General features: G+C 29.8%; 41 protein-coding genes, 1 tRNA gene, 1 pseudogene and 2 other annotated features. Of the genes and pseudogenes, 11 read left to right on the forward strand and 32 right to left on the reverse strand.

Features of this window, described 5'->3' with window-relative positions; translation table 11 throughout:
- The 12 genes from RSF37_RS08025 to ytxC form a co-directional block, all read right to left on the reverse strand.
- Nucleotides 1–1,277, reverse strand: a 1,277-nt coding sequence (locus RSF37_RS08025) for a peptidase U32 family protein (RefSeq protein WP_332563887.1), incomplete at its 3' end; no start/stop codon positions are given.
- A gap of 111 nt (nt 1,278–1,388) precedes the next feature.
- Entirely contained in the window at nt 1,389–2,636 is a 1,248-nt protein-coding gene (zapA, locus tag RSF37_RS08030) for a cell division protein ZapA (RefSeq protein ID WP_332563888.1), read from the reverse strand.
- A 144-nt stretch (nt 2,637–2,780) separates the two neighbouring features.
- On the reverse strand, nt 2,781–3,551 hold the full coding sequence (locus RSF37_RS08035) for a formate/nitrite transporter family protein (protein ID WP_332563889.1): 771 nt from the start codon (nt 3,549–3,551) through the stop codon (nt 2,781–2,783).
- A 182-nt stretch (nt 3,552–3,733) separates the two neighbouring features.
- The gene (gene pheT / locus RSF37_RS08040; protein WP_332563890.1) at nt 3,734–6,115 is read right to left on the reverse strand and encodes a phenylalanine--tRNA ligase subunit beta; all 2,382 of its coding nucleotides are present in this window, start codon (nt 6,113–6,115) and stop codon (nt 3,734–3,736) included.
- Between the two features lie 31 nt (nt 6,116–6,146).
- On the reverse strand, nt 6,147–7,166 hold the full coding sequence (gene pheS / locus RSF37_RS08045) for a phenylalanine--tRNA ligase subunit alpha (protein ID WP_332563891.1): 1,020 nt from the start codon (nt 7,164–7,166) through the stop codon (nt 6,147–6,149).
- A gap of 65 nt (nt 7,167–7,231) precedes the next feature.
- Nucleotides 7,232–7,453: a binding site (T-box leader), on the reverse strand.
- Nucleotides 7,454–7,486: 33 nt separating this feature from the next.
- Nucleotides 7,487–8,278, reverse strand: coding sequence for a TrmH family RNA methyltransferase (locus tag RSF37_RS08050; RefSeq protein WP_332563892.1), 792 nt, complete (start codon nt 8,276–8,278; stop codon nt 7,487–7,489).
- Between the two features lie 13 nt (nt 8,279–8,291).
- Nucleotides 8,292–8,960, reverse strand: coding sequence for a potassium channel family protein (locus RSF37_RS08055; RefSeq protein ID WP_332563893.1), 669 nt, complete (start codon nt 8,958–8,960; stop codon nt 8,292–8,294).
- Nucleotides 8,961–8,971: 11 nt separating this feature from the next.
- Entirely contained in the window at nt 8,972–10,318 is a 1,347-nt protein-coding gene (locus tag RSF37_RS08060; protein WP_332563894.1) for a TrkH family potassium uptake protein, read from the reverse strand.
- Nucleotides 10,319–10,515: 197 nt separating this feature from the next.
- Nucleotides 10,516–10,875, reverse strand: a complete 360-nt coding sequence (rplT, locus tag RSF37_RS08065) for a 50S ribosomal protein L20 (RefSeq protein WP_332563895.1) — start codon at nt 10,873–10,875, stop codon at nt 10,516–10,518.
- A 27-nt stretch (nt 10,876–10,902) separates the two neighbouring features.
- Nucleotides 10,903–11,100 carry a 50S ribosomal protein L35 gene (gene rpmI, locus RSF37_RS08070; RefSeq protein ID WP_332563896.1) on the reverse strand — a complete coding sequence of 66 codons (198 nt, stop codon included), beginning with the start codon at nt 11,098–11,100 and terminating at the stop codon, nt 10,903–10,905.
- Nucleotides 11,101–11,120: 20 nt separating this feature from the next.
- Nucleotides 11,121–11,642, reverse strand: coding sequence for a translation initiation factor IF-3 (gene infC, locus RSF37_RS08075; RefSeq protein ID WP_332563926.1), 522 nt, complete (start codon nt 11,640–11,642; stop codon nt 11,121–11,123).
- Nucleotides 11,643–11,833: 191 nt separating this feature from the next.
- Nucleotides 11,834–12,709 carry a putative sporulation protein YtxC gene (gene ytxC, locus RSF37_RS08080; RefSeq protein WP_332563897.1) on the reverse strand — a complete coding sequence of 292 codons (876 nt, stop codon included), beginning with the start codon at nt 12,707–12,709 and terminating at the stop codon, nt 11,834–11,836.
- Nucleotides 12,710–12,853: 144 nt separating this feature from the next.
- Between ytxC and RSF37_RS08085 the strand changes: the two genes are divergently transcribed.
- Complete coding sequence (locus tag RSF37_RS08085; RefSeq protein ID WP_332563898.1) at nt 12,854–13,546, forward strand: DUF6873 family GME fold protein; 693 nt, start codon at nt 12,854–12,856, stop codon at nt 13,544–13,546.
- 103 nt (nt 13,547–13,649) lie between these two features.
- On the opposite strand, the gene RSF37_RS08090 is transcribed toward RSF37_RS08085, so the two are convergent.
- Complete coding sequence (locus tag RSF37_RS08090) at nt 13,650–14,291, reverse strand: HD domain-containing protein (protein ID WP_332563899.1); 642 nt, start codon at nt 14,289–14,291, stop codon at nt 13,650–13,652.
- 115 nt (nt 14,292–14,406) lie between these two features.
- Here RSF37_RS08090 and RSF37_RS08095 point away from each other — a divergent pair.
- The 3 genes and pseudogenes from RSF37_RS08095 to RSF37_RS08105 all read left to right on the forward strand — a co-directional run.
- Nucleotides 14,407–14,480 (forward strand) — tRNA-Cys (locus RSF37_RS08095).
- Between the two features lie 383 nt (nt 14,481–14,863).
- Nucleotides 14,864–14,983, forward strand: a complete 120-nt coding sequence (locus tag RSF37_RS08100) for a helix-turn-helix domain-containing protein (protein WP_332563900.1) — start codon at nt 14,864–14,866, stop codon at nt 14,981–14,983.
- A 272-nt stretch (nt 14,984–15,255) separates the two neighbouring features.
- Nucleotides 15,256–15,466 (forward strand): annotated as a pseudogene (locus RSF37_RS08105) (transposase); the annotation flags it as partial.
- A 177-nt stretch (nt 15,467–15,643) separates the two neighbouring features.
- Here RSF37_RS08105 and RSF37_RS08110 read toward each other — a convergent pair.
- The 6 genes from RSF37_RS08110 to RSF37_RS08135 all read right to left on the reverse strand — a co-directional run bounded on the left by RSF37_RS08110 (nt 15,644) and on the right by RSF37_RS08135 (nt 21,775).
- Nucleotides 15,644–16,021 carry a PqqD family peptide modification chaperone gene (locus tag RSF37_RS08110; protein WP_332563901.1) on the reverse strand — a complete coding sequence of 126 codons (378 nt, stop codon included), beginning with the start codon at nt 16,019–16,021 and terminating at the stop codon, nt 15,644–15,646.
- On the reverse strand, nt 15,999–17,975 hold the full coding sequence (locus RSF37_RS08115; RefSeq protein WP_332563902.1) for an OPT family oligopeptide transporter: 1,977 nt from the start codon (nt 17,973–17,975) through the stop codon (nt 15,999–16,001). The genes RSF37_RS08110 and RSF37_RS08115 overlap by 23 nt, the downstream gene beginning before the upstream one ends.
- Nucleotides 17,976–18,051: 76 nt before the next feature.
- On the reverse strand, nt 18,052–19,506 hold the full coding sequence (locus RSF37_RS08120; protein ID WP_332563903.1) for an aminoacyl-histidine dipeptidase: 1,455 nt from the start codon (nt 19,504–19,506) through the stop codon (nt 18,052–18,054).
- Between the two features lie 277 nt (nt 19,507–19,783).
- Complete coding sequence (hslO, locus tag RSF37_RS08125) at nt 19,784–20,668, reverse strand: Hsp33 family molecular chaperone HslO (protein ID WP_332563904.1); 885 nt, start codon at nt 20,666–20,668, stop codon at nt 19,784–19,786.
- Nucleotides 20,669–20,671: 3 nt separating this feature from the next.
- Nucleotides 20,672–21,418: a class I SAM-dependent DNA methyltransferase gene (locus tag RSF37_RS08130; protein ID WP_332563905.1), complete on the reverse strand. Its 747-nt coding sequence runs from the start codon at nt 21,416–21,418 to the stop codon at nt 20,672–20,674.
- Nucleotides 21,419–21,487: 69 nt separating this feature from the next.
- Nucleotides 21,488–21,775 carry a small, acid-soluble spore protein, alpha/beta type gene (locus RSF37_RS08135; RefSeq protein WP_332563906.1) on the reverse strand — a complete coding sequence of 96 codons (288 nt, stop codon included), beginning with the start codon at nt 21,773–21,775 and terminating at the stop codon, nt 21,488–21,490.
- Nucleotides 21,776–21,976: 201 nt separating this feature from the next.
- On the opposite strand from RSF37_RS08135, the gene RSF37_RS08140 reads away from it, so the two are divergent.
- Genes RSF37_RS08140 through dapB form a run of 3 tightly spaced genes read left to right on the forward strand, consistent with a single transcriptional unit; the run spans nt 21,977 to nt 24,634 of the window.
- Nucleotides 21,977–22,966, forward strand: coding sequence for an aspartate-semialdehyde dehydrogenase (locus tag RSF37_RS08140; RefSeq protein WP_332563907.1), 990 nt, complete (start codon nt 21,977–21,979; stop codon nt 22,964–22,966).
- A gap of 18 nt (nt 22,967–22,984) precedes the next feature.
- Entirely contained in the window at nt 22,985–23,863 is an 879-nt protein-coding gene (gene dapA, locus RSF37_RS08145; RefSeq protein WP_332563908.1) for a 4-hydroxy-tetrahydrodipicolinate synthase, read from the forward strand.
- A gap of 15 nt (nt 23,864–23,878) precedes the next feature.
- Nucleotides 23,879–24,634, forward strand: a complete 756-nt coding sequence (dapB, locus tag RSF37_RS08150; protein WP_332563909.1) for a 4-hydroxy-tetrahydrodipicolinate reductase — start codon at nt 23,879–23,881, stop codon at nt 24,632–24,634.
- Nucleotides 24,635–24,685: 51 nt separating this feature from the next.
- Here dapB and RSF37_RS08155 read toward each other — a convergent pair whose 3' ends face one another.
- The 6 genes from RSF37_RS08155 to RSF37_RS08180 all read right to left on the reverse strand — a co-directional run bounded on the left by RSF37_RS08155 (nt 24,686) and on the right by RSF37_RS08180 (nt 31,943).
- On the reverse strand, nt 24,686–26,341 hold the full coding sequence (locus tag RSF37_RS08155; protein WP_332563910.1) for a peptide ABC transporter substrate-binding protein: 1,656 nt from the start codon (nt 26,339–26,341) through the stop codon (nt 24,686–24,688).
- Between the two features lie 57 nt (nt 26,342–26,398).
- A complete protein-coding gene (locus RSF37_RS08160) occupies nt 26,399–27,373 on the reverse strand; it encodes an ABC transporter ATP-binding protein (RefSeq protein ID WP_332563911.1) in 975 nt (324 codons plus the stop codon).
- Between the two features lie 4 nt (nt 27,374–27,377).
- Nucleotides 27,378–28,385, reverse strand: a complete 1,008-nt coding sequence (locus tag RSF37_RS08165; protein WP_332563912.1) for an ABC transporter ATP-binding protein — start codon at nt 28,383–28,385, stop codon at nt 27,378–27,380.
- Nucleotides 28,386–28,396: 11 nt separating this feature from the next.
- Entirely contained in the window at nt 28,397–29,341 is a 945-nt protein-coding gene (locus tag RSF37_RS08170; protein ID WP_332563913.1) for an ABC transporter permease, read from the reverse strand.
- Between the two features lie 13 nt (nt 29,342–29,354).
- Nucleotides 29,355–30,281: an ABC transporter permease gene (locus RSF37_RS08175; protein WP_332563914.1), complete on the reverse strand. Its 927-nt coding sequence runs from the start codon at nt 30,279–30,281 to the stop codon at nt 29,355–29,357.
- 528 nt (nt 30,282–30,809) lie between these two features.
- Nucleotides 30,810–31,943, reverse strand: a complete 1,134-nt coding sequence (locus RSF37_RS08180) for a pyridoxal phosphate-dependent aminotransferase (RefSeq protein WP_332563915.1) — start codon at nt 31,941–31,943, stop codon at nt 30,810–30,812.
- A gap of 200 nt (nt 31,944–32,143) precedes the next feature.
- Here RSF37_RS08180 and dapD point away from each other — a divergent pair, with 200 nt between their 5' ends.
- Nucleotides 32,144–32,854: a 2,3,4,5-tetrahydropyridine-2,6-dicarboxylate N-acetyltransferase gene (gene dapD, locus RSF37_RS08185; protein ID WP_332563916.1), complete on the forward strand. Its 711-nt coding sequence runs from the start codon at nt 32,144–32,146 to the stop codon at nt 32,852–32,854.
- 62 nt (nt 32,855–32,916) lie between these two features.
- Here dapD and RSF37_RS08190 read toward each other — a convergent pair whose 3' ends face one another.
- On the reverse strand, nt 32,917–33,579 hold the full coding sequence (locus tag RSF37_RS08190) for a single-stranded DNA-binding protein (RefSeq protein ID WP_332563917.1): 663 nt from the start codon (nt 33,577–33,579) through the stop codon (nt 32,917–32,919).
- A gap of 107 nt (nt 33,580–33,686) precedes the next feature.
- Complete coding sequence (locus tag RSF37_RS08195) at nt 33,687–34,466, reverse strand: polysaccharide deacetylase family protein (protein WP_332563918.1); 780 nt, start codon at nt 34,464–34,466, stop codon at nt 33,687–33,689.
- Between the two features lie 125 nt (nt 34,467–34,591).
- On the opposite strand from RSF37_RS08195, the gene RSF37_RS08200 reads away from it, so the two are divergent.
- Entirely contained in the window at nt 34,592–35,128 is a 537-nt protein-coding gene (locus tag RSF37_RS08200) for a DUF4364 family protein (protein WP_332563919.1), read from the forward strand.
- Here RSF37_RS08200 and RSF37_RS08205 read toward each other — a convergent pair.
- A complete protein-coding gene (locus tag RSF37_RS08205; protein ID WP_332563920.1) occupies nt 35,100–36,002 on the reverse strand; it encodes a YncE family protein in 903 nt (300 codons plus the stop codon). The genes RSF37_RS08200 and RSF37_RS08205 overlap by 29 nt on opposite strands.
- A gap of 135 nt (nt 36,003–36,137) precedes the next feature.
- Between RSF37_RS08205 and RSF37_RS08210 the strand changes: the two genes are divergently transcribed.
- On the forward strand, nt 36,138–36,383 hold the full coding sequence (locus RSF37_RS08210) for a TIGR03905 family TSCPD domain-containing protein (protein WP_332563921.1): 246 nt from the start codon (nt 36,138–36,140) through the stop codon (nt 36,381–36,383).
- A 41-nt stretch (nt 36,384–36,424) separates the two neighbouring features.
- Here RSF37_RS08210 and RSF37_RS08215 read toward each other — a convergent pair whose 3' ends face one another.
- Nucleotides 36,425–37,732: a bifunctional folylpolyglutamate synthase/dihydrofolate synthase gene (locus RSF37_RS08215; RefSeq protein WP_332563927.1), complete on the reverse strand. Its 1,308-nt coding sequence runs from the start codon at nt 37,730–37,732 to the stop codon at nt 36,425–36,427.
- Nucleotides 37,733–37,979: 247 nt separating this feature from the next.
- On the opposite strand from RSF37_RS08215, the gene RSF37_RS08220 reads away from it, so the two are divergent.
- Nucleotides 37,980–39,239, forward strand: coding sequence for an FprA family A-type flavoprotein (locus RSF37_RS08220; protein WP_332563922.1), 1,260 nt, complete (start codon nt 37,980–37,982; stop codon nt 39,237–39,239).
- Nucleotides 39,240–39,273: 34 nt separating this feature from the next.
- Here RSF37_RS08220 and RSF37_RS08225 read toward each other — a convergent pair whose 3' ends face one another.
- The 3 genes from RSF37_RS08225 to RSF37_RS08235 form a co-directional block, all read right to left on the reverse strand.
- Nucleotides 39,274–39,933, reverse strand: a complete 660-nt coding sequence (locus RSF37_RS08225) for a GTP pyrophosphokinase (RefSeq protein ID WP_332563923.1) — start codon at nt 39,931–39,933, stop codon at nt 39,274–39,276.
- A 120-nt stretch (nt 39,934–40,053) separates the two neighbouring features.
- Nucleotides 40,054–42,702 (reverse strand): valine--tRNA ligase, encoded by a 2,649-nt coding sequence (locus RSF37_RS08230; RefSeq protein WP_332563924.1) that lies wholly within the window; start codon nt 42,700–42,702, stop codon nt 40,054–40,056.
- Nucleotides 42,703–42,780: 78 nt separating this feature from the next.
- Nucleotides 42,781–43,009, reverse strand: a binding site (T-box leader).
- Between the two features lie 55 nt (nt 43,010–43,064).
- Nucleotides 43,065–44,921: acyl-CoA dehydratase activase-related protein (locus RSF37_RS08235; protein ID WP_332563925.1), on the reverse strand; the 1,857-nt coding region annotated here is incomplete at its 5' end.

Below are 44,921 nucleotides of genomic sequence, written 5' to 3' on the forward strand. Positions count from 1 at the left end.
GAAACCTCATAATATTCATCTAAAAATAATGTTCCAATTGTCACTTCTTCATTCACTTTAAATTTAACATAACACTTTAGAGGAATTTTCCTGCCGTAAGGTTTAATTCCCTCACTTAATTCTTCTGTTAATTTCTTATCTGACATTTTATAAAGGTAATCACCCTTTTTATATTTTGTTGGGAATATTTTTACTCTATCACCCTTCAATGCAGTTTTAACTTCATTTTTATCTTTTATAATTTTACTTGCTGTAAAACCACCATCTAAAATTCTAACTCCATCACCTAATGATAAGTCTCTCTCTAATATGATTTCTCCATTATCTAATATCTTCCCAAGTGATACTCCTGTATTTTTAGGGAATGAAAAACTCATCATATCTTTTCCTACATTTTTATTTAAATAAGCTTTAGAAAAACCGCCTCTATTAAACAATTGTAGAAGTTCATCTTTTCCCTTTTTAGGATTATAATCCTTATTATATAACTCTTTATCTACTGCCTTTCTGTAATTTCTAACAACCCCAGCAACATATTCAGGTCTTTTCATTCTTCCTTCAATTTTCAGTGAATATGTTCCACTATCAATTATACTTTTAACATCTTCTATAGTACAAATATCCTTTGGTGATAAAAGATATCCTTTTCTTTCACCACTTTTATTTGAAGTAAGTGTATATTCCATTCTACAAGGCTGAGCACATCTTCCTCTATTTCCACTTCTTCCACCTATCATTGAACTCATAAGACATTGTCCTGAATAACAAACACAAAGTGCTCCGTGAACAAACATTTCTGTTTCTATTTTTAAATCTGTTGATATATACTTTATTTCGTCAAATGATAGCTCTCTTGATAAAACAATTCTATGAAATCCTTTTTCCTTAAAGTATATAGCTCCTTCTCCGTTATGTATTGTCATTTGCGTTGATGCATGTAGCTCAAAATCACTATACATATCCTTTATACCTTTAAAAAGTCCCATATCTTGAATTATAAGAGCATCAACACCTATTTCATATAGGTACCCTGCATATTTTAAAGCTTTGGGTAATTCATCCTCCTTTAGAAGTGTATTCATAGTTACATAAACTTTTACTCCATAACTATGAGCATAATCAATAGCTTTTTGCATGTTTTCATTATTAAAATTTGAAGCGTAAGCTCTTGCTGAGAACTTATCTCCACCTAAATATATTGCATCTGCACCATTATTAATAGCAGCATAAAGACTCTCCATGCTACCAGCTGGCGCTAGTACTTCAATTCTTTCCATTTACATCTCTCCTAAAACTTTAACCATTTGTTTTTCTACATTGTTTTAGTTTACCTTATTAATCATTAAAAATAAAGTACTGAGGTATTTAATTCTCCTCAGTACTACAACTTATTTTCTCTTTTTTAGTAATACAGGCTCATTTAGTGACTTTGCTTTTGTAAGTTCAATTTGAACATCAACTAATTTCTTTTCTAAATCTAAAACTTTATATTTACTACTTTGAAGAGCTAACCTTGTTGTCTTTCCAGCTTCTAGTAATGTTTTTCTATCATGTTCAGCTTTAGTTACCCTATCTTTTAATTCTGTTATATCATTTCTTTTTTCTTCCACATCTTCTTCTAATGATCTAATTTCCATTCTCATTTCTTCTAACGCTTGCTCACTTTTTTCAGTTTGAAGCTTTTCTTCTTTTATTAAGTACATACTCTTTTCATATTCGGCTTGTACTTTATTTAAATTCTCTAAAGCTTTATCTAGCTGTTTCTTTGCATTATCATATTTAACTTCACATTCATTTATAATGTAATCTTTTTTATTTATATCATCATTTAATTCTTTATTCTTACTTCTTAGAATATCCATTTCAACTTCTATAGAATTTTTTCTATTTTTAATTTTATCTACTTCTTTTAAAGCATTATTTATATCCTTTTTACCCTCTTCAATTTCCTTTGACAGAATTTTATTTTTAAATACTGTAGTTTCAATTTCTTTACTGCTCTTTGCATTTCTTTCTTTTAATATATTTATTTCTTTCTTTAAAGAATTTTCTGTTACTCTTAAGCTTTCCTTAATAGTATTTAATTCTTTACTATTTTTATTATTTCTTTCTTTTAAAACAACATTTTCATCTTTATACTTTTTATTCTCTTCATTTAACTTTTTAATTTCAGATTCTTTTTCTTTAATAGTAGCTAATAGAGAACTTACATTATTCTTTAAAGTTTCACCCTCTTTTTTTGTTTCTTCTAATTCTTTAAAGAATTTTTCTCTATCATCTTTTAATCCTTTTATTGCATTATCTTTTCTTTCTTTTAATAAAGTATTATCTTCTTTTATTACAATTATATCTTTTTTTAAATCTTCAATCGTTTTAAATAACGTTGCACGTTCTTTCTCTAAGTTATTTTTAAGTCCAACAATATTTCTTATTTCAGTATCAGACTTATATAATTCATCTGTAATATTTACAGCTGCAAGTACTGATGCTTGTGAAATACTAAGTACTGGATTTTTACCTATTACTTCTTTTATTCTTTCATCTACATATGATGCGATATCCCTTAAGTATTCTTCACTTTCTTTTCCTCTTAAGTTATAGTCTACCCCATTTATATTAACTGTGATTTTTACCATCTTAATCCACCTCTTAAAATATTATAATTACTCTTATATTAATTATATTGGATATTCATAAAATGTACAATTATGTAAAGTGAAAAGATAATTAAATTTTAATAACAAAAAAAATCCTCATTTGAGGATTTTAAAGTTTTTTTGTTAAAATTCTTTGTTTTTACTTATAATATAGTAGCATAACGCTAATAATACTCCACCAACCATATTACCTAAAGTTACGATTCCAACATTATATATAAATCCTCCAATAGTTACTGCTGCACCTTGCGGTGATAGTAATCCTATTGTTAAAAGAGTCATATTTGCTACACTATGTTCAAATCCTGCTGTTATAAATACAAATAAGCACCAGAAAACCATCACTAGCTTTCCAATTTCCGTTTTCATTTTTATAGAACACCATATTGCTAAGCATACTAATATATTACATAGTACCCCTCTCATAAAAAGTTCTGAAATTCCAAGAGACATTTTTGCAGCACTTGTATTTGCTATAAACTCACCAACTGGACCTTTTGCAAGACCTGCAATAACAAATGCTACTCCACCTATTATTGAACCTAATAAATTACCTATAAAAGCAGCTATCCACAATTTTATTGTATCTATCCATGACACTTCTCCTTTTAAAGATGCTACACTCATAACAAAGTTATTCCCTGTAAACAATTCTGCGCCTGCAAATATAACTAAACTAAGTGCAACACCAAAAGATACTCCCATAATTATTTTAGTACTCGCGGAACCTCCACTTATTAAAATCCCTCCGATTGAAAATATTAACATTATACCTAGCCCAACATATAACCCTGCTAAAATACTGCTTATCATGTATCCAACCTTATTTGATTTTAGTAAATTAATTTTATTTTTTCCTGCAATAGCAACATTTTTAAGATCTTCTCCAAACATATATAATTCCCCTTAATCAATTTATTTTATATGTTAAATATATAACAATACTTCTTTATATACAGTGATATTTATCACGGTATATAACATTTTTAAACTTTTTATGGAGTCTATTAATATCTAGTAAAGAAAAAGCGTATTGAATTAATCCAATACGCTTTTTTGTTTCTTAATTACGATAATTATCTAACTTCAGCACCTAATTTATGCTCAAGTGTTCTTAATATCTTATCATGAACTTTATTTACTTCTTTATCTGTTAAAGTCTTATTTTCATTTCTATATACAATAGCATAAGCTATACTTTTTTTACCTTCTGGTATTTGCTCTCCTTTATATATATCGAAAAGATCGACCTTTTCAACTAAGTTTCCACCAGCTCTTCTTATTGCATCTTCAATATCTTGAACTAAAATACTATCTTCTACTAAAAGTGCAATATCTCTTGTAACTGCTGGGAACTTTGGAAGTGCTTTATACTTTCTTGCAAGTTCTGCATTATCATATACTGCATCTAAATCTATTTCAGCTATATAGCACGGTGCATCAATTCCAAAGTTTTCATTTAAATCTGGATGAACTTCACCAAATACACCAGCTTCTGTTTTTCTACCAACTATAAGTTTAGCTGTTTTTCCTGGATGGAAGCTAACATTTTCACTTTCTCTTAAGAACTTAACACCTTTAACTCCTAATCCTTCGATTAAGTTTTCAATAACTCCCTTAAGATTTAAGTAATCAACATTACCATACATTCCTATTGTTAAAACATTCTTCTCTATAGGAAGTTCTGTTTCATCTTCAGTTGGAATATAAACTTTTCCTATTTCAAAAAGATATGCTTCACTATTATTTCTTGTATAGTTTCTTGCTAATGATTCCATCATAGAAGCTATTGTAGTAGTTCTCATTACACTATAATCTTCACCTAGAGGATTTTTTATTGTAACAACATTTCTAAGTTTACTATCTTCAGGAAGTCCTATCTTATCAAAAGCCTTTCTTGAAATGAATGAATAACTAATAGATTGATTCAATCCACTTGCTGTCATTATATCAACAACTTTATCATCTAATATTTCTTTTCTATACTTAGGTTCTCTTTCAGTTTGAACTTTGAATATAGTTCCTTCTATATTGTTGTATCCATAAATTCTTGCAACTTCTTCTGCAATATCTTCTTTTATTCCAAGATCTATTCTAAATGTTGGAAGTACTATTTTTAAAGTATCTCCATCTATTTCTGTCTTTAAATCTATATAATCTAAGCACTCTTTCATTTCTTCTTTTGATATCTTTGTTCCTAAGAACTTGTTTATCCATGTTGAAGAAACTTCTATATGTCCTTCTTCTTTCACTTCTTTGTATACGTCTATAGTGCCTTCCATAACATCTCCAGCACCTAACTCACATACAAGCGCACAAGCTCTATTTAAAGCAATTTCAGCTAAATTAGGATCTATATCTTTTTCAAATCTTGTTGAACTCTCAGTTCTTATTCCTAATTTTTTTGAATTAACTCTTATGTTTGTTCCTTCAAAAGCAGCGCATTCAAATATTATTTCAGTTGTATCGTTTTTAACTTCTGAATCTAATCCGCCCATTATTCCAGCAAGTGCTATAGTTTCAGTTCCATCTTTTATACAAAGAATATTTGAATCAAGTTCTCTTAGAACTTCATCTAATGTTGTGAATTTCTCTAAATCCTTAGCTCTTTCAACAACTATTTTATTAGATTTTATTTCTCTTCTGTCAAAAGCATGCATTGGTTCACCAATTTCAAGCATAACAAAGTTTGTAATATCAACTATATTATTTATTGGTCTAACTCCAGCTTCTAATAATCTATCTTGCATCCATTTTGGTGAAGGAGCAATCTTTACATTTTTAACTCCTCTTGCCATATATCTTCTACATAATGGATCATTAACTTCTACAGTAATTTCATCGTTTATATTATCTGATGAAGTTACTTTATACTCCATATTTGGCATTTTATAAGTTGTTTTTAATGTTCCTGCTGTTTCTCTTGCCATTCCAACCATACTTAAACAATCTGGTCTATTTGAAGTAATATCAAAGTCTAAAGTTTCCTTTTTAAGTCCTAAATACTCTTTAATTTCAACTCCAATAGGAGCGTCTTCTTCAAGTATCATAAGACCATCTACTTCATCCTCTCCTTTTAAGCCAAGTTCAGCCTCAGAACAGAACATACCATTTGATACTATTCCTCTAAGTTTTCCTTTTTTAATTTCTGTTCCATCTGCTAATGTTGACTTATGAAGTGCAACTGGTACTTTATCTGAAACTTTCATATTAGTTGCAGCTGTAACTATTTGAAGTGGTTCATCTTCTCCAATATCAACCATACAAACACTTAACTTTTCTGCATCAGGATGTTTTTCAATAGAAACAAATTTACAAACGACAACTCTATTTATATTGTCCCCTTGTACTATTACTCCTTCTAATGCTGAACCTGAAAGAGTTAATAAATCTCCAACTTCTTGTGCTCCAATATTTATATCAACATAATCTTTTAACCAACTATATGGTACTTTCATTTTCTTACCTCCTACTTTAAATCATCAAATTTTAGAATTGATCTAAGAATCTCATGTCACTTTCATATAATAATCTGATGTCATCAATACCATACTTAAGCATTACCATTCTATCAACACCAAATCCAAAAGCAAATCCTGAATATTCTTCTGGGTCTATTCCACAATTTCTAAGAACTTGTGGATGAACCATACCGCAACCTAATATTTCAATCCATCCGCTTCCTTTACAAACTTTGCAGCCTTTTCCTCCACAAACAAAGCAAGTTGCATCCATTTCTGCTGAAGGTTCTGTGAATGGGAAATGATGTGGTCTGAATTTAGTTTTTACTGAACTACCAAACATTTTCTTTGCAAATAGTTCTAATGTTCCTTTAAGATCTGCAAAAGTTACACCTTTATCTATAACTAAACCTTCCATTTGATAGAATATAGGAGAATGAGTTGCATCAACATCATCTGATCTATAAACTTTTCCTGGTGAAATCATCTTAATTGGTGGTTTTTGATTTTCCATAGTTCTAACTTGAACTGGTGAAGTTTGAGTTCTTAAAACAAGACTATCATTTATGTAGAAAGTGTCTTGTTCACTTCTAGCTGGATGATCCTTTGGTATATTTAATGCTTCGAAGTTATATTTATCAAGTTCTATTTCAGGACCTTCTTCAATAGTGAATCCCATAGAAACAAATATATTCTTCATATTTTCAAGTGTTAAGTATAATGGATGTTTCTTTCCAACTCTACTTCTTTTTCCAGGTAATGATATATCAATTACCTCGCTTGATAATTTTTCTAATTTTTCTTTGTTCTTAATAGCTTTTGAAGCTTTTTCAATGTTTTCTTCAACTGAACTCTTAACCTCATTAACCATCTTACCAACTAGTGGTCTTTCTTCTTGAGATACATCTTTCATACCTCTAAGTATTGTTGTAAGTTCTCCTTTTTTACCTAGGAACTTTACTCTAATTTCTTCAATTTCTGAAGATGTTTTAGCATTTTCAATTTCATTTATTGCTAATTCTTGAATCTTTTTAAGTTGTTCTTGCATTTTTTTGTCTCCTTTCTCTAACAATTCCAAATTAATTTTATGCATAAAAAAACCGTCCCTTAAAACAAAGGGACGGAATATCCGCGTTACCACCCTAATTGGTTTAATACTTATTATTAAACCCAACTCGTAAACTTAACGGTTTTACCCGCTAACTACTACTTAAATTTCATAGTTAGAACTCCTGAGTGAACTTCAACATAATACTTGTAAGGTAACTTTCAATCTACGGCTACCTCTCCCTTTGAAAAGTTAATTATATTTACTCTCTCTATCACAGTATATTAATTTAAAATTATATTAATCATTATACATACATTTTATTTAAATTTCAATAGGCTTATTTTTTGCCTTAATTTTTCATACAAAATAATTGATGTAGCTACACCTACATTCAATGATTCTGCACCTCCTGGCATTGGTATTTTAACTTTTTTATCTGACAATTCATAAACTTCCTTTGAAACACCATTACCTTCATTACCAACTGTTATTACAGTTTTACCAGTTAGATCTTCTTCAAAAAAATCTTTGCTTCCTTCTAATGAAGTTGAAACAATTTTGAATCCCTTTTCTTTTAGTGATTTAAGATAACTTAAGTCATTATCAATAATTATTGGTACATAAAACATAGAACCCATTGTAGATCTTATAGTTTTATCATTATATATATCTACCGTTCCCTTAGTTAATATAATACCATCTACACCTGATGCATGAGCTGTTCTAATTATTGTCCCAAGATTACCTGGATCTTGAAGTTTATCACATAAAAGATAAAATTCTCCTTTGATATCAGAATTAACTTCTTCCATCTTTATAACTGCTAATATACCTTGAGGATTTTCCGTATCACATACTTCTAGAAATAAACTTCTACTTAACTTAAATATTTTGCCCTTATAATTGTATTGTTTTACTAATGCTTCCGTCTTGCTATCTTCATATTCTAAGCAAAATATACATTCAATTTGAGCTTCTGCTTTCAGCGCTTCTTCAACTAATCTAAAGCCTTCAATTAAATATTTTTGAAGTTTATTTCTTCCTTTTCTATCTTTAAGTTTTTTTAATTCCTTATATATAGCATTTTCTTTACTTTCTATATAAATCAAAATTTGCACCTCATTATTTTAGTTTAACTATCATTCCTTCTAACTTACTTAAATCTTCTGCTGAACCGATAGCAACTAATATATCTTTAGCGTCTACAGTGTCATCTGCAAGTGGTGAAAGGTTTATACCATCATGATTTTTTATTGCCATAACATTAATTCCATACTTACTTCTAAGTTTAAGTTCTCTAATTGATTTACCTCTCCACTCATCTGGAGCTTCAATTTCCATAATACTATAATCTGAAGATAATTCAATAAAGTCTAAAATACTTTCTGAAACTAAGTTATGAGCAACTCTAACCCCCATATCTTTTTCTGGAAGTATTACTCTATCTGCGCCTATCTTATATAGAACTTTAGCATGCAAATCACTATTTCCCTTTGCTATTATATACTTAACACCTAATTCTTTAACTAAAAGAGTAACCATAACACTCGCTTGTATGTTTGAACCAATAGTAACTACCGCAACATCAAAGTTCCTAAGTCCTAATGTTCTTAATGCATTTTCATCAGTTGCATCCATTTGAACTGCATGAGTTACATTATCAGATATATCTTGTATTAAATCTTCATCCTTATCTATAACAAGTACATCATTGCCAAGACCATATAAAGTTTCAGCAACAGAAGAACCAAATCTTCCAAGTCCTATTATAACAAATTGCTTCTTTGCCATTTAATTCTCCCCTAACCTATTAAAATCTTACCTTCTGGATATTTGTGAGTTTGTTTTTTCTTGTTTCTTAAAAATGCTAACGCTACTGTCATAGGGCCAACCCTTCCAAAATACATAGTTATAAGTATTAATACTTTACCAACCGAACTTAATCTTTGAGTAACTCCAGTTGTTAAACCTACAGTACCAAAAGCCGAAGTTGCTTCATATAATATATTTACAAAAGATTCATTTGGTTCAGTTATTGAAAGCAGTAATGTAACTGCTATTACTAAAGACATACCTATTATTAAAAGTGAAAAAGCTTTATATACTAAGTCTTTAGAAAATCTTCTTCCAAATGCTTGAGTGTCTTCTCTACCCCTTATAACAGATATTACCGTTAAAATAATTAATCCAAATGTAGCTGTTTTAAGTCCACCAGCAGTTGATCCAGGTGATCCTCCAATAAACATTAATATTATTGTTAAAAACTTACCTGAATTAGTCATTCCGTCTGTTGATACACTGTTAAATCCTGCTGTTCTAGGTGATGCTGACGCAAAATATGAATTTAAAACCTTATCACCTAAGCTCATATTACCCATTGTCTCTGGATTGTGCATTTCAAATATAAACATTAAAATAGTACCACCTATTAGTAATACTGCTGTTATTAATAATACTATTTTTGAATGCACTGATAGTTTCTTAAGCCCTCTATAATTATAAATTTCAAGCCACACAGTAAAGCCCAATCCACCTATTATTATTAAAGTACTTATAGTAAGAAGTATTACAACGTTACTTGAATAACTAGTAACTGATGCATATCCTCCCATTAAGTCAAATCCAGCATTACAAAAAGCTGAAATAGAATGGAATATGCTATAATATATCCCTTTTAGCATTCCAAATTGCGGAATAAATTGTGTTGATAATAATAACGCTCCGAAAAATTGAACAGCAAAAGTAAATCCTAAGACATATCTCACCATTTTAACAAGACCTTGAATACTAAATGTATTTAAGGCTTCTTGCATTACTAATCTATCTCTTAGAGTTATTTTTCTTCCAAGTAAAACTGCGATAAATGTTGCAAATGACATAAATCCAAGTCCACCAATTTCAATTAAAAACATAATTACTATTTGACCAAATTGATTCCAATAAGTTCCTGTGTCTAGTGTAACAAGTCCAGTAACACAAACAGCTGATGTAGATGTAAATAAAGCATCTAAGAAGTTTGTACTTTCTCCACTTGCTGATGAAATAGGCAAACTTAATATAATTGCTCCAATAAGTATAACTATTCCAAATCCTAGCGCTAATATTTGCACTGCGCTAAGTTTAATTTTTTTTAATAAATTTTTCCTCATTTAACCACCTCAAAGGTTGTATAACCACGCTTAATACTATTATACACCATCTTACAATAAAATATTAGCAACTAAATCTTACTACTTCATTGTTAAATCCTTGTTATATACCTATTAAAATTTTATAAACACTAAATAAACTTAAAGAAAAAATATCTGTATATAAAGAAAATGCGACCTAAGTCGCATTTCTATAATTAAGCGTTTATTTGCTTCTTAGCTACTTCAACTAAATCTGCAAATGCTTTTGGATCATTGATAGCTATCTCTGATAACATTTTTCTGTTTATATCTATTCCAGCTAATTTGATTCCATTCATGAATTTTGAATATGAAAGACCATTGATTCTTGTAGCTGCGTTTATTCTAGCTATCCAAAGTCTTCTATAATCTCTCTTCTTTAATCTTCTTCCAACATAAGCATTTCTTAATGCTCTGATTACTGATTCATTAGCTGTTTTAAATAACTTGCTCTTTCCACCGTAGTATCCTTTTGCAAGCTTTAATACTTTTTTATGATTCTTACGAGCGTTAACTGCTCTTTTAACTCTTGCCATTTAACAAAACCTCCTGCGTCCAAACTCTTATAGGTATGGTAATAATTTCTTCATTGCTTTTATTTGTGTAGTTGATACGTATCCACCTTTTCTAAGTTTTCTCTTAGTCTTTGAACTCTTCTTAGTTAATATGTGGCTTCTGAAAGCTTTAGCTCTCTTAAGTTTTCCTGTACCTGTCTTTCTAAATCTCTTTGCTGCACCTCTATGTGTCTTCATTTTTGGCATGATAACATCCTCCTCTCAAGTTATGCCTTTTTAGGCCCTAAAATCATTGTCATGTTTCTACCTTCTCTTTTAGGTCTTTTTTCCATGATAGAAACATCTTCAAGTTTTCCTAGGAAGTTTTCAAGAATTTTTTGGGCAATATGTCCTAATTCCATCTCTCTTCCTCTGAATCTTACAGTGACCTTAACTTTATCACCATCTAATAGGAACTTCCTTGCTTTTTTAGCTTTAATTGCAATATCATTTTCTTCTATTGTAAGACTTACTCTTATCTCTTTGATATTGATAACTTTTTGCTTCTTCTTAGCTTCTTTTTCTTTTTTAGATTGCTCATATATGAACTTACCTAAGTCCATAATCTTGCAAACTGGTGGATTAGCATTTGGTGATATCATCACTAAATCTAACTCAGCTTCCTCTGCAAGTTTTAAAGCTTCTCTACTTGGAACAACTCCTAGTTGTTCTCCATCCTTAGAAAGTAATCTTACTTCCTTTTTCTTGATGTCTTCATTAATTATATAATTTTTACTAATGGCTTCCACCTCCGTATTTTTACCAATTAAAACAATACATATAAATAAAGGACGGCATAAAGCCGTCCTGTTTAATCTTTCAAATAAACTAACCATACTAACTTCTTACAAAGAGTTGCAGGTGAGAAACGGCTGTTTCTTCTTTCTTAAATCATAATACTATTTTCATCTATCTTTGTCAACAAATTTTTTAAATTATTTTAGTGGATTACATCTCTGTATCCTTCTTCAAATTTAACTCTGTCCCCGAAGACATTTATTATTGTATCAAGAAACTCTTTGTTTGTACAGTATTTTTTTTCATAAATTATTATTTTTTTTGGAGCATTGGTTATTAAACCGCTTATTATAACGTCTTCCACGTTTGCATCTACACCAACTTTACAATCTGTAAGCTCATTCATAAACTGATTAAATAGATCGTTATCTTTATCATCTAATATATTATAACTTCCATCTTCCCCTATCATTATATCTATCCTATCTACTTTACTCTCTTGTATATCAACAAAATATTTAAGTAATTTTATAAATTCCTTATATTCCTTTTCTACCATGTACTTTTCTACAACTTTATCAATTACTCTCTCAATATCCTCTTTAAGTTCTCTCATTCTAAATGTAATAAATCCATTTATATTAAATTCATTTGTTTCTTCTAAGCATTCTTTTATACTCCATATAATTTTGTTTATCTTATTCTCACAGTATATTGAATCCTCATCTTTAATTTTATTTCTTCTAAGTAAAGTCTGCATTATTTCAACTTCAACATCTATTATTTCATCTTGCTTTAAGAAAAAATACGTATCAGTTAAAAATTCAAATAATTCTTTTTCTTTATAATTTCTTATTACTATTTCATATAATAGCTCACTAATGTATATTTTTATTCTTTCAAAAACATCTTCACTATAACACTCTTCATCACACATAACTTTTATAATATGAGTCTTACCTTCTATCTTTTCAACTAAACCTATTACTATATTTTTACCTTTTAGTAGGGTTTTCAATTCTTGTAACTCTTTTATAAAGTCTAATTCTCCCATATAAGCTAACTTTAGTACAAGCATAGATTTCACTCCCTTCTTAGTAATAGTATGTATTAAAATTATTTGCACTATACTAAAAATTGATTTGTAAAACTTCCTAGTTTTATTGATTTTTTAGCATATTAGTAGTAATTTAAGTATATATTTAAATTTAGGAGGGTAATTATGTATTCTTTTGTTGATTATAGAATTACAGACATAGAAATAAACAACTTAAAAAAATGCGGAGTAATTCCAATTAAAGTTCCAAAAACTAATCTTGTATATGATGCAATAAATGGTCATCCAGACATTCAACTAGCTGTAGTTAATTCTGAGGTACTAGTTCATAAAGATATAGATAGTTCTTTCATTAATATATTGAAAGATTATAATATAGCTTATTCCTTCTCAAAAAACTCATTAAAAAACAATTATCCAGGCGATATAATCTTAAACGGATTAATTACAGAAGAATTTTTTATGCATAATTTAAAATATACTGATGATAACCTTTTATTAGCCCTTAACAATAAGCCTCATTTTAATGTAAAACAAGGATACACTAAATGTTCTGTTTTAAAAATTAAAGAAAATGCTTTTATCACCTCTGATAGGTTAATTTCAAACGCCCTAATTAAAGAGGGATTTGATTCTCTTCTAGTTCCACCAGGTGATATCAATCTTTATGGTTTTGACTATGGTTTTATCGGAGGTACCGGTGGTATGATTAGTGAAAATGAGATAGCTTTCTTTGGTAACTTGAATAATTATCTATATGGGGAGAATATAAAATCTTTTTTAAAAAAGCATGATGTAACTCCAATATATTTAAGTGATTCTAAGTTAATAGATCGCGGAAGTATTATCTCTATATAACTTCTATATATATTACGTTCTAGTAGTTAAAATGTTTCAATTTAAGAATAACAAAAGCTATAAAAGTTTGATTTCTTTAAAATAAACTTTATAGCTTTTTATTTTATCTTATAAAATTAAGCTTTCCATAGCCTAAATCTTTATATTTATCTAAGAACTCATGTATTGAAGCTATTATTTCTATCTTATCTTCTTTTTCTAAACTTCCTCTTCCCAGTCTGTCGCATAAGAAAACTAAAGTTATATCATTTATATCTACTTCCTTTAGCATCATATCCCTATTCCCAAAAGGAAGTTTTTTTTGGATATATAAAAAGTGCATATGATATTTAACTAAATTGCTCACAGTTTTTAAAAACTCTTCATCTTTAATTCCTACATCTCTCATAAATTTCATACTTTCTATTGCACCTACATTATCATGGTTATATGATGTCCATCTACCTTTTCTAATTTTTGTTGTGCTTATCTTTCCAATATCGTGCATAAGAAGCGCCCACATAAAAGCACTTTTATCATTTGCATAATCTCTATAATACGCACCATTATCTAATACAAGCATAACGTGATTCCATACACTGCCCTCTGGGTGGTGTATTTTAGATTGTTCTATATCCTTTAATTTTTTAAGTTCTAAATAAGGATAACTATTAAGTTTTCCTTCCTTTAATAAATAATTAAAATATTCAGATGGCTTTTTACTATGAAGTAACACTTCATTTATCTTTTCAAAATTCAATTCCATCTTTTAAAATACACTCCTTTCAGTTCTAAATTTATTTTATCCAAAAAAAAAATAAAAATTCACACTTAAAAAAGTTGTAATATTTTTCAAAGTATTTTATATACTATTAATATATGGCGCTATAGCCAAGCGGTAAGGCAGAGGTCTGCAAAACCTTTATCCCCAGTTCAAATCTGGGTGGCGCCTCCAATAATAGAAAAAAAGGGGCTGTTGCAAAACTGATATGATACCTCCTAAGTAGACATGGTAAATAACCAAAATCTACTTAGGAGGTATTTTTATTCCAAAATCAAAACATACTCCAGAATTTCGTTCGATGATTTCTCAAGCATATTTAGATGGAGAAGGATCATATGAGTACTTATCTAAAAATATAATATAGGAAGAACAACTATTCAAAAGTGGGTAGCAGCATACCGTATTCACGGAATAAATGTATTTGTTCCAGTGGTTGGAAACAAAAGTTATTCTGCCAGCTTTAAAATGTCATGTGTTAAAGAAGTCATTTCGGGAGGCGAAAGCTCAGTTGATATTGCTTCTAAATATAATCTACATCCTAGCGTTTTAGAAAAATGTATGATATTTCTTATAGTCAAGTTTATTCTTGGGTGAAAAAATATCATAGCACGGGTGATAGCGTTTTAGTTGATAAACGTGGGCATCATAAAAAGATGATGAAGTTGATGAATTAGAACGTTTAAGGAGAGAAAACATGCATCTTAAACGCCAATTACAAGAAAGTGATATGGCAAACCAACTATTAGAAATTCAAGAGCTTCGAACTATAAATGGTTACACAGAAATGTTCCAGACCAAGAAAAGATAAACATAGAATTGGCACAGCTTATCAAGGAGTATGATGAACGTTTTAATCATATCCTTGGATATCGAAGTATGATCATTTTTTTCTGATAATCTTTTATCATAATTCTCAAAAAGATCTTCGTTTGATTTTGCTTTAGCTTCAGTTCGTTTGCTAAGCCACATATTGGATGGATTAAACTACGCAAAGCTTTATAAGGCGTACTCTTCTATCGGAAGAAAACCGGCAGTTGAACCAAAAATCATGTTCAAAATAATATCTTATGCATATTCTCAAAATATCTATTCAAGTAGAAAAATCATGCAAAAGAGATATAAATTTTATATGGTTACTTCAAGGATTTAAATCACCTGCCTAATTACGGAATATATTTAATAGGCTTATTTAAGTGCATCTAATATCAAAAAAATATCCGAATGATTAAAGTAATCTATAGATTGCTTTAATCATTCGGATATTTTTGTTTAAAACCGAAAAGGAGCGTTGCTCCTGATTAAAAATTAATCATTTTGCAACAGCCCCTTTTTTATTAACTTGCTTTTTTAACTTCTTTAAATGATATCCATCCTTTTCTTGCAATGTGATGCATATAAGGTACAACTCTATGAATTGAACTATCAATACTTTCATTACATTCTTTAGACATTATTTTGACAATATCATATATTGATCTTTTGCCATCAATAAGAAGCCACGCCTTTGTACAAAGCTCATCAAATGTTATATCACAAGTTGGTGATGTTTTATATAGCCATCCTATAAATTTCTTTACAGGGTCTTTCACCTCAAAATATATTACAACTTTATTATCTACTACCTTCCAATTATTATGTTTAATCTCAGGTACATAAAGAAGGAAGTTATAATTATCTTTTTTACTATTTTTATTTAACGCTTTCTTTTTCATGTTTTATTTTAAAATCCTTTCCACCTTTTACTGATGAATTATAGAACCATAAAGCAAGAAGTAAGAACATTATAAGTGGTAACCAATTACTTTGAGTAACTGCTGGTAATATATTTTCACCAAATCCAATATTTAAACCAAATGTTGTAAGCATTGCAACTATAATACCCATAATCGCACCACCGGCAACAAGTCCTGATGCTGTAAGTATTCCTTTTTCAACCGCTTCACCTTTAGCATCTTTATCTTCATCTTTCTTAAATCTCTTTTCAACTAAAACTCTTATAACTCCACCGGCTAATATTGTTGCATTTAAAGTTATAGGAAGATATACACCAAGTGCAACTGGTAAAATTGGAATACCTGCCATTTCACAGAATAATGATATAAATACCCCAACAAATACTAGTGTCCATGGAATTTGACCTGTTATAATACCATCCGCTAACATTTTCATAAGTGTAGCTTGTGGTGCTGGAACATCTAATGATCCAAGTCCATAAGCTTTATTTAGCATAAATATTACAACTGCAACCATAACTGCTGAAAATACCATTGCAACCCACATCCATATATGGTTATCCTTTGGAGTACCACCTATGATAAATGTTGTTTTTAGTCCTTGTGATGTTGCTCCTGCAACTCCAACAGCTGCAGCAACTATTGAAGTTACTATTAATGATTTTTCAACTCCAATACTACCTGAAAGTCCTGTTATTCTAAATATAATTGCTATAAATAGTAATGATGCAATTGCCATACCAGAAACCGGGTTATTAGATTCTCCAATTATACCAACCATTCTTGCTGATACAACTGCAAAGAAGAATGCAAATAACACTGCTAGTAGACCACCTAAAATTCCTGCTTTAAACATTGGTAAAAGCCAAGTTGCAAAGAATCCAACTAAAGCTGCTCCAATAAGCCAAACTATAGGTGTTTCCTTATTAGTTCTAACTTTAGCTGCTCCGTTTCCTTTTTCCTCATCTTTAACTAATCCTGTAATTGCTTGTTTAAAACTATTTATTATAGTAGGAAGGGATTTTGCAAGTGAAATAAATCCACCCATTGCAACAGCTCCTGCACCTATATATTTAATGTAGTTTGACCATACTTCCATAGCAGTCATTTGAGAAATTACTTTTGTTGATGGGAATATTGCACCACTAAGTCCTGCACCAAAGAATTTAATTAATGGAATAAGTCCAAACCATGCAACTAATGATCCTCCAAACATTAAAAGACCAACTCTAACACCAACTATAAATCCAACACCTAAAACTGGTGCTAAAGTATCAAATCCAACCATTGTTCCTTGATATCCTTTAAATGTATATGTTGTTTTTCCTCCCCACAATTTAAATCCATCAGACAAAAGGTTATATACTCCTCCAAGTCCAATGCCGACTAAAACCGTTTTAAATGAACTTCCACCTTGGCTTGCTGTAACTAATACTTCTGCAGCAGCCATACCTTCTGGATATACTAAATTCCCATGTTCTTCAACTATTAAGTATCTTCTAAGTGGAGTAATAAAGAATACCCCCATAGATCCACCTACAACTATAATTAATATTATAGTTAATAAACTAATATTAAATCCAGCTAAAATAAGTGAAGGTAATACAAAGACTGCGCAACCTGCTGCTGCTTCACCCATTCCAGATAATGAACATGCAAGATTAGCTTCTAAAATATTATTTCTTTTAAATGTTCCTTTTAATATTCCAACAGCTAATATTGCACCTGGTATTGCAGATGCTATTGTTATCCCAACTTTTAATCCTAAATAAGCATTTGCCGCAGCAAATATACATGCAATAATTACACCAACTATAATTGAATATCCTGTAGTTTCAGGCATAACGTCTGATGTTGGAACAAATGGTATATAATCTTCCCCCTTACAACCTCCATAAGCTGTAGATGATAACTTTTTTCTTTCTGCCTCCATTTTTATCACTCCTTAACATCTAAATTTGCAGAGAAGCCACAATTTTAAAATGTGACTTCTGCAATAATTAATATAATTATTTAATTTCTTTTAAAACTTCTAAAAGGAATTCATACACTCTCTTTGTAGATGATATACCTAAATGTTCATTTGAACTATGAGCGTCAAATATATCTGGTCCAAAACTTATCATGTCTGTGTCTTTCATTGTTTCTTTAAACAATCCGCATTCAAGACCAGCATGAATTGCAGTTACTTCTGCATCTTTATTAAACATTTCCTTATAAACTTTAAGGCATAATTCTCTAACCTTTGAATCAGGGTCATATTGCCACTCTGGGTATTCAGAGATTTTTGAAATTTTACCATTAGCCATAGAAGCTATTACAAATAAAGTATTAAACACTTCATATTTTAGGCTCTTTATAGAACTTCTTATTGACATAGTAATTTCTACGCCTTCTAAAGTAGTTTCAATAATTGCTAAATTTAAACTAGTTTGAACTAATCCTTCTATATCCATGCTCATGTTTTGAACACCATTTGGAACTGCAACTAAGAAGTTAATTACGTCATTAGTTTTATTACTTGTATATTGCTTCTTTAATTCAGAGCATGTACAATCAGAAACATTTAAAATTAATCCCTTATCAGTAACTCTGAATTCATTTTTAAATTCTTTTGAAACTTCTTTTACTACATCTTTTACTTTTATAATATCACTATCATTTTTTACTGATATTACAGATATGCATTCACGTGGAATTGCATTATGTTTAGTACCACCATTAATTTTTACAATATTAAAATCAACTGATTTCTTTATTTCAAATAATAGTCTGCCCATTAATTTATTAGCATTTCCTCTTTGCTTCTTTATTTCAAGACCTGAATGCCCTCCAAGTAATCCACTAACAGATACATTAATACATTTACCACTTATATCTTCTAATTCTTTTTCAAATACTGTCTTAGTGTTAATTCCACCAGCACATCCAGTTAAAAATTGACCTTCTACTTCTGAATCTATATTAAGTAAAATCTTTCCCTTTAATTTTGATGTATCAAGCTTCTCTGCTCCATTCATTGAAACTTCTTCACATGTAGTAAATACAACTTCTAATGCTGGGTGAATTGCTTCATTTGAATCTAATATCGCTAGTGCATAAGCTACTGCAATACCATCATCTGCTCCAAGTGTTGTATCTGTTGCATATAAGTAATCTCCTTCAATTCTTAAATTTAAAGGGTCCTTCGTAAAATTGTGATTACTATTTTCAGTCTTTTCACAAACCATATCCATATGACCTTGTATTATTACAGGAGTAGCATTTTCATATCCTTTTGTCGCTGGCTTTCTAATTACAACATTTAATGCTTCATCTTGTACAACTTCTAAATTTCTCTCTTTTGCAAAGTTAACTAAAAAATCACTTATTTCTTTTTCATTAAATGAACCATGAGGAATTGTAGTTAACTTTTCGAAAAATCCGAATACTTTTTTTGGTTCTAAATTTTCACATACTGACATAAATATCTCTCCCTTTTCTAGACGTATTTTTAGCAAAAGATACTTAGATTTCAAATTAATACAAACGTATATTTTGTATATATTAATCTAATATCTAAATTTTTCGCCTTAAGGAAATTGTAGACATTTACAGAAAAATAATCAATAAGGTGTGTATAAAATTAAAATAATAGTAATACAATAGACATAAATTTCAAATAATACTGTAATATTTTTAAGTAACTGAAAAAAGAGAGCATTCAAAAAAAATGAATACTCTCTTACAAATAAAACTATATTATTTTTTGCAATTTTCTAAAAGCTCTCCAATTTCATCGTGAGTTATTTCATACTTCTTATTACAGAAGTGACATACTATTTGTTCTGACTTATTTTCATCATATATAGCATTTAATTCTTTTTCACCAATACTAACTAATGCTTTAAGAACTCTTTCTTTAGAACAATCACATTTATAAGTTGGCTCTATACTATCTAGTACTTTAGGGTCCATATCTTCAAATATTTCTTCTACTATATCTTCTATAGTCTTACCTTCTTCAATAAGTGTTGTTATTGATTTCATATCTTGAATTCTATAACTTATAAGGTCTGCAAGCATTTCATCAGCACCTGGCATCATTTGAATTATAATTCCACCTGATGCTTTTATTGAAAGATCTTTATCAACTAATACTCCAAGTAAAACTGCAGATGGTGTTTGCTCTGATACAGTAAAGTAATATGCTAGATCTTCTGCAATTTCACCAGTATATATTGGAACCTGTCCAACATATGGATCTTTCATTCCCATATCTTTAATTACATATAGTAATCCGTTAGTTCCAACAGCACCACTTACATCAAGCTTACCATTTTCCTTAAGCGGAATGTCCACATTTGGATTTCCAATGAATCCTTTAACTGATCCATCTGAGTGTCCAGTAACTGTAACTCCCTTTAAATCTCCACCACCATCTATTTTTAATGTTACAACTTCTTTTTCTGACTTTAATTGCACTCCCATTAATGAACATGCAGTTAGCATTCTTCCAAGTGCAGCAGATGCAACTGGTGTACATTCATGTAAAGATACTCCTTCATTAACTAGATTAGTAGTGATACCTCCTATAAATCTAACCATTCCATCTTTAGCTGTACCTCTAATAATTTTATCTTTCATAAGTTATCCCTCCATCTCTTTCTTTACTACATATAGAATTCTCTCTGATAGATCTTCAACTTTTTTGTTATCATATCCATCAAATTTATCTAATATAGTAAATCTACATTCTTTTAATAATTTTTCTATTTGAGCTTCTTTGTATGCTCTTTCAAAATGTTCTTCTTCAAACTTTTCATAAAAATCACCTTTTTTTATAAAGAATGTTAAGAACATATTTACTATCTCATCTTCGAAAACATTTTCCCATGAATAAAATACATCATCAGAATTATAAGTATAAATGTTGTTTCCTAAGACAGTTGATAATTTGTAATACGAATTTATATCAAATACAAAAATACCTTCGTCTTTTAAATGATTATGAACACTTTTAAAGTATTCTACTATATCTTCTTCTTCTAATATGTAATTAGTAGAATCTAAAACACAACTTATTAAATCGAATTCACGATTTAGTGAAAGTTCAGTCATGTCTTGACATATTATTCTGCTTTTTATCTTTTCACTTTGAAACTTATCAAAAGCCTCAACTAGCATATCCTCTGAAAGGTCTACTGCAAATGAATGCTTAAAATCATTTGCCATTTTCACAGAAACATTTCCAGTACCACAAGCCAAGTCTAAGTAATCATCATTTTTAACATTATGCTCATTCATAATTTCTTTTAATCTATTTGCTATTTTATTATAATCTATATCTTCATTTATTAATTCATCATATATTTTAGCAAATTCACCATATGCCATAAAATTCCCCCATTTCTAAATATAAAAACACTAACATTTATATTATAATTATTTCTACATTAAGTCAAACTAATTACTTACATTATTATCTGTACTTTCATCTAATTTCTTTCTTCCTAATATAACGTCATTAGTTGGTATATGCATTTTCTTCTTTCTACTAGTCATTATGCCACCAATTCTTCCAGTCTCTTCTGCTGTTAGTGCTCCCCAGCCACCCCCATCAATTTTTTCACTTAATCCAAGTTCTTCTGCTATTTCATATTTAATTTTTTCTCTAAGCTTTTCTGCTTCTGTTAATTCTTTGTTTGATTTTATTTTTGATTTTATTATCTTTTTTAAAGGTGTTTTACTCAAAATTTCCTCACTCCATTCTTTATTGTTATTCTTTCCAGAAAAGCATGTATTATTCTCATAATTTATTAATATAATTTTGTGAAATGTTTTTTAACAAATGAGTTTTTGCCAATATTTTTCTCATATTACTTGATATTTATTTCATAAATCCTTATAGTTATTGTATATACAATTATATATAAAAGTATTGGAGGGATTAATTTGTATAACATTGCAATAGTTGGGGCTACTGGTAATGTAGGCAGAAAGTTTTTAAGTATTTTAGAGGAAAGGAATTTCCCTGTTAAAAACCTTTATCTTTTTGCTTCATCTAGATCAAAAGGAAAGAAAATGATTTTCAAAGGCGAAGAATATATTGTTGAAGAAACTAGTGAGGACAATATTAAATCAAAAGATATAGATTTTGCATTATTTTCAGCTGGTGGGGATGCTAGCTTAGAATTTGCACCTATATTCTCAAAATATGGTGCTGTTGTTATTGATAATAGTAGCGCTTGGAGAATGGACCCTAAAGTTCCATTAGTTGTTCCTGAAGTGAATCCAGAGGATATAAAGTGGCATAAAGGAATAATAGCTAATCCAAATTGTTCAACAATACAAGCTATGCCAGTTTTAAAAGTAATACATGATAAATATGGTTTAAAGAGAGTTGTTTACTCAACTTACCAAGCTGTATCAGGAGCTGGAATACAAGCTATAAAAGACTTAGAAGATGGAATTAAAGGTATCGCACCTAAAAAGTTCCCAAAACCAATTGTAGGTAATGTATTACCTCACATAGATGTCTTTTTAGAAAATGGATACACTAAAGAAGAAATGAAAATGATAAATGAAACAAGAAAAATACTTCATCTTGATGATTTAAAAGTAACTGCAACTACAGTTAGAGTTCCTGTATTAAATTCTCATAGTGAAAGTATCAATGTTGAAACATTAAAAGAATTTGAATTAAATGATGTAATTGATGCATTTGTTAATTCAGAAGGAATTACAGTTTGGAATGATGTTCAAAACCTTGAATATCCAACTCCACTTGAAGTTACTGATAAAGATGATGTTTACGTTGGAAGAATAAGAAGAGATTTTAGTATAGATAACGGATTAAACCTTTGGGTAGTTGCTGATAACATCAGAAAAGGTGCTGCACTTAATGCAGTTCAAATTGCAGAATTAATGATTAATAATAAATAGAACTGGAGGGATTTTAAAATGACAATATTTGAAGGTTCAGGTGTTGCAATTGTTACACCATTTACCAATGACTCAGTAGATTACGATAAATTAAAAGAACTTCTTGAATGGCATGTAAAAGAAAATACAGATGCTATAGTTATATGCGGAACTACAGGTGAAGCTACAACTATGACTTTAGAAGAAAAAAAATCAGTAATTAAATTTACAGTAGATACTATAAACGGAAGAATTCCTGTAATCGCAGGAAGTGGTTCAAATAATACAAAGTCTTCTGTAGAGATGTCTAAGTATTGTGAAAGTGTTGGAGTTTCTGCATTACTTGTAATTACTCCATACTATAATAAAACAAACCATAAAGGATTGATTAAACATTTTGAAACTATAAACGATGCTGTAAATATACCAATTATACTTTACAACGTTCCAAGTAGAACTAATATGAATATCACTCCTTCTACATTATTAGAACTTTCAAAATTTAATAACGTAGTTGCTATTAAAGAAGCTAGTGGAAACTTAAGCCAAGTAGCTGAAATGAAAGCTCTATGTGGTGATTCTATAGATATTTATTCAGGTAATGATGATCAAATAATACCTATCATGTCTCTTGGCGGAAAAGGTGTTATATCAGTCCTTGCAAATGTAATTCCAAATGAAGTTCATAATATGACTAGAATGTATTTAGATGGAAAGTGTCATGAAGCTTCTAAAATTCAAATAGATACATTAGAACTTTCAAATTCATTATTTTTAGAAACTAATCCAATCCCTGTTAAGACAGCACTTAATTTAATGGGCTTCAAGGTTGGTCCTCTAAGACTTCCATTATATGAAATGGATGAGAATCTACAAAAAGACTTAGAAAATACACTAAAGAAGTATAAATTAATATAAGGAGATATATATAATATGATTAAAGTAATATTAAATGGATGTTCAGGTAAAATGGGAACAGTAATTACAAATATATCAAATGATTTCAAAGACCTTGAAATCGTAGCTGGTATTGATGCATACAAAAAAGAAAATGCACCCTATAAAATATTTGAATCTCCAAAGGATGTTGATATAGATTATGATGTTTTACTCGATTTCTCAAGAGCTTCTGCTCTACAAGGTTTATTAGACCTTACAGAAAAGACAAAGAAACCTCTTGTAATTTGTTCAACAGGATTTTCTGATGAAGAGTTAGCACTTATAGATGAAAAAAGCACAACTCTTCCACTATTTAGATCAGCAAATATGTCACTTGGTATTAATTTAATAAATTCTCTACTAAAAAAAGTTTCTCCTCTTCTATACGGAAATTACGATATAGAAATTATTGAGAAGCATCATAATCAAAAAGTAGATGCCCCAAGTGGTACCGCACTTCTTTTAGCAGATACTATAAAAGAATCTTTAGAAGATGACACTAAATATGTTTATGGAAGATCCGGTTCTTCTAAACGTGAAAAAGAGGAAATAGGAATACACGCAGTAAGAGGTGGCTCTATTGTTGGAGATCACGATGTAATATTTGCAGGTACTGGAGAAGTTATTGAACTATCCCACAAAGCTATTTCTAGAGAAGTTTTCGCAGTTGGTGCTCTAAAAGCATGTGAATACATGGGGAATATTAAAAAACCTGGCCTTTATTCAATGGATGATGTTATAGGTTTATAAAAAGTAAAAGAGATAGTAGAATTTAATCTACTATCTCTTTTTAGTCTTATTTTATTTTTCTATAGATGCTTTATCGTAATATACTTGTCCAAGTGGTGAAACTACCATTCCTTTAACACTTTTATCTACTGCTTTTACGTCTGTATAGTAGTAAATTGGAATTATTGGCATTTCATCCATTAAGATATCTTCTGCTTTTCTTAAAGCTTCTTTTCTCTTAGCTACATCAGTTTCTTTCATAGCTGTTCTTATTAATTCATCATAATCCTTATTTGCGAATTTAGGATCGTTGTTACCAAGACCTGTCATCCACATATCTAAGAATGTCATTGGATCTAAGTAATCTCCAATCCATCCATGTCTAGCAATTTCGTATTGTCCATTTTTTCTTGAATCTTGGAATACAGCCCACTCTTGATTTACAAGTTTAACATTTACTCCAATTTTTGACCACATTTGTTGAATTGATTCAGCAATTGCTTTATTTCCTTCATCTGTATTATATGATAATTCAAGTTCTGGTAGTCCCTTACCATCTTTGTATCCTGCTTTTTCTAATAATTCTTTAGCTTTTTCTACATTTTTTTCATATTCATCTGGATTCCAATATTTCTTATCTGCGAATTCTTTTCCATCTGCGTCTTTCATTCCTGTTGGTACAAAACTCCAAGCTGGAGTCTGTCCGCCTTGTGCTACTTCATCAACTATTTGTTTTCTGTTTATAGCTAAATTAAGTGCTTGTCTAACTTCTTTCTTACCTAGAGCTTCTTTAACTTTAGGATCTAATTTATCAGCATGGTTGTTTACGTTTATTGCAAAGAAGTAAGTTCCTAATTTATCATAAATTTGAACAATTCCTTCTTCTTTACCATTTTTTATTTCAACTGTAGGAACTTTATCTGAAACTTGAATTTCTCCATTCTTAACTGAAGCATAAGCTGAAGTTTCATCTGCTATCATCTTGAAAGTTAACTTATCAAGTTTTACAGAATCTTTATTCCAATAATTATCATTTTTAGCTAACTCATATGCATCTTTCATTTTGTAATCTGTCATTTTGAAAGGACCATTTGAAACATATGTGTCAGCCTTTTGAGTCCATGTATCTTTATTAGCATCAACTATGTCTTGTCTTACTGGCATATATGTTGGGAATGCTGTAAGTTCTAAGAAATATGGTGTTGGATTTTTAAGTGTAACTTCTAAAGTTTGAGGATCAACAACCTTTATTCCTAAATCTTCTGCCTTACCTTTTCCAGTATTAAATTCTTCTGCACCTTTAATATAATATAATTGGAATGCATAATCAGCTGCTACTTTAGGATCTAATGCTCTAGTCCAAGCATACTTAAAGTCATCTGCTGTTACTTCCTTACCATCTGACCATTTTGCATCTTTTCTAAGTTTAAATGTATAAACCAACTTGTCATCAGATACTTTAACATCTTCTGCAACCCCAGGTGCTGGTTTTAAATTTTCATCCATTCTATAAAGACCTTCAAAGGCATTTGCAATTACGATAGATCCATCTACAGCATTGTTAAGTGCTGGATCTATTGTCTTTACCTCCGTTCCCAAATTATGGATTAAATGTTGTTCTGAACTTCCGCCACTTGAATCTTTGTCACCACAACCAGCTAGTACTGATGTTCCAAGTACTGCTGTTAGCACAAGAGCGCAAATCTTTTTAATTTTGCTATTTTTCATCTCTTTTCCCCCTTAATATTTCTTATATATAATTCAATTTAATGAATTAAATAACTATTAGAATAAATGACATGCTACAAAGTGTCCAGGTTCTACTTCTTTAACTTCTGGATCAACCTTACCGCATATATCTTTTGCGTATTTACATCTTCCTTTAAATCTGCAACCTGGTTCCGGATCAATAGGAGATGGAATATCCCCTTCTAAAACTATTCTGTTATTAGATTTTGCAAGGTTTGGATCCGGTATTGGAACTGCTGATAAAAGAGCTTTTGTATATGGATGTTTCGGATTTAAATAAACATCATCACTTGGTCCTTTTTCAACCATTTTACCTAAGTACATTACCCCAATGTGAGTTGAAATATGTTTTACCATTGAAAGGTCATGGGCAATAAAAAGGTAAGTAAGTCCAAGTTCTTCTTGTAACTCTTCAAGCATATTTATAACTTGCGCTTGTATTGATACATCAAGAGCTGAAATTGGCTCATCACACACTATAAATTCTGGTTCAACTGCAAGTGCTCTTGCTATTCCAATTCTTTGTCTTTGTCCTCCTGAGAACTCATGTGCATACCTATTTATATGGCTTCCATTAAGTCCTACTTTATCAAGAAGATATCTAATTCTAGCTTCTCTTTCTTTTCCTTTATGCAATCCATGAATGTCTATTGCTTCCCCAATAATATCTCCAACAGTCATTCTTGGATTAAGTGATGCATATGGATCTTGGAATATCATCTGCATCTTTCTTCTTAATGGGATCATTTGTTTCTCACTTAAATTTGTAATATCTTCACCATTAAATATTATTTGACCACTTGTTGGATTATATAACTTTAGTATAGTTCTTCCAGTAGTTGTCTTACCACAACCTGATTCTCCAACAAGACCTAATGTCTCACCTTTATTTATGCTAAAAGATACATCATCTACAGCCTTAACATAACTTGGCTCTCCAAATAATTTCTTTTTAGCTGGGAAGAACTTACAAAGATTTTTAACTTCTAAAACTACTTCTTTATTACTCATAAAATTATTCCTCCCTTCCTACAGGTGCTTTAACCTTTGGTGCATCTTCATGACAAAGCCAGCAAGCTGCTTTATGTCCTTTTGAAATATCAAATAATGGTGGTTGATTCTCAAGACAAACTTTCATAGCATAATCACATCGCGCTGCGAAAGGACAACCAGTTGGCGGTTTTAATAAATCAGGTGGTTGACCTTCAATTGGAATTAACTTTTCCTTAATACCGCTCTTTGGGTTAGGAACAGATTTTAAAAGTCCCCATGTATATGGATGTTTTGGACTATAGAATATATCCTCATCCGTCCCTTCTTCAACAACTATGCCACCATACATTACATATATTCTAGAACAAAGATCTGCAACAACTCCTAAATCATGTGTTATAAGAATTATTGAACTATTAACCTTTTCCTTTAATTCTTTCATTAAATCTAGTATTTGAGCTTGAATTGTAACATCTAATGCAGTAGTTGGTTCATCTGCTATTATAAGATTCGGTTCACATATTAAACTCATTGCAATCATTGCTCTTTGCCTCATGCCACCTGAAAACTCATGTGGATATTGCTTCATTCTCTTTTCTGGACTTGGTATACCAACTGTATCAAGCATTTTTATAGCTTCTTCCCAAGCCTTACTTTTACTATATCCTCTATGCTTAACTAAAGGTTCTATAAGCTGATTTCCTATTGTAAAAAGTGGATTTAAAGATGTCATAGGATCTTGGAATATCATACCCATTTCATTTCCTCTTACTGACTCCATCTCTTTTTCAGATATTTTGGCAATATCTCTTCCACCAAATATTACTTCGCCTTCAGTTATTTTTCCATTTTCTGATAAAAGCCTCATTATTGACATCATTGTTACTGATTTACCGCAACCTGACTCTCCAACAACCCCTATAGCTTCTCCTTTGTCTACATAGAATGAAATTCCACGTACTGCTTGAACATCTCCTATATGTGTTTTAAAGGAGGTTCTTAAATTGTTAACTTCTATTAATTTACTCATTTTAACCCCTCCTACTTTTGGTGCTTTGGATCTAACGCTTCAGTTAATCCATCTCCTAGCATATTGAATGAAAGTATAATTAAACATATCATTGCAGCTGGGAAGAATAATTGATATGGATATAAGTATATAGCTGACATTGCATCATTACAAAGAGTTCCAAGTGATGCAAGTGGTGCGTTTATACCTAGTCCTAAGAAGCTTAAAAATGCTTCTGTAAATATCGCTGATGGAACTAAAAGTGTCATCGTAACTATAATTGAACCAATACAATTTGGTATTAAATGTCTAAATAAAATTCTGAATTTTGAAGCTCCTAAAGTTCTTGCTGCAAGTACAAATTCTTGCTGCTTTAATTGAAGGATATCTCCCCTAACTATTCTTGCCATTCCAACCCAATAAGATATTGAAAGTGCTAATATAATTGGAAGTAATCCTGATCCTCCAATATTTGCTTCTTTAAATAAAGCCATTAATAATACAACATAGATTATTGAAGGAATTGAATATAATACATCTACTATTCTCATCATTATATTATCTATTGTTCCTCCAAAGAACCCTGCAATTCCTCCATATACAACTCCAATAACTAAATTAATTACTGCTGCTGCAACTCCAATTATCAATGAATATCTAGCGCCGTAAGCTAATCTTACAAAAAGATCACGTCCTAGTTTATCTGTACCCATAAAATGTTCCATAGATGGCTTCGCGTTTGTCATTGATAAATCTGTTGCATCATAAGCATACTTTGATATAAGTGGAGTAACTATCGCAAAGATAGTAACTATTATTACTACTATTAAAGATATTAAAGCTACCTTATTACTTTTAAGTCTTCTCCACGCATCTTTCCAATAACCAACACTAGGTCTAACAATTTGTTCAAAGTTCTTCTCTTCTTCACTAAGAGGAGTAAACAATGACTTATCTAATTTCGTATTTTTTCCCATGGTTTTTCTCCTCCTAACCTTCTATATTATCTAGTTTTATTCTAGGATCTATAACTACATATAAAATATCTACTATTAAGTTACAAACAACTACAAGAGTACTATAAAAAACTATAACTCCTAAAAGTGCTGTGTAGTCTCTGTTTGAAACTGTAGATACGAACTCATTTCCAAGGCCTGGAATTGCGAATATTTTTTCAACAACAAAACTTCCTGTCATTATTCCAGCAACTAGTGGCCCCAAATATGTCACAACTGGAATAAGTGAATTTCTTAAGGCATGTTTTAAAATAACAGTCCTTTTAGAAAGTCCCTTTGCTGTAGCTGTTCTAATATAATCTGCTTTTAATACGTCAATAAGTTTACTTCTTGTAAGTCTAGTTATAAATGCCATTGAGCTACCTGCAAGTGCAATAACTGGCATTATATAATGTTGCCAACTTGAAAATCCTGTAGTTGGCAGTATTCCAAGCTTACTTGCAAAAATATAAATAAGTACTGCACTTAAAACGAAACTCGGTATTGTAATTCCAAGAGTTGCAATAAACATACATACTTTATCCGGCCATTTATTAGCCTTCAACGCTGCTATTATTCCAAGCCCAACACCTGCAACCATTGAAAATACAACAGCAACTAAACCAAGTTTAGCTGAATTTGGAAATCCTGCTTTTATTGTGTCTGATACTTGTCTTCCTCTAAATTTCATTGACTCCCCAAGATCACCTTTAAGTAAATTTTTAAGATACATTGTATATTGTTCACTTAACGGCTTGTCTAATCCATACTTAACCTCAAGATTCGCTTTAATTTCTGGTGTAATCTTGTCCCCATCAAAAGGACCACCTGGCATTAAACGAACAAGGAAAAACGTCAAGGTAATAACTACCCAAATTGTTATAATACTAGTAAATACTCTTTTTCCTATGTACTTTAACATTTTTAAAACCCCCATTTCATTATTTCATATATATACGGCGAATATTTATTATTAATTATATTATATCTATTACTTTTGTCAACGAATAATGTTAATCATAACGCATCATTTTTAATAATATATCAACAAAACCTAGGCTTATATTATTAAATTATCAAAAAGATAATAACAAATTAGAATACGTTTACATTTACTAGAATACATATTTTAAGGCACTTTATTAATATTATTTCATTTTTATGCATGTGTATATTTTTACCATTTATTTATTATTTTAAATATTTTTTTATGTAATTGTAAACTGTTTATAATTTATACATTTTTTCTTTTTTGTTCGTAGTAGCCGTACATTTTGAATGATGCAAGTTCTAAACTTTTATTTTTTACATGTTAATACGGTATAAATCGCATAATACTATGTTTTTTTGAATTATTTGATTATGCAACTTTCGTTTTTTGTCCTATTCTGCTTTAAAATAAAAAAATGCGACAATTATTTCACTAATTGTCGCATTTTTTATTTCTAAATTATATTTCTTTAATGAATTTTTCTATTTTATTTAATGCAAGTTCCAATTGTTCCTTAGAATAACAGTAAGATATTCTTATGTATCCCTCTCCCATTTTTCCAAATGCACTTCCTGGAACACAAGCTACTTTTTCTGAACTTAAAAGTTTTTCACAAAATTCTTCAGAACTCATATTGAATTTTTTAATTGATGGAAACACATAAAATGCACCTTTTGGATCTATAACATCTATACCCATCTTTTTCAATCTATCTACAACATATATTTTTCTACTATAAAATTCATCTCTCATAATATCTACATCACTCATTGAGTTTTTAAGTCCACTTAACATTCCATATTGAGCTATTGATGTAGCACAAGAAACATCATATTGATGAACTTTCATAATTTGTTCCATTAATTTATTCGTACAAGCTATATATCCAATTCTAAGACCAGTTGCTGAAAACATTTTTGAGAACCCACTAATATATATAATTTTATCTTTGATACTTTCATCTTGCGCAACTGAGTAATACTCATCATAAATTATAGATGCATATATTTCATCAGTTATTACAATAATATCTTCCTTCTTTATAAATTCAACTAGTTCATCTCTTCCATTCTTATCTAAAATAGCACCTGTTGGATTAGTTGGGAATGATAAAACTAAATATTTGCAATTATCTTTATTATATTTTTTCTTTATATTTTCTATATTAATAGTAAAATCCTCATTCAACTCGTAATTTACTACTTTTCCACCCACTATATTTACTATGCTTTCATAAGCTGGATATGCAGGACTTGCTATCATCACACCAGCATCTTCATCTAAAAGTGCCATAAGTGATATAAATATCCCTTCACTTCCTCCAACTGTTATGCAAATCTCTTCTTTATTATAATTAATATTTAACTTTTTTAAATATTTGCTAATCTCTTCCCTTAATTCTACGATGCCTGCATTTTGAGTGTAAGTTGTTTTGTTTTCTTTTAAAGCTTCAACAACTCCATCTTTAACTCCTTTTGGCATATCAAAATCCGGCTGACCAAGTGTTAATGATATTGCACCCTCCACTTTTAATACTTTATTGTAAAATTTTCTTATCCCTGAAATTTCAACAGCTTCAACTCTACTATTCATTTTTCTTCACTTTCCTTTTCTGCTATATATTAAATACAATTTTATAAATCTAATTAAATTTAATAGTTCCTTAAAAATATTCTACCTTAATATTATCATACTAGCAAATTTCACACTTTTTCTAAGAACCCCTTTTAATTGATAACATTTTTTATTATAATTAAATTATTACATATTTTAAAAGCAGAAGGGATGATATTATGGAATATAATTTTACAGATCCATATGAAATAGCAAGATTCATTAAAGAATCAAAAAAATCAACACCAGTTAAAGTTTACGTAAATGGTGATTTAACTGAAGCAAACTTAGATGAAATAGAATGGTACGGAGCTAATGGCTTCTATATATTAATTGGAGAATCTGATTTAATATCAAAAGTTATTTTAGATAACAAACATTTAATTAAACATTTTAGAATTGAAAATGATAGAAGAAACTCAGCAATACCAATGCTTGATATTCTTGAAGTAGAAGCTAGAATCGAACCAGGTGCTATCATCCGTGATAGAGTAACTATTGGTAAAAATGCAGTTATCATGATGGGGGCTGTTATAAACATAGGTGCTGAAATTGGTGAAGGAACAATGGTTGATATGAACGCTGTAATAGGTGCTCGTGGTAAACTTGGTAAGAATGTTCACTTAGGTGCTGGTGCTGTTGTAGCAGGAGTTTTAGAGCCACCTAGCAAGTCTCCTTGTGAAGTTTCAGATAATGCATTAATCGGTGCTAATGCTGTTATATTAGAAGGTGTTAAAGTTGGACGTGGTTCTGTTGTTGCAGCTGGTTCTGTTGTAACAGAAGATGTTCCAGATGGAGTTGTTGTTGCAGGTTCTCCTGCAAAGATTATAAAGACAGTTGATGATAAGACAAAAGACAAAACTCAACTTCTTGATGATTTAAGAAAATAATTTGAATTTAAAAAGGTATTTGAAATATTTCAAATACCTTTTTTTATATATCTAATTAAATTTTATACTGCGCCTTCTTCGTTACTTGTGTGAACATCCTCATCTTCTTTTCTTGATCTTTCCATTTTAGAAATTGAAACTTCATAAGCTATTTTTTTAACTACTTCTGTATCTGATACTTTCTTTTGATATTCTCTACTTTGTAGTCTACCCCATACCTTTATGTTATCTCCAACTTCTAACGTCTTGCAGAATCTAGAATTCCTTCCCCATGCTATAGTTGGAATATAGTCTGATTTATTATATGCTCTGTTTACTGCAAGTAAAACGTCTGCAATTTCCCTACCAAATGGTGTAGTTCTGTAAACAGGTTCTTTGCATATATATCCATCTAAAAATATTTCATTAGGATTTTTACTTCTTTCTATACAAGGCTCAATATTTCTAGCAAATACTGTAAGTATTAATTTGTTTGAACCTTCCATAAATTTATTATATGATCTTAATTGTCCTTCTACGATTACATCTTTACCAACGCTTATATCGAAGTCTGCTATTAATCTTTCTGAAACCGTTACGTTAAGTAAATCTACTGAATCACTTAATCGTTGTACCTCAAGACCAAATGTATAAAACCCTTCCCCATACATTTCGTGGCTATACTCTAATTCTGATACTACCTTTCCTTCAAGATAAATTTTGTTGTTTAACATTAAATTATCCATTGTAACCCCTCTCTCCCTTTGTAATAAACTAACTTTATATAAATTTAAATGACCCCCACAAGTACATTTCCATTATAATACATAATTTATGCAATTTTCAATATAAATTATAAATTTTTATGTTGTGTACCTAAAGAGTCAATATAAAATCCATCATTATATATAATATCTCCAACTTTTTTAAACTCATATCCTTCGCTTTGAAGCTCTTTTATAAGCTTTTCCAAATTACTTGGCGTATGCTTTGCATTATTATGAAAAAGCATTATTGATCCACTTTTAACCTTTTTTCTAACTCGCTCGTATTCAACAGTTTCACCGTCTTCCTTCCAATCTACAGAATCCGCATCCCATTGAATCGGCATATAATCTAAAGATAAAACTTTTTTTACTGCACTTTCACTGTAGTCTCCACTTGGAAATCTAAATAACTTAGATTTTACTCCAACTGTATCTTTTATTATCTTTTCAGTTTTCATAATTTCTTCTTCTATTTTCTCGTTACTTAATTTAGAGAAATTTGGATGTATATAACTGTGATTTCCTATTTCGTGACCACCCTCTTTTATCCTATTCAATTTTTCTTTGTTATCATCTGTATATGTTATCCACTTTCCCATTACAAAGAATGTTGCTTTTACATTATATTTATTTAATATAATTAATATGTCATCTAAATAATCTTTTTCAGCCCAGTTTATATCAAAACTAAGTGCGATCTCCTTTTTATCCGTATTAACGGAATGAATAGGCATCTTTACGTCCTCTCTATTAGCTATTGTCCTTATGCTACTAGAACTATTTAATACATATGATACTGCAAGTATTATTACTACAACTAGTGTTCCTAAACTTAAAATTAATTCTTTTTTTCTTCTATTATTCAAAACATAACTCCTATTATTAATCTAATTAATTATATTCCTTTACATTTTATTTAATTCCTCTATATTTATTCTTTTTAATTTTATGCTATAATTATTTATATATTTAAATAAATGGAGGCTTAGAGATGTACGAAGAGAGTTCATTAGAATTAGCAGAAAATAAATTATTGCTTTTATACATTTTGAAAACATTAAAACAGCCTATTTCTAATACACAACTCACTGAAATAGTGCTAGAAAATAGTTTTATTAATTACTTTACATTGCAACAATATGTAAATGAGCTTGAAGAAGCACAGTTTATTGAGTATTCTGAAGTAATGGATAAAAACTTAATGAAACTTACCCCTAAAGGAGATAGTGTTCTATCATTTTTTAAAGATAGAATTTCCTCTTCAAAGATGTCACTTATTAATGAATATATTAAGTCACATATAGATTTAATCAAGAAGGAATTAACAATACATAGCGATTATACAATTGGTGAAAATGATACTTTTATTGTTGATATCAAAGCTCTAGAAGATGACTCTCCTTTAATCGAGCTTAAGTTATCAGTCCCAACAAAAAAACAAGCCACTTATCTTTGCAATAAGTGGCAGGAAAATCCTTCAGAAATATATAACGAAATTATCAATTTATTATTTGATGATTTGAAGTAACTAAAATCATTGCATTAGGTTCTTTTCCTAGTGTAATGATTTTTTCTTTATTATAGGATTTATCTAAAATATAAAGTTTATCATTAAAATAATCACTTATAAAATAATTTTCATTAAACTTTATAATAGACTTTGGCATCCCACTAATGTACATTTCTTTTTTTTCTAATTTTTTTTCTAAGTTCATTTCAAGTACAGTACTGTCCCCAGCATTTAACACATAGAGAATATCTTTACTTTCATAAATATCTACTGGCATAATTCCAACCTTTACTCTTTTTATAAGGCTGTAATCTTTAACTTTATAAATACTAACATAACCATCTTCACCATCGTCTAGAGAGCTTTCACAAACGTAAAACAATTCTCTGTTGCATGAAAACTTAACTTTAATTGGATACTCTGATACTTGTATAGCACCTACGTTTACATTTTCTTTTAAATCGATAATAGAAATTGTCTTATCAAGTAAATTCGATACTAACATAATTTCATTATCCTCGTTTATTGTTATATTCTGCGGTGAATTTCCTGAAGGAATTTTTAAAACAGTGCATCTCTCATCCAAATCATAAATAACTATAGCATTTAATTCATTGCATAGTGCATAAACATAATTCCTATAGATTTTTACATCAACTGGATTGGCACCTATATAATCACAATCTTCCTCCTTAAAATCTTTAATATTAAGAAGACTTATTGTATTATTGTAGCTATTAGCTACTACTCCTATTTCCCCCTTAACATCTATATTTGAGGGGCCCATAAGCCTTCCATCCACCCTTAAGTGTAGTGTTTCTAAACTCATATCATCTAAGTTTATTTTAGTTATAGAATCCTCTTTGGCATTACAAACATATATACTATTCATAACTTATACCTCCTAAGGAAGACTTATTCTTTATATAATATGATTCCATACTTAAATTAGCGACAAATTCCCCTTTATTTCTTTAAGCTTTCAAAGTATAATTGTATTAGAATTTTTTTAATTTTGGAGGTATTTATGTATACATATAAAACTAGTGGTGTTTGCTCCACTGAAATACATATTGATGTGAAAGATAATATAATTAACTCAGTTGAATTTGTACGTGGTTGTCCTGGAAATCTTTTTGGAATTTCTAAATTAGTTGAAGGCATGAATGTAGATGAAGCAATCGAAAAACTTACTGGCATTAAATGCGGTAATAAAGAAACATCATGTCCAGACCAATTATCTAAAGCTTTAATTGAAATTAAAAATGCTTAATTTCAGACAAGCTAAAAAAGGCTGATAAAACAGCCTTTTTTTTATTTTTTTATACTTTTATTTATTATACTTCTCATTTCACCTATCATATAAAGGGAACCTGTAACTAATATAATATCATCTTTTCTTGCTGTACTTAATGCACTATAAAAACCATCTTTATAATTTTCAAAACTTTTTACTTTATCATTAACTTTATAAATTTCTTTTTTAAGTTCAGTTGCAAGTTCAGCTCTATCACTATGCGGAGTAAGAGCTATTACATCTTCACTTAGAGGTACAATTGTATCAATCATCTCATTAACTTGCTTATCTGCAAGAATTCCAAGAATTAAGTGCATTTTATTATAATTAAAGTATTTTAGAACATTTTCTTTTAAACTTTTTATTCCTTGTATATTATGAGCTCCATCAATAACTATCAAAGGCTCTTTGCATAAAACTTCAAGTCTTCCGTTCCACCTAGCATCCTCTACACCAGTCTCTATGTTATTTAAATCAAACCCTTCTATTTCACTTAAAACTTCCACTGCCATAACTGCAACTTGACAGTTTACTATTTGATGCTCTCCAAGTAATCTTAAATTCATATCATAATCTTTAAGCAAACCTTTTATTTTTATTCTTTGATAAAAATCATCTTCATTAATATAATCTAATGATCTATTCTCTTTTTTAACTTCATAAACTTTTGAACTCTTTTCTTTACATATACTAATTAATACATTTTTAGCTTCTTCCATTTCTTGTGGGTACATTATAAGCGGTATATTATTTTTTATTATTCCACCCTTTTCTCCTGCTATTTCTTCTATAGTATTTCCTAATATATTAGTATGATCTAAGCTAATTGATGTTATTACAGTTAATACTGGGCTTACTACATTTGTCGAATCTAGTCTTCCACCAAGACCTACTTCCACAACCGCATAATCTACTTTTTCATCATAAAAATACTTAAACATTAAACATGTTATTATTTCAAACTCTGTTGGATGACTATATCCTTCTTCCATAACTTTATCAACAGCATCTTTTATAATTCCAACATAAATACCTAAATCAGCTTTACTTATGTTAACTTTATTAATTTGAATTCTTTCTTCAAATTCTTCTAAGAAAGGTGATGTATACATACCTGTCTTAAAACCTTCCCTTATAAGCATAGAAGTTAATATTGATGTTGTTGAACCTTTCCCATTTGTTCCTGCAATATGTATTACTTTAATTTTCTTATGTGGATTACCTAAAATTTCAAGTAACCTTTCTGTTCTTTCAAGTCCATAATTTGAACCAAAATTTCCTACTGTCTTTATATATTTCATTCCATCTTCATAATTCATTACTATTATTTTTCTCCTTATCTTACAATTTTTATAAAATTAATTATAATTTAATTTAAATTTCATACTATTAATAATTTAAGTATAAATATTTTCTGAGTAAAAGACTATAATAAAAGTATATGATATTTTAGCAATATTATCTAATTAATTATGGAAATTTATTTACTTTAGAGAAAATTTTTGTTATCATAATTAATAGAGATAATAATTGTTATTTATTAAAATTAATTGTTCATAAGAGGTGTTATAGATGAAGTATTTAGAAGTAAAAAAAGATATTTACTGGGTAGGAGCACTTGATTCAGACTTAAGAGTGTTTGATATTATAATGTATACTCCATACGGAACTACTTATAATTCATATGTAGTAAAAGGAAGCGAAAAAACTGCATTATTTGAAACAGTAAAAGAAAGATGCTTTGACGAGTATTTAAAAACTCTTGAAAGTATAGAAACTAACCCTGCAGATATTGATTACATAGTTGTTGATCATACAGAACCAGATCACGCTGGATCAGTTGGAAAAATATTAGAACTTGCACCAAATGCTAAAGTTGTTGGATCAATGCAAGCTATATCTTTCTTAAAAGAAATTATCAATAGAGACTTTGACCACATTATCGTAAAAGATGGTGATGAAATTTCTCTTGGTAATAAGACATTAAAATTCATATCAGCTCCTTTTTTACATTGGCCAGATTCAATGTACACATATGTTGTAGAAGATAATGTTTTAATAACTTGTGATTCATTTGGTAGTCACTATGCAACTGAAGAAATGTTCAATGATCAAATAGTAGATAAAACAAACTATTACGAAGCTTTAAGATACTACTACGATTGCATCTTAGGACCTTTCAAGCCATTTGTATTAAAGGGAATTGATAAGATTAAAGATTTAGATATTGATATAGTTTGTCCAGGACACGGTCCTATTTTAAGAGACAATCCATGGGAAATTATAAACCTTTATAAAGAATGGAGCACTCCATCTAAACCTAAGATAGACGGAGATAAGAAAGTAACAATATCATACGTTTCAGCTTATGGATATACTGAAGAATTAGCTAATGCTATTAAAGAAGGTATTAAGAGAAGCCATAATGTTGAAGTTAAGATGTACGATATAATAAAACATGAAACTCCTGAAATATTAAAAGATATTGAAGATTCAGATGGATTATTATTCGGTTCACCAACTATAGTAAATGAATTGCTACCACCAGTTAGAATGCTTTTAGCAAACTTAAATCCAGTAATTCATGGTAAGAAATATGCTGCTGCTTTTGGTTCATACGGATGGAGCGGAGAAGCTGTTCCTAGAATAGAAAGTAGACTTGAAGAGTTAAGAATGAAATTAATTCACCCAGGATTCCGTGTTAAGTTTAGACCTTCAGAAAAAGAAATAGAGGAAGCTAAGAACTTTGGAGATACATTTGCTAAAGCAATGTTTGGAGAAATAGACTTTAGAAGTATTGACCACGGTGCTTGTGACGTAACTACAAAATAAAATAAAAGGTGAGATTTTTTAAATCTCACCTTTTTTATATTTTCTCTATTTCATATCTTAAATTTTCCATCTTTTTATCTAAAACTGTTATCATATCTGCACATTCTTTTAGCTCATCAGAAATATTATCTAATGATTTATCCCTGTATTTATAATATATCTTATGTTCTAGACTTGCCCAAAAATCCATAGCAATTGTTCTAATTTGTATTTCAACTGGAACATTTCTTGTACCAGTTGATAAGAATACTGGAATAGTAACAAGTACATGTAAACTTCTATAACCATTTTCTTTAGGATTTTTTATGTAATCTTTTATTTTTATAACATTTACATCATCTTGTTTAGTTAATATTTCAAAAATTCTATAAATATCTTCTGTAAAAGAACATATTATTCTAATTCCTGCAATATCTTTAAGTTCCTCCATAGCATTTTCAGGTGTTGGATCTATACCTTTATTCATTAGCTTTTGAGCAATGCTTTTTGGCTTTTTGATTCTACTATTAATATGTTCTATTGGATTATAATCATGTAGATTTTTAAACTCGTTATTTAATATATTAAGCTTTGTACTAATTTCTTGTACTGCAAATTCGTATACTACTAAAAGATCTCTCCAAGCTATTAACTCTTCATTTTTTATAAATTCATTAACGTCTATACTGTTATTTATAAATATTGAATTTTTCATAATATAATCTCCCCTTTTAAGACAAAATAACTACTAATTAAGATAAATTATAACATAAAAAAGAGCCGCCTCAAAATTAACTAATCTTATTAGTTATTTAAAGCAGCCCTATTTATTTTATTAGTTTAATGCTTCTATTCTAGATTTTACAGCATCTAGCATTTCAACATATTTGCTTCTTTTTTCCTTTTCACCTAAAACAACACTCTCTGGTGCTTTAGCTACGAATCCCGCATTTGAAAGTTTTTTATCTATTCTTTCAATTTCGCCTTCTAACTTTTTAACTTCTTTTGTTAGTCTTTCTAGTTCCTTTTCTCTATCTACTAAATCAAGAAGTGGCATAAATAATTCACCACCCTTAACAACAAGTGATACAGCATTTTCTGGAACTTCTTTTTTATCATTAATAAATGATACGTTAGAAGCTGATGCAAGCTTTTCAATATATGCAGCACCTGATGTAAATGCATCTTTAGCTTCATCTGATATATAACATATAACATTAGCTTTTCTTGATGGTTTAACATTCATCTCAGCTCTTAAGTTTCTTAAGTTCTTAATAGCTTCTATGACAAATGCCATATCATCTTCAGCTTTTTCATTTTTAAATTCTTCATTGTATTCAGGCCACGCTGATAATGTTATAGTTTCTTCATCTTCATTTAAGTGTGTAAATATCTCTTCTGTTATGAATGGCATAACTGGGTGAAGTAATTTAAGTCCTGTTTCTAAAACTGTAAATAGTACGTTGTATACTATTCCCTTAGCTTTCTCATCATCACCATATAAAACTGGCTTAACAAGTTCTATATACCAATCACAGAATTCAGTCCACATAAAGTCATAAACTTTTTGTAGTGCAATTCCAAGTTCAAAGTTATCCATATTTTCAGTAACTTCTTTTACTAATGTATTTAAGTTTGAAAGAATCCACTTATCAGCTAAGCTATATTCTTTTGTATCTTTATATTTATCCATTACTTCTCTATCTAAATTCATCATAACGAATCTTGAAGCATTCCAAATTTTATTTGCAAAGTTTCTTGCAGATTCAACTCTCTCTGGATAATATCTTATATCATTTCCTGGAGCATTACCAGTAACTAACATAAATCTTAATGCATCAGCACCATATGTGTCGATAACTTCTAATGGATCTACTCCATTACCTAAAGATTTACTCATTTTTCTTCCTTCAGAGTCTCTTATAATACCGTGTATTAATACATTTTCAAATGGACTTTCTCCCATGTTATGTAATCCACTAAATATCATTCTAGCAACCCAGAAGAATATAATATCATATCCAGTAACTAATGTATTAGTTGGATAGAAATATGCTAAGTCATCAGTTTTTTCTGGCCATCCAAGAGTTGAGAAAGGCCAAAGTGCTGAACTAAACCATGTATCTAAAACATCAGTTTCTTGTTCTAAATTATGACTTCCACACTTTGCACAAGTAGTTAATTCTCCTTCTGATGCATTTACGTGTCCACAGTCATTACAATACCATACTGGTATTCTATGTCCCCACCATAATTGTCTTGAAATACACCAATCTTGAATGTTTTCCATCCAGTTAAAGTATGTTTTTTCAAATCTTTCTGGTACAAACTTAGTTTCTTTATTTTTTACAACTTCAATAGCTGGTTCTGCTAAAGAATCCATCTTTACATACCATTGTTTTGATATTATTGGTTCTATTACAGTTCCACATCTATCATGAGTTGATACGTTATGAGTATGGTCTTTTACTTTTACTAATAGTCCAAGGTCTTCTAAGTCCTTAACCATAGCTTTTCTTGCTTCATATCTTTCAAGGCCCTTATATTTTCCGCCTTTTTCATTTATGAATCCTTTATCATCCATAATTCTTATTTGAGGAAGATTATGTCTCTTACCTACTTCAAAGTCATTTGGATCATGTGCTGGAGTTATTTTTACTGCTCCTGTTCCAAATTCTATATCAACATAGTCATCTCCAACTATTGGAATCTCCCTATCTACTAATGGAAGTATTAGAGTCTTTCCAATAAGATGCTTAAATCTATCATCATTTGGGTTTACAGCAACTGCTGTATCTCCAAGTAAAGTTTCTGGTCTTGTTGTAGCAATTTCTAAAAATCCACTACCATCTGTTAATGGATAATTAATGTGCCAGAAATGTCCGTTTTGTTCTTCATATTCTATTTCTGCATCTGATAATGCAGTTTGACATTTAGGACACCAGTTAGTTATTCTATTTCCTTGGTATATAAGACCTTCATTATATAGCTTAACAAATACGTGCTTAACAGCTTTATCTAAATGTTCATCCATTGTGAATGCTTCTCTAGTAAAGTCAGCTGAACAACCCATTTTCTTAAGTTGAGTTCTTATTCTACCTCTATATTCATCTGTCCATTCCCAAACTTTTTCAAGGAATGCTTCTCTTCCCATTTCTTTCTTTTTAAGCCCTTCTTTTAAAAGTTCATTTTCAACTTTTACTTCTGTTGCAATTGATGCGTGGTCTTGTCCTGGAAGCCATAAAGTTTCAAATCCTTGCATTCTCTTAAATCTTATAAGCATATCTTGAAGAGTATTATCAAGTGCATGACCTAAGTGTAACTTACCTGTTATATTTGGTGGTGGCATAACTATTGAATAAGGTTTCTTATTCTTATCTACTACTGGTGTGAAATATTTGTTATCTTCCCAAGTTTTATAAATTCTATCTTCGAATTCTTTCGGGTCATATGTTGTGCTAATGTTTCTTATATCTTCTGACATTAATATTCCTCCTTTAATTCCTTTTAAATTAAATCATTCTAAATTAGATTTATTGTATAAAAAAAGAGCTTTCATCCTAGAAAGGACGAAAGCTCGTGGTACCACCTTAATTCTTACAAAAATTAAAATTAATCTTTATAAGCTCTTAATTTAAATAACGATCTTAGTGAGACCGTCTTTAGTTACTATAATTTCACTAAAGAAGCTCCGAAGCTACCTTCAAAATATTCTGCTTAAAGGGCTCTCACCATAATCCCTTCTCTCTTTAAAGCTTACTATCTTTACTCCTCTTCATCTTAGCTGTTTAATATATCAATATTTACTTATATATGTTATAGCAATAATTATTATTTGTCAACATATTAATTGTTTAAAGTTGCACTTGCTTCTTTTAAAGTAGTTAAAACTTCTTTATTTTCTTTATTGCTTGTAACTTCTTCAGTCTCATCTTTCATCTTCTTAAATGCAACTGAAAGCATAAGCTTTATTCTATTTACTTGGTTTACAACTGAAGCACCAGGATCATAATCAACTGCAACTATATTAGCACTAGGATAATTTTTCTTTAATGCTTTCATCATACCCTTACCTGTTACATGATTTGGTAGACAAGCAAAAGGTTGCATACAAATTATGTTATCAGCACCTGATTTAATAAGTTCTATCATCTCTGCTGTTAGGAACCATCCTTCTCCAGTTTGATGTCCAAGAGATAGTATTTTTGATGCGAAACCACCTAATTCTTGTATCTTCTTAGTTGGTTCAAATCTATCACTCTCTTTTAAGGCTTTATTCATTTCTTTTCTGAAGCTTTCCATATACTTCATTGCAAGTATACTTAAATCTCTAGTCTTTTTAGAGAAACCTAAATATTTATGCTTAAAGTCACTATCATAAGTTGAATATAAGAAGAAGTCTAAAAGATCTGGAACAACAGCTTCCGCTCCTTCACTTTCTAAAAGACCTACAATATCATTATTTGCTGTTGGATGATATTTTACTAATATTTCACCAACAACTCCAACTCTTGGTTTCTTGATATTTAGCAGCTCTAATTCATCGAATTCTTTAACTATATTTTTAATATTTTTATTAAATTCTCTCTTGCTTCCATTTTTTAGATTCTCTTTTGCAATCTTATTCCACTTATCGTGAAGTCTATTACTTGAACCAGGAATAGCCTCATATGGTCTTGTTCTATATACTACTCTCATAAATAGATCTCCATAAACAAGTGCCATTAGCGCTCTCTTTATAAACTTAACAGTTATTTTAAATCCTGGTTGTTTCTCAAGTCCAACAGCATTTAGTGAAAGTATTGGAATGTTTGTATACCCTGCATTTTTAAGTGCAAGCTTTAAGAATCCAATGTAATTTGTTGCTCTACATCCTCCACCAGTTTGAGAAATTATAACTGATGTGTTGTTAATATCATACTTCCCTGATTTTAATGCATTTATTATTTGCCCAATAACTATAATTGATGGGTAACAAGCATCATTATTTACATATTTTAATCCTTCTTCAATAGCACCCGGATCATTTTCTGGTAATATTTCCAAATTGTATCCTGCAGAATTTGCTGCAACTTCTAACATATTAAAGTGAATTGGTGACATTTGTGGACATAAAATAGTATGACTTTTTCTCATTTCTTTAGTAAATACAGGGTTTTTATACTCTATATTTTCTTTAACTGGAGTGTAGTTATTTCTTCTTCTTTCCTCAATAGCTGCTTTTAAAGATCTTATTCTTATTTTTGCAGCTCCTAGGTTATTACCTTCATCTATTTTTAATACAGTATATATTTTACCCTTTTCTTCTAATATTTCATTTACTTGATCAGTTGTAACAGCATCTAATCCACATCCAAATGAATTTAACTGTATCATCTCTAATACTTCTGAATCTCTAACATAAGCCGCTGCTCTATATAATCTTGCATGATATGTCCATTGGTCTACGACTCTAAGTGGAGCATCAAGCTTTCCTAAATCTGAAACACAATCTTCTGTAAGTACTGCCATTCCAAATGATGTAATTACATCTGGGATACCATGATTTATTTCAGGGTCTATATGATAAGGTCTTCCTGTTAAAACAATACCTTTTTTATTGTTTTTCTTTAAGTACTCAATAACTTCTAATCCTTTATCTCTTATATCTTTTTTATAATTTTCTCTCTCTTTAAATGCTTTTTCTACTGCTACTTTAGCTTC

This window comes from Clostridium sp., assembly GCF_036643715.1.
In the GTDB taxonomy this organism is placed as follows: Bacteria; Bacillota; Clostridia; order Clostridiales; family Clostridiaceae; genus Clostridium.

Bases quoted from the DNA above. Each gene is read 5' to 3' on its own strand.
- zapA (WP_332563888.1), bottom strand. From the start codon at position 2,636: ATGGTAAAAATCACAGTTAATATAAATGGGGTAGACTATAACTTAAGA.
- RSF37_RS08035 (WP_332563889.1), bottom strand. From the start codon at position 3,551: ATGTTTGGAGAAGATCTTAAAAATGTTGCTATTGCAGGAAAAAATAAA.
- pheT (WP_332563890.1), bottom strand. From the start codon at position 6,115: ATGAAAGTACCATATAGTTGGTTAAAAGATTATGTTGATATAAATATT.
- pheS (WP_332563891.1), bottom strand. From the start codon at position 7,166: ATGCAAGAACAACTTAAAAAGATTCAAGAATTAGCAATAAATGAAATT.
- RSF37_RS08055 (WP_332563893.1), bottom strand. From the start codon at position 8,960: ATGGCAAAGAAGCAATTTGTTATAATAGGACTTGGAAGATTTGGTTCT.
- RSF37_RS08060 (WP_332563894.1), bottom strand. From the start codon at position 10,318: ATGAGGAAAAATTTATTAAAAAAAATTAAACTTAGCGCAGTGCAAATA.
- rplT (WP_332563895.1), bottom strand. From the start codon at position 10,875: ATGGCAAGAGTTAAAAGAGCAGTTAACGCTCGTAAGAATCATAAAAAA.
- rpmI (WP_332563896.1), bottom strand. From the start codon at position 11,100: ATGCCAAAAATGAAGACACATAGAGGTGCAGCAAAGAGATTTAGAAAG.
- ytxC (WP_332563897.1), bottom strand. From the start codon at position 12,709: ATGCTTGTACTAAAGTTAGCTTATATGGGAGAATTAGACTTTATAAAA.
- RSF37_RS08085 (WP_332563898.1), top strand. From the start codon at position 12,854: ATGTATTCTTTTGTTGATTATAGAATTACAGACATAGAAATAAACAAC.
- RSF37_RS08090 (WP_332563899.1), bottom strand. From the start codon at position 14,291: ATGGAATTGAATTTTGAAAAGATAAATGAAGTGTTACTTCATAGTAAA.
- RSF37_RS08100 (WP_332563900.1), top strand. From the start codon at position 14,864: ATGTATGATATTTCTTATAGTCAAGTTTATTCTTGGGTGAAAAAATAT.
- RSF37_RS08110 (WP_332563901.1), bottom strand. From the start codon at position 16,021: ATGAAAAAGAAAGCGTTAAATAAAAATAGTAAAAAAGATAATTATAAC.
- RSF37_RS08115 (WP_332563902.1), bottom strand. From the start codon at position 17,975: ATGGAGGCAGAAAGAAAAAAGTTATCATCTACAGCTTATGGAGGTTGT.
- RSF37_RS08120 (WP_332563903.1), bottom strand. From the start codon at position 19,506: ATGTCAGTATGTGAAAATTTAGAACCAAAAAAAGTATTCGGATTTTTC.
- hslO (WP_332563904.1), bottom strand. From the start codon at position 20,668: ATGAAAGATAAAATTATTAGAGGTACAGCTAAAGATGGAATGGTTAGA.
- RSF37_RS08130 (WP_332563905.1), bottom strand. From the start codon at position 21,418: ATGGCATATGGTGAATTTGCTAAAATATATGATGAATTAATAAATGAA.
- dapA (WP_332563908.1), top strand. From the start codon at position 22,985: ATGACAATATTTGAAGGTTCAGGTGTTGCAATTGTTACACCATTTACC.
- dapB (WP_332563909.1), top strand. From the start codon at position 23,879: ATGATTAAAGTAATATTAAATGGATGTTCAGGTAAAATGGGAACAGTA.
- RSF37_RS08155 (WP_332563910.1), bottom strand. From the start codon at position 26,341: ATGAAAAATAGCAAAATTAAAAAGATTTGCGCTCTTGTGCTAACAGCA.
- RSF37_RS08160 (WP_332563911.1), bottom strand. From the start codon at position 27,373: ATGAGTAATAAAGAAGTAGTTTTAGAAGTTAAAAATCTTTGTAAGTTC.
- RSF37_RS08165 (WP_332563912.1), bottom strand. From the start codon at position 28,385: ATGAGTAAATTAATAGAAGTTAACAATTTAAGAACCTCCTTTAAAACA.
- RSF37_RS08170 (WP_332563913.1), bottom strand. From the start codon at position 29,341: ATGGGAAAAAATACGAAATTAGATAAGTCATTGTTTACTCCTCTTAGT.
- RSF37_RS08175 (WP_332563914.1), bottom strand. From the start codon at position 30,281: ATGTTAAAGTACATAGGAAAAAGAGTATTTACTAGTATTATAACAATT.
- RSF37_RS08180 (WP_332563915.1), bottom strand. From the start codon at position 31,943: ATGAATAGTAGAGTTGAAGCTGTTGAAATTTCAGGGATAAGAAAATTT.
- dapD (WP_332563916.1), top strand. From the start codon at position 32,144: ATGGAATATAATTTTACAGATCCATATGAAATAGCAAGATTCATTAAA.
- RSF37_RS08190 (WP_332563917.1), bottom strand. From the start codon at position 33,579: ATGGATAATTTAATGTTAAACAACAAAATTTATCTTGAAGGAAAGGTA.
- RSF37_RS08200 (WP_332563919.1), top strand. From the start codon at position 34,592: ATGTACGAAGAGAGTTCATTAGAATTAGCAGAAAATAAATTATTGCTT.
- RSF37_RS08205 (WP_332563920.1), bottom strand. From the start codon at position 36,002: ATGAATAGTATATATGTTTGTAATGCCAAAGAGGATTCTATAACTAAA.
- RSF37_RS08210 (WP_332563921.1), top strand. From the start codon at position 36,138: ATGTATACATATAAAACTAGTGGTGTTTGCTCCACTGAAATACATATT.
- RSF37_RS08220 (WP_332563922.1), top strand. From the start codon at position 37,980: ATGAAGTATTTAGAAGTAAAAAAAGATATTTACTGGGTAGGAGCACTT.
- RSF37_RS08225 (WP_332563923.1), bottom strand. From the start codon at position 39,933: ATGAAAAATTCAATATTTATAAATAACAGTATAGACGTTAATGAATTT.
- RSF37_RS08230 (WP_332563924.1), bottom strand. From the start codon at position 42,702: ATGTCAGAAGATATAAGAAACATTAGCACAACATATGACCCGAAAGAA.